42 protein-coding genes are annotated in these 41,771 nt (G+C 65.8%); 25 read left to right on the top strand and 17 right to left on the bottom strand.

Going from position 1 to position 41,771, the window contains the following annotated elements; all coding sequences use genetic code 11:
- Positions 1–1,454, bottom strand: a 1,454-nt coding sequence (tmcA, locus tag C449_RS01365; RefSeq protein WP_006076079.1) for a tRNA(Met) cytidine acetyltransferase TmcA, incomplete at its 3' end; no start/stop codon positions are given.
- A gap of 112 nt (positions 1,455–1,566) precedes the next feature.
- Here tmcA and C449_RS01360 point away from each other — a divergent pair.
- Positions 1,567–1,896 carry a hypothetical protein gene (locus C449_RS01360; RefSeq protein WP_006076078.1) on the top strand — a complete coding sequence of 110 codons (330 nt, stop codon included), beginning with the start codon at positions 1,567–1,569 and terminating at the stop codon, positions 1,894–1,896.
- A gap of 29 nt (positions 1,897–1,925) precedes the next feature.
- On the opposite strand, the gene C449_RS01355 is transcribed toward C449_RS01360, so the two are convergent.
- A complete protein-coding gene (locus C449_RS01355) occupies positions 1,926–2,345 on the bottom strand; it encodes a hypothetical protein (protein ID WP_006076077.1) in 420 nt (139 codons plus the stop codon).
- A gap of 261 nt (positions 2,346–2,606) precedes the next feature.
- Between C449_RS01355 and rpl7ae the strand changes: the two genes are divergently transcribed.
- The 6 genes from rpl7ae to C449_RS01325 all read left to right on the top strand — a co-directional run bounded on the left by rpl7ae (position 2,607) and on the right by C449_RS01325 (position 7,021).
- Entirely contained in the window at positions 2,607–2,969 is a 363-nt protein-coding gene (rpl7ae, locus tag C449_RS01350) for a 50S ribosomal protein L7Ae (protein WP_006076076.1), read from the top strand.
- Positions 2,970–2,973: 4 nt separating this feature from the next.
- On the top strand, positions 2,974–3,195 hold the full coding sequence (locus tag C449_RS01345; protein ID WP_005043389.1) for a 30S ribosomal protein S28e: 222 nt from the start codon (positions 2,974–2,976) through the stop codon (positions 3,193–3,195).
- Complete coding sequence (locus C449_RS01340) at positions 3,195–3,734, top strand: 50S ribosomal protein L24e (RefSeq protein WP_006076075.1); 540 nt, start codon at positions 3,195–3,197, stop codon at positions 3,732–3,734. The genes C449_RS01345 and C449_RS01340 overlap by 1 nt, the downstream gene beginning before the upstream one ends.
- Complete coding sequence (ndk, locus tag C449_RS01335; protein WP_006076074.1) at positions 3,731–4,213, top strand: nucleoside-diphosphate kinase; 483 nt, start codon at positions 3,731–3,733, stop codon at positions 4,211–4,213. The genes C449_RS01340 and ndk overlap by 4 nt, the downstream gene beginning before the upstream one ends.
- A gap of 85 nt (positions 4,214–4,298) precedes the next feature.
- Positions 4,299–6,686, top strand: coding sequence for a penicillin acylase family protein (locus tag C449_RS01330; protein ID WP_006076073.1), 2,388 nt, complete (start codon positions 4,299–4,301; stop codon positions 6,684–6,686).
- The gene (locus C449_RS01325; protein WP_006076072.1) at positions 6,683–7,021 is read left to right on the top strand and encodes a hypothetical protein; all 339 of its coding nucleotides are present in this window, start codon (positions 6,683–6,685) and stop codon (positions 7,019–7,021) included. The genes C449_RS01330 and C449_RS01325 overlap by 4 nt, the downstream gene beginning before the upstream one ends.
- A gap of 6 nt (positions 7,022–7,027) precedes the next feature.
- On the opposite strand, the gene C449_RS01320 is transcribed toward C449_RS01325, so the two are convergent.
- Positions 7,028–8,341 carry an MFS transporter gene (locus C449_RS01320; RefSeq protein ID WP_006076071.1) on the bottom strand — a complete coding sequence of 438 codons (1,314 nt, stop codon included), beginning with the start codon at positions 8,339–8,341 and terminating at the stop codon, positions 7,028–7,030.
- 224 nt (positions 8,342–8,565) lie between these two features.
- On the opposite strand from C449_RS01320, the gene C449_RS01315 reads away from it, so the two are divergent.
- Entirely contained in the window at positions 8,566–8,793 is a 228-nt protein-coding gene (locus C449_RS01315) for a hypothetical protein (RefSeq protein ID WP_006076070.1), read from the top strand.
- Between the two features lie 89 nt (positions 8,794–8,882).
- Positions 8,883–9,899, top strand: a complete 1,017-nt coding sequence (locus tag C449_RS01310) for an ornithine cyclodeaminase family protein (protein ID WP_006076069.1) — start codon at positions 8,883–8,885, stop codon at positions 9,897–9,899.
- Positions 9,900–9,926: 27 nt separating this feature from the next.
- Here C449_RS01310 and C449_RS01305 read toward each other — a convergent pair whose 3' ends face one another.
- Positions 9,927–10,973: a presenilin family intramembrane aspartyl protease PSH gene (locus C449_RS01305; RefSeq protein ID WP_006076068.1), complete on the bottom strand. Its 1,047-nt coding sequence runs from the start codon at positions 10,971–10,973 to the stop codon at positions 9,927–9,929.
- A 128-nt stretch (positions 10,974–11,101) separates the two neighbouring features.
- On the opposite strand from C449_RS01305, the gene C449_RS01300 reads away from it, so the two are divergent.
- On the top strand, positions 11,102–11,968 hold the full coding sequence (locus C449_RS01300; protein ID WP_006076067.1) for a YihY/virulence factor BrkB family protein: 867 nt from the start codon (positions 11,102–11,104) through the stop codon (positions 11,966–11,968).
- Between the two features lie 98 nt (positions 11,969–12,066).
- On the opposite strand, the gene C449_RS01295 is transcribed toward C449_RS01300, so the two are convergent.
- Positions 12,067–12,288, bottom strand: coding sequence for an H/ACA ribonucleoprotein complex subunit GAR1 (locus tag C449_RS01295; RefSeq protein WP_006076066.1), 222 nt, complete (start codon positions 12,286–12,288; stop codon positions 12,067–12,069).
- On the bottom strand, positions 12,285–12,563 hold the full coding sequence (gene srp19 / locus C449_RS01290) for a signal recognition particle subunit SRP19 (protein WP_006076065.1): 279 nt from the start codon (positions 12,561–12,563) through the stop codon (positions 12,285–12,287). The genes C449_RS01295 and srp19 overlap by 4 nt, the downstream gene beginning before the upstream one ends.
- A 217-nt stretch (positions 12,564–12,780) precedes the next feature.
- Here srp19 and C449_RS01285 point away from each other — a divergent pair, with 217 nt between their 5' ends.
- The 3 genes from C449_RS01285 to C449_RS01275 are packed head-to-tail and all read left to right on the top strand — an operon-like array spanning position 12,781 to position 15,768.
- A complete protein-coding gene (locus C449_RS01285; protein ID WP_006076064.1) occupies positions 12,781–14,655 on the top strand; it encodes a cbb3-type cytochrome c oxidase subunit I in 1,875 nt (624 codons plus the stop codon).
- Positions 14,652–15,245, top strand: coding sequence for a FecR/PupR family sigma factor regulator (locus C449_RS01280; RefSeq protein WP_006076063.1), 594 nt, complete (start codon positions 14,652–14,654; stop codon positions 15,243–15,245). The genes C449_RS01285 and C449_RS01280 overlap by 4 nt, the downstream gene beginning before the upstream one ends.
- Positions 15,238–15,768 (top strand): hypothetical protein, encoded by a 531-nt coding sequence (locus C449_RS01275; RefSeq protein ID WP_006076062.1) that lies wholly within the window; start codon positions 15,238–15,240, stop codon positions 15,766–15,768. The genes C449_RS01280 and C449_RS01275 overlap by 8 nt, the downstream gene beginning before the upstream one ends.
- Positions 15,769–15,795: 27 nt before the next feature.
- Here the strand turns inward: C449_RS01275 and C449_RS01270 are convergent, their stop codons facing one another.
- Entirely contained in the window at positions 15,796–16,335 is a 540-nt protein-coding gene (locus tag C449_RS01270; protein ID WP_006076061.1) for a DUF6789 family protein, read from the bottom strand.
- Positions 16,336–16,451: 116 nt separating this feature from the next.
- On the opposite strand from C449_RS01270, the gene coxB reads away from it, so the two are divergent.
- Entirely contained in the window at positions 16,452–17,273 is an 822-nt protein-coding gene (gene coxB, locus C449_RS01265) for a cytochrome c oxidase subunit II (RefSeq protein ID WP_049913802.1), read from the top strand.
- A 26-nt stretch (positions 17,274–17,299) separates the two neighbouring features.
- Here coxB and C449_RS01260 read toward each other — a convergent pair whose 3' ends face one another.
- Positions 17,300–18,979: a gamma-glutamyltransferase family protein gene (locus C449_RS01260; RefSeq protein ID WP_006076059.1), complete on the bottom strand. Its 1,680-nt coding sequence runs from the start codon at positions 18,977–18,979 to the stop codon at positions 17,300–17,302.
- 118 nt (positions 18,980–19,097) lie between these two features.
- On the bottom strand, positions 19,098–19,964 hold the full coding sequence (locus tag C449_RS01255) for a cytochrome c oxidase subunit 3 (RefSeq protein WP_006076058.1): 867 nt from the start codon (positions 19,962–19,964) through the stop codon (positions 19,098–19,100).
- Positions 19,965–20,111: 147 nt separating this feature from the next.
- Here C449_RS01255 and C449_RS01250 point away from each other — a divergent pair, with 147 nt between their 5' ends.
- Positions 20,112–20,342, top strand: a complete 231-nt coding sequence (locus tag C449_RS01250; protein WP_006076057.1) for a hypothetical protein — start codon at positions 20,112–20,114, stop codon at positions 20,340–20,342.
- Between the two features lie 24 nt (positions 20,343–20,366).
- Here C449_RS01250 and C449_RS01245 read toward each other — a convergent pair whose 3' ends face one another.
- On the bottom strand, positions 20,367–20,663 hold the full coding sequence (locus tag C449_RS01245) for a DUF6684 family protein (RefSeq protein ID WP_049913801.1): 297 nt from the start codon (positions 20,661–20,663) through the stop codon (positions 20,367–20,369).
- A 135-nt stretch (positions 20,664–20,798) separates the two neighbouring features.
- Between C449_RS01245 and C449_RS01240 the strand changes: the two genes are divergently transcribed.
- On the top strand, positions 20,799–22,664 hold the full coding sequence (locus C449_RS01240) for a glycoside hydrolase family 15 protein (protein ID WP_006076055.1): 1,866 nt from the start codon (positions 20,799–20,801) through the stop codon (positions 22,662–22,664).
- Between the two features lie 22 nt (positions 22,665–22,686).
- Here the strand turns inward: C449_RS01240 and C449_RS01235 are convergent, their stop codons facing one another.
- The gene (locus C449_RS01235; RefSeq protein WP_006076054.1) at positions 22,687–24,036 is read right to left on the bottom strand and encodes a PGF-CTERM-anchored ABC transporter substrate-binding protein; all 1,350 of its coding nucleotides are present in this window, start codon (positions 24,034–24,036) and stop codon (positions 22,687–22,689) included.
- A 58-nt stretch (positions 24,037–24,094) separates the two neighbouring features.
- Here C449_RS01235 and btuC point away from each other — a divergent pair, with 58 nt between their 5' ends.
- Together btuC and C449_RS01225 are read left to right on the top strand one after the other, a co-directional pair.
- The gene (btuC, locus tag C449_RS01230; protein ID WP_006076053.1) at positions 24,095–25,204 is read left to right on the top strand and encodes a vitamin B12 ABC transporter permease BtuC; all 1,110 of its coding nucleotides are present in this window, start codon (positions 24,095–24,097) and stop codon (positions 25,202–25,204) included.
- Entirely contained in the window at positions 25,201–26,442 is a 1,242-nt protein-coding gene (locus C449_RS01225) for a heme ABC transporter ATP-binding protein (protein ID WP_006076052.1), read from the top strand. The genes btuC and C449_RS01225 overlap by 4 nt, the downstream gene beginning before the upstream one ends.
- 2 nt (positions 26,443–26,444) lie before the next feature.
- On the opposite strand, the gene C449_RS01220 is transcribed toward C449_RS01225, so the two are convergent.
- Both C449_RS01220 and C449_RS01215 read right to left on the bottom strand, forming a co-directional pair.
- Positions 26,445–26,705 (bottom strand): hypothetical protein, encoded by a 261-nt coding sequence (locus tag C449_RS01220; RefSeq protein WP_006076051.1) that lies wholly within the window; start codon positions 26,703–26,705, stop codon positions 26,445–26,447.
- Between the two features lie 2 nt (positions 26,706–26,707).
- The gene (locus C449_RS01215) at positions 26,708–27,250 is read right to left on the bottom strand and encodes a PH domain-containing protein (protein ID WP_006076050.1); all 543 of its coding nucleotides are present in this window, start codon (positions 27,248–27,250) and stop codon (positions 26,708–26,710) included.
- Between the two features lie 233 nt (positions 27,251–27,483).
- Here C449_RS01215 and C449_RS01210 point away from each other — a divergent pair, with 233 nt between their 5' ends.
- Both C449_RS01210 and C449_RS01205 read left to right on the top strand, forming a co-directional pair.
- Positions 27,484–28,230 (top strand): polyprenol monophosphomannose synthase, encoded by a 747-nt coding sequence (locus C449_RS01210; RefSeq protein ID WP_006076049.1) that lies wholly within the window; start codon positions 27,484–27,486, stop codon positions 28,228–28,230.
- A gap of 67 nt (positions 28,231–28,297) precedes the next feature.
- Entirely contained in the window at positions 28,298–29,626 is a 1,329-nt protein-coding gene (locus C449_RS01205; RefSeq protein WP_006076048.1) for an arylsulfotransferase family protein, read from the top strand.
- A 345-nt stretch (positions 29,627–29,971) separates the two neighbouring features.
- Here C449_RS01205 and C449_RS01195 read toward each other — a convergent pair whose 3' ends face one another.
- Complete coding sequence (locus tag C449_RS01195) at positions 29,972–31,324, bottom strand: sulfatase (RefSeq protein WP_006076046.1); 1,353 nt, start codon at positions 31,322–31,324, stop codon at positions 29,972–29,974.
- A gap of 307 nt (positions 31,325–31,631) precedes the next feature.
- Between C449_RS01195 and C449_RS01190 the strand changes: the two genes are divergently transcribed.
- From C449_RS01190 to C449_RS01175, 4 genes are read left to right on the top strand one after another with little or no spacing between them, the layout of a single operon-like run.
- Positions 31,632–32,675, top strand: a complete 1,044-nt coding sequence (locus C449_RS01190; protein ID WP_006076045.1) for a glycosyltransferase family 4 protein — start codon at positions 31,632–31,634, stop codon at positions 32,673–32,675.
- Complete coding sequence (locus tag C449_RS01185) at positions 32,672–33,166, top strand: GtrA family protein (protein ID WP_006076044.1); 495 nt, start codon at positions 32,672–32,674, stop codon at positions 33,164–33,166. The genes C449_RS01190 and C449_RS01185 overlap by 4 nt, the downstream gene beginning before the upstream one ends.
- Complete coding sequence (locus tag C449_RS01180; protein WP_006076043.1) at positions 33,159–35,231, top strand: DUF2079 domain-containing protein; 2,073 nt, start codon at positions 33,159–33,161, stop codon at positions 35,229–35,231. Before C449_RS01185 ends, C449_RS01180 begins: the two co-directional genes overlap by 8 nt.
- Positions 35,228–37,240, top strand: a complete 2,013-nt coding sequence (locus C449_RS01175; protein ID WP_006076042.1) for a DUF2079 domain-containing protein — start codon at positions 35,228–35,230, stop codon at positions 37,238–37,240. Before C449_RS01180 ends, C449_RS01175 begins: the two co-directional genes overlap by 4 nt.
- 9 nt (positions 37,241–37,249) lie before the next feature.
- Here the strand turns inward: C449_RS01175 and C449_RS01170 are convergent, their stop codons facing one another.
- The 3 genes from C449_RS01170 to C449_RS18185 all read right to left on the bottom strand — a co-directional run bounded on the left by C449_RS01170 (position 37,250) and on the right by C449_RS18185 (position 40,306).
- Positions 37,250–39,223 carry a PQQ-dependent sugar dehydrogenase gene (locus C449_RS01170; RefSeq protein WP_006076041.1) on the bottom strand — a complete coding sequence of 658 codons (1,974 nt, stop codon included), beginning with the start codon at positions 39,221–39,223 and terminating at the stop codon, positions 37,250–37,252.
- Between the two features lie 209 nt (positions 39,224–39,432).
- Positions 39,433–40,149 carry a helix-turn-helix domain-containing protein gene (locus tag C449_RS01165; RefSeq protein WP_006076040.1) on the bottom strand — a complete coding sequence of 239 codons (717 nt, stop codon included), beginning with the start codon at positions 40,147–40,149 and terminating at the stop codon, positions 39,433–39,435.
- A complete protein-coding gene (locus C449_RS18185; RefSeq protein ID WP_005043441.1) occupies positions 40,142–40,306 on the bottom strand; it encodes a DUF7563 family protein in 165 nt (54 codons plus the stop codon). Before C449_RS18185 ends, C449_RS01165 begins: the two co-directional genes overlap by 8 nt.
- A 121-nt stretch (positions 40,307–40,427) precedes the next feature.
- Here C449_RS18185 and C449_RS01160 point away from each other — a divergent pair.
- On the top strand, positions 40,428–41,771 hold a 1,344-nt coding region (locus C449_RS01160; RefSeq protein WP_006076039.1), incomplete at its 3' end, for an HPP family protein.

Below are 41,771 nucleotides of genomic sequence, written 5' to 3'. Positions count from 1 at the left end.
GCCATCAGAGATGTGTATAAGAGACAGACCGACACCACGTGACCGTCGTGACACAGCGCGTGCACGGTGACGTTCGGCGCGTCGAGCAGTCGCGCGAGATCGTTCGGCTCCGTCCGGTAGTGGGCCGCGACGAGGAGCCCGAACGCCTCCCGAAGTCGCGTCTCGTCGGCGAGCAGCTCGTCAGCGGCGAGGCGTTCGTGGGTCACGGTTTCGGGCGTGGCCTTGGCGACGACTGGTGCGACGGGCGGACGTGCGTCAAGCAGGAGGGCTCGGAAGAGCCACACCTCGACCGGATCGCCGGCGGCGTACCGGATCGGGTCGTCGAGTCGCTGCTCGGTCACGTCGAACGCGCTTTCGGCGAGTCGGTCGCGGAACCGGACCGCAAACCCGCGCCCCGCCCCTTCGTAGCCGTGAACGGTCGTGACGAACGCGACCGCCGGCGCGTCGAGGAACGCCGAGAGCCGATCGACGGGCAGCGCGGCGGCCTCGTCGACGATGGCGACGTCGACTGTGGCGAGTGCGTCGCCATCGACGGCGGCCGCCGGCTCCGCGAACACTACCCGTCCGCCGTCTGGCGTGTCGAGTCGCTGTGGGTTCTCGTCACGATCCGTGCCGGCGAGCGCATCGAGGCTCGTCAGGAGTTCGTGCGCCCGGACGAACACCGCGGCGGCGCTCCGGTAGCTTGGTGCAGTCACGAGCACGTCTTTCCCCTCAGCTGCCAGCGCGCCCGCGGCGAGGCCGGCGGCGCTCGACTTCCCGCGCCCGCGGTCGGCCTCTACGACGAGCGCCTGTCCCGGCTCGCGCAGCCGTTCGAGGGTTTGGAGGACGTTGGCTTGGTCAGCCGTGAGACAGGCGTCGTAGGCCGCCTGCGGGAACGCGTGGTTGTCCGGTGGCGCTGGCGACCGCTGCTCCTCTGCTGCAGGTGGGTCGGTAAGCCCGTCACGCTCGACGGCCCCGGAATCGACATCGACGATCGCGATCCCAGGATGAGCGTAGAGCGTCTCGACGAGTCGAGTCCGGAACCGACCGCCGACAGCCTTGCCGTCGAACGGTGGGACGGCAAGCGTCTCGTCGAAATCGTCCCGGCGGGCGGGCCACGCATCGAGCGACGGCGTACAGAGCACCACCAATCCGCCGCCGTCGACCGCGCCGACCGTGCGGCCGAGCGCGTTCGGCCGGCACTCGTCGTGACAGTCGAGCACGACCGCCGTCCGGGTGGTCCCGAGGAGTGTGTTAGCGCGCTTCGGAGTGACGTGCTCGCAATCGCGGAAATCAGCGCCGAGTGCGCTTTCGGTCGCGACTACTGTTGTCTCCGACTCACGAATCCCCGCGCCGTCGAGGGCGTTCACCGCCGCCGTGTAGCACGCCTCGCGCTCACCCGCGAGCACGAGCAGCCGCCGCTCGTTCGCCCGGCGAGCCTCGTCGCGGAGCCGGCCCGCGAGGTCGGCGATCATGCAGGAGTACGGTGATGGGGCGGTATGGGAACGTCGATTTCAGCCACGATAGCGAGTACAAACCCTCGACCACCAACAGAACTTATGTCATGGGTCACGAACGTGGTACAGGATGGACGACCGTGACGGCTCCGCCACGACACCGCTCGATCGACTACGGAGCCGCTTCGGTGAGTCAGCGGGGTCTGACGATGACGACTCGGCCGAGGAGTCGGCGTGGCAGCGATACGGGGCAGTGCTCCAGATACTTCTCGTGGTGGGTGCGGCGTTCGGCGGCGCGATCGTGAGTTTCGCCTCGACCGCGATCGATCGAACGGAGGCGTTCGCTCGGGAGAGCGGCCCCGCACTGCTCGGCACTCTCTGGCCGATCCTCGTCGGCGTCACGCTGATCGCGGCCGTGGTCTGCGTGGTCGTCGTTGCGCTCGGAGTCCGAAATGTGTAGCGCTCGGCGTCGACCGTCGCGTTCGGCGACTATTCGAGACGGGCGTACGCCGAGGCGAACTTCGACTGATGATAGCCGAAGATGACACTGATGAACGCGACCTGCAAGAGCAGAGGGGACACATCCGTAGTATCCAGACCGAACACGAGCGCTATGAGCAGAACCGAAAGCACGACACTGACCAAAAGCTGCTGACCCAGCGGTGCATCATCGTACAACCGTCTCGCTTTCTCGCCATGTTTGGTTCGCGTGACCCACGCGAAGAGCGCGACACCAAGCAGCACTCCCGTGAGCAGCGCGAGCAAAAACGCCGGGAACTCGAACGCGTCGCCGACGTACTCGTTGACGTTCAGCGCCGCCCAAACCGCCCAGAGAACGACGATGAAACTGTGCCGGAACGGACTGGTCCCGAACGGGAACTCCGGCGCTTCGTCGGTTCGCGTCGCCATCGATATATTCCTGTTCGAATCGATGAGAGCAAAAACCTTGGGACGGCCTGGCAACGTCGGCGTGCGCTCGGCTCGCACGCCGTGAGCGGTTGAAAGCGTTTTTATGCAGGCCTCCGCTACCCCGCGCTACAACCCGTGCGGGGTTGATGACGCTCCCAGCCTCACAGGACTCTCAGGCCGTCGGCGGGACGGCCAGTCGGGATCGACGTGATCTCGGCGAAGGCGGGGGACGAAGAGCCCACGCACGGGAGGAACCAACCAATGTCAGTATACGTCACCTATGACGTCCCGGCGGATCTCGAGGACGACGCCATCGAGGCGCTCGAAGTCGCCCGGGACACCGGCACGGTAAAGAAAGGGACCAACGAGACGACCAAGGCTGTCGAGCGTGACAGCGCCGAACTCGTCTACATCGCCGAGGACGTGAGTCCCGAGGAGATCGTGATGCACCTGCCAGAGCTCGCCGACGAGAAGGAGATCCCCTTCGTGTTCGTCGAGACCCAGGACGATGTCGGCCACGCCGCGGGTCTCGAGGTCGGCAGCGCCGCGGCGGCTATCGTCGACGCGGGCGACGCCGACGAGCAGGTCGAGGACATCACGACCAAGGTCGAGGACCTCCGATAGGACGATGAGCGCAGAAGAGGAGTCCGACTCCACGCCCGCCGAAGTCATCGAGGTCGTCGGCAAGACCGGGATGCATGGCGAGGCGATGCAGGTCAAATGCCGCATCCAGGGCGGCGAGAACCGGGGACGAATCATCACACGGAACTGTCTCGGCCCCGTCCGCGAGGGCGACGTGCTCCAGCTCAGGGAGACCGCTCGCGAGGCCGACGCCATCGGGGGTCGCTGATGGTTCGCACGCGTTCGTGTGATTACTGCGGCACGGACATCGAGCCCGGTACCGGGACGATGTTCGTCCACGTCGACGGGCGCGTCGTCCACTACTGCTCGTCGAAGTGTGAGAACAACGCCGACCTCGGCCGGGCCGCGCGTGACCTCGAATGGACCGCCGAGGGCCAGCGAATGGCGGGCAGCGAGGCCGGCACGGCCGACGAAGTCGAACAGGTCGCTGCCGAGCCGCCCGAAGAGGAGGCCGACACCGTCGCCGACGAGGTCGACACGGTACCGGACGAGTCCGAGGCCGAGGCGGTCGCCGCCGCGGCGGGCGACGCTGGCTCGCGATCGGGTGAGCCGGCGGGCGACACCGACGATCGGGTCGACGACACCGCCGAAGCCGACACCGAGGAACTCGACGAGATCGAGGGCCGGCCGGCCGGCGGTCGCGAGGACGAGGACAAGACGTCCTCCGCGGCCGACGCCGACGAGGCCGAGGCAAACGTCGATGACGAGGAGACGGTTCGCGACACCGACGAGGACACCGACGAATGAGCCACCACGACGAGCGGACGTTCGTGATGGCGAAGCCCGACGCGGTCCAGCGCGGGCTGATCGGCGAGATCGTCTCCCGGCTCGAAGGGAAAGGTCTCACGATGGTCGGCGGGAAGTTCATGCAGATCGACGAGGAGCTCGCCCACGAACACTACGCCGAACACGAGGGCAAGCCCTTCTTCGAGGGGCTCGTCGAGTTCATCACCTCTGGACCCGTGTTCGCGATGGTCTGGGAGGGCGCTGACGCCACACGCCAGGTCCGCCGACTGATGGGGGAAACCGACGCCCAGGAGGCCGCCCCGGGAACGATTCGTGGCGATCTCGGCAACGATCTCGGTCACAACTTGATCCACGGGAGCGACCACGAGGACGAAGGGGCCAACGAGCGCGAGATCGAGCTGTTCTTCGACGATAGCGAACTCGTCGACTGGGAACACGACACCGCGGCGTGGGTCTACGAGGACGCGGACGACCACTGAACGGTCAGCCTCGCAGAGCGCTGAACCGCCGATCGGTTCATTTCCGTTTTCGCGGCTTTATATCACACGCCATGTAGTGACACGCATGGACACCGATCTCACGCGACGCGCGCTCGTGGGGGCGATCCTCGCGGGCGGTGTCGGCGCGAGCACGTTCTCGCCAATCAGGGGATATCTCGAACGGTTCGCGCCGCTCTCGGGATCGGCGTGGGACGCGACCGATCCGCCGGAATCCCGAACGATCGAGAGTCCATACGGGACTGCCGAGGTGCGCTACGACGAGTACGGCGTGCCAAACGTCACCGGCGAGAGCGAGGAAGCAGTTTATTTTGCGGTCGGCTATGCCCAGGCGCGCGACCGTGCCTTCCAGCTGGACCTCCAGCGCCGACAGATGCGCGGCGAGCTGTCGGCTGTCGTCGGCGATCAAACCCTTGACTCCGACGAGTTCAACGTGAAGATGGACTTCGCGGGCGCGGCGCAAGTGACATGGGAATCGCTCGCGGATTCTAGGGCGGGTGCGCTCACCGAGGCCTATGCGGCGGGCGTCAACGAGATCATGACGGACGACCCGTCGGCGCTCGAATTTTCCTTACTAGAGTACGAACCCGACCCGTGGACGCCGGTCGACACGATCCTGATGCAAAAGCAGATCGCGTGGACGCTTACGGGGAGCTTCCGGACGCTCCGAACAGCGCTCGTGGCCGACCGGCTCGGCGAGGAAGTTGCGAACGAGCTCTACCCGTCGCGGCTCGATCACGAGTCGCCAATCATCCGCGACCAGCAAACCGGCCAAGAGAATCGAAAGCGGGCGCGGAGCCAGACCGAACACGAACCGTCGACGCACACCGTCGATCCCGCACTCGCCGATTGGTTGAGCCAGTTCGAGTCGCCGTCGGGGATCGGCTCGAACAGTTGGGTCGTTTCGGGCGAACACACCGCAAGCGGCGCGCCGATCGTGGCGAACGACCCGCATCTGAGCCTGATGGCCCCGCCCGTCTGGTACGAAATGAACCTCAGTCTCCCGGAAACGAGCGTTCGCGGCGTGACCTTTCCGGGGGTGCCGTTCGTGGTCATCGGCGAGAACGACGCCGGTGCGTGGGGATTCACGAACACCGGTGTGGACGTGATCGACTTCTATCGCTACGACACGCGGGACGGCGAGTACCGATACGAGGGTGAGTGGCGCGAGTTCGACACCGAGCAGCGGACCATCGCGGTCAGCGACGGTGAGGACAGGCAGGTGACCGTTAGGAAGACCGTTCACGGCCCGGTCATCGAGCGCGAGGGAGCACGCGTCGGAGTCGCGTGGACCGGCCACACCGCGGAGTCGACGCCCCAGGCGATCTACGAGTTCAGCCGGAGCGAGGGGGTCGACGACATCGTGGCTGCCACGGAGAACTTCGACGTGCCAACGCAGAATCTCGTGTACGCAGACCGCGACGGCAACACGCTCTACTACGTCACCGGCAAGATTCCGATTCGAACCACCGACGGCGAAGAAGTTCCGGGGGACCGGATCTTCGATGGGTCGGCCAGCGAGGGCGAGTGGCAGGGGTTCACGCCCTTCGGCACCTCCTCGTGGGAGGGGTTCGTGCCGTTCGAGGAGAAGCCACACGTGATGAACCCCAACTACATCGGGACGGCGAACCAGCGGGTCGTGGACGATCCCGAGCATTACCTCGCCGAAGCGTACTCCGATCCGTACCGTGGCATCCGGATTTACGACCGGCTCGACCGACGAGTCCGATCGGACGAGCCGATCGACCCGGAGTTCGTGAAGGACCTCCAGCGCGATACGCTTGACTTGCGCGCCGAAGCGCTCGTGCCGCTGCTCGTCGAAGTGGCGCGCGCAGCGGACGATACGACGGCGATCGGGCAGTACGTCGACGCACTCGACGAGTGGGACCACCGGATGGACCGCGACTCGCTCGCGGCGCTGGTGTTCGCACGATGGTTCGAGCAGTATCGCGAGCGGGTGTTCGGCCCGACCTTCAGTGACCACGACCTCGACGCGTCGTACTACCCGAACGACTGGGTGCTCCAACATCTCGGTCCCAACAGTCGGTGGTTCGAGGGACGCTCGCGCGCCGAAGTCATGCTCGACGCACTCGATGCGGCGATCGAGAGGATCGAGAACGCCGAGTACGACACCTACGGCGGGTACAACACCACCGGCGCGATGACCCATCCGCTCGGGCTCGCCTTTCTCAATTACCCCGCGATGGCGGTCGACGGCTCGCGCGAGACGGTGAACAACTACGCCGTCGAGAACCCCACGGGGAGCAGCTGGCGGATGGTCTGCCCAATGGACGGGTCGTCGTCGTCGGTGATTCCCGGCGGGAACTCCGGGGAGTACTTCTCCGACCACTACGACGACCAGCTCCGGATGTGGGCCGACGTCGAGTACAAGTCGATGAGCCGGGAGATCCAGGGCGAGACGACACTCACGTTCGAAGGGGAGGACGGCCAATGAGCCTCGCGAACCGATGGCGACGGTTCCGGTCGGCCGAGGGGTGGCGATGGCTGACGATGGTCGCCGCCATCGCTGTCGGGCTCGTCGCGGCGTGGCTTCACTGGGCCGGACTGTTCCTCGGCGGCGCGCTCGTGGGGCTCGCGTCGGCCACGCGCGGCCGCGCGCTGCTCGCCGGACTCGGGTTCGGCGTGCTCGTCGTGGCGATATTCGTGACGACGCTGTTCGTCGGCGGCGACCTCGCCCAGTACCTCGCGATGGGGCAGATCGTCGCCATCAGTCTCGCCCTCCCGCCCGTGGTGGCGGCGTTCGCGGCGCTCTCGCGGTGGTTGGTGTAGCGCCGGTCAGACCGTCGTGAGCGATCCCTCGGTACGGACGAGAACTGCCACGCCCAGCAGTGCCGCGAGCGCGCCGAACCCGGCGAGCGTGGCGAACAGTGCCGCCGGCGAGAGTGCAGTCAGGATCGCGCCGGCGATGGTCCCACCGAGCGCGCCGATCCCGAACACGCCGAGATAGGTATAGCCGTAGGAGATGCCACGCGCCTCGGGCGGGCTGAACTCCGCGATTGCGGCCTGGTAGAGCGGCTGGACGAAAAACAGGAAAAAGCCGAGTGCGGCCCCGACGATCAGGAGCGGAACGATCCCGGCCCGTGCCACGGGCAGGAAAAGGATGGCGAGCGCGCCGAGGACGCCGTAGCCGCCGGCGATCCCCGCCGCGGGCCGAATGTAGTCGGTGAGCCGTCCGCCAACGTACTGGCCGAGTACGCCGACCATCAGCAGCCCGGCGTAGAAGTACCGTTCTGGCTGGAGTTCGGAGCCGGCGATCTCGACGGGCTGGAACGCCGGGAACTTCGTGAGGATCTCAGGAAGGAAGGTGAGCACACCTCGATAGTAGAGTCCCGAGAGCATCGCCACCCCGAAAACGAGGACGAACACGCCCGTGAAGAGTGCTTTCGAGCTGGCGAGGAACTCACCGAACGACCTGATTCCACCGGTCTCCTCGCCCTCGCTTCGCTCGCGCTCACCGCCGTCAGCGGCCGCGTTCTCGACACCGTCTTCACTCGCGCCGACCGCTGCGGTCTCGTCGATGTCGGCCCGGAGCGCGAACAGTCCCGCGATCAGGGCGGGGATCGCGAGCAGGCCGACGACGGCGCGCCAGTCGAACGCCAGCAGCGCGACCGTGGTGGCGAGCGGTCCGAGCGCGATCCCGAGGTTGCCGGCCATCCCGTGGTACGCGAACGCGCTCCCGCGTTCGTGGACGCCCTTGCTGATCAGCGCGAGCCCCGAGGGGTGGTAGACGCTCGCCGCCGCGCCCCAGCAGACCAGCGCGAGCGCGATCACGACGACGCCGGGTGCGAGCCCGAGCAGGAGAAAGGAACCACCCATCCCGAACAAGCAGAGTGCGATCAGAGGCCGCGAGCCGTACGTGTCGGCGAGCACACCCGCCAGCAGCGCGCCGAGCCCGAACAGCGCGTAGCCCGCCGACACCACGACCCCAAGCGTGGCCGCGTTGACTGGGAACTCCGCGGAAAGCACTGCGATGGTGTCGAACTCCACGAGCCAGACCGAGACGAGGATCGGGATCGAGAGCTCGTAGGTGTGGACCATCGCGTGTGCACCCATCACGAGGCCGACGATTGCGCGGTCGTTCCCGTTCACACCTGTACTGCCCCGACGAGCGGTTTCAACCCATCGGTCGGGGCAACTCGTGGCTTCGCGTTGCCTCGCTCCCTATCCCGTCGGTGCCGACAACGGGACTGATCACGAGACGTTGCTCTATAACTTATGAGAAACTTCCTTGTAGAACGCTTCGCTCCTACGCAGGACCAACTACCCACCTATGGGAAACACTTATGTGGCACACGTCCATACGATAGTGTACAATGGCTCAGTACTACGATTACGTTCTCGGTCTCATCCCGCTCGCACTCGGCGGTATCACCGCGCTGCTCGCCGCCATCGGTGTCTCGATTACGGTTGCCGTCCCGCTCGCGGCGAGCGTCGCGGTCGCACTGATCGGCCACGGGATGTTCGTCCGGGCCCCGGGTGCCGAACCGGCTCCCGCACCTGCGCCACGGGCCGACGTTTCCTCGTTCGAATCCGCCGACTGAATCGCTCTCTTCTCGTTTTCGTCCTTTTACCGTTCTCTCATCCCTCCGAGCCACCAGCCATAAGCCGTCGCTCCGCCGAGGAACACACAATGACGCCGGCCACCGAACCCGACGAGACGCTGTTTCTCACGAGCGAGGAGTGTGCAGGCCTCGCGACGCCTGCGGAGTACGTCGCGGCGGTCCGGGAGGGCTACCGCCAGCGGGGCCACGGCGCACCAGCAGCTCCGCGGACGACGCTCAGAAACGACGATCCGCCGGGGATGTTGACGGGCTACACTGCCATCCTGCCCGAAACGGGCGCGATGGGCGGGTACACCTACGCTGCCGGGTTCGGCGATCACGATGCCCACTTCATGCTCCCGTTGTTCGACGCCGACTCGGGTGCGCCGCTCGCGCTGCTCGACGGCGCGAGTCTCAATCCATTCAAGACGGGTGCGGCGGGTGCGGTGGGAATCGACGCGCTCGCACGCGAGGACGCCACGACGCTCGCGGTCATCGGGAGCGGTGCGCAGGCCCGCGGGCAGCTCCGAGCGGCGGCCACAGTTCGGGAGTTCGACACCGTGAACGTCTACTCGCCGACTGCCGACCACCGCGAGTCGTTCGCCGCGACGATGAACGAACGTCTCGATCCCGCAGTGGCCGCGGTCGCTTCCAGCGCCGCCGCGGTCGAGGACGCCGACGTGATCATCACCGCGACGAACAGTCCGGAGCCGGTCTTCGACGGCGACCTCCTCGAAACCGGCGCGCACGTCACCGCGATGGGTCAGTACCACCCCGAGAAACACGAACTCGATGCGACGACCATCGAGCGCGCGACGTACGTCCCCGACCTTCGCGAGCGCGTCACCCAGGACGCAGGCTCGTTCATCCACGCGGTCGAGGAGGGCGTCGTCAGCGAGGACGCGATCCACGCCGAGTTGGGGGAGGTCGTCGCGGACGAGGCACCGGGCCGGGAGACCGACGATGAGATCACGGTGTTCGACTCGGGCGGGACGGGGATCGAAACCGTGGCGGCTGCTCACCTACTCTACGAGGCGGCCCGCGAGAAGGGGCTCGGCACGCCGATCGAGTTCTCGCCGGCGAGTCAGGCACTCACCGGCGAGTGACGGAGTGACGACAACCGCGAAAGTCGCTCAGACGTACGGTCCGAGACCGAGCGCGCGCACCAGCGGAATTCCAGCCGCGAGCGCACCGAGGAGGTAGCCGCCGACCGCGCCGCCATTGAGCAGCGGCAGACCGGCGTGTGCGCGACCTTGCAACACGAACCAGAGCAGCGCCACCAGCCCGCAGATCGTCCCGATCATCGCCGTGAGCGCGGGGAGGGTGAGCGCGAACCCGGCGACCAACGGCGGCGCGGGCGCGAACACCGCAGCGCTCGCGACCATCACGCCCGGCATCACCGCGTCGCCGAGACCGACGAAGAGAGCGTCGCGCTCGTCGAGGCCAGGCCGGTCGGCAGCGTTATCGTGGTTGGTGTCGGTCGATTCACCGGCCGCTTCGGTATCACCGCTCCCATCGGCTTCGACGGCCCGTTCGTCCGGATCGTCCGTCGTCGAGGGGCTGTCGTCGAGAAACGAATACGACAGGGTAAGCGGGATCACCAGCACGACCGGGAGTTTGAGGTCCATCACGCCGTCGGCGAGCGCGAGCATGTGCTCGGTGCCGTACACCGAGATGGCGTCGTAGACCGCGAGCGCTACGAGGAGGACGATCGCGGGGAGGAGGCCGAAACTGATACCGAAGAGTGCTGCCGCGCCGGCTCCCATCACGATCCCGGCGGCGTCGATCACGTACCACTCCGGATGGACGAGGAGGGCGATCACGAGCAGGCCAGCCGCGGCGAGCGCGAGCGGCGAGGTCGCGATTCCGGCGATCGACCAGCCGAGCGGGGCGGGCAGCAGTACTGAGAAGACGTACAACGAAACGAATCCGCTTGCGAGGACCACGAATCCCCGGAGTACCCAGTCCGCACCGACTTTGATCGTTCCGAGCATCGCCGCGGTGGCGACGAGGATCGCACCGAGGTAGATCGCGCTGTTCACCGGGTTCGAGGGGTTCTCCACCGCCTGGTAGCCCGCCGACTCGAACGGGCCGACGAGCGCGAGCGCGCCCACCTGGACCGCCAGAAAGATCGCGACCGTGGCTCCGCCGGCCGCGACGACCCGCCTGCGCTGGTGCATGACTGTTTCTTTCCCGGCGCACCCTTTGGGGTTTCGCTGCGGCCTCGTGGCTACCGAACGAGTGAAAACCGCGATAATGCGAAGAGTTAGGGTTTCACATACCCTCCGTTTCCGAGAGGCGTGAATCCGTGAACGTCCGCTCGTCCCGGCCGGCGAGGCTCGCTCGGGCGACGATCGCCGAGGTCCGCGAGAACCACCTCACCTTCATGGCGGGCAGTCTCGCGTTCTACGCGTTCGTCTCGCTGGTGCCGCTGTTCGTGCTGGCGTTCGTCGCGGCGTCGGTCGTCGGCGGCGAGGCGTTCGCGACGCAGATCACCGAACTGCTCGAATCGACGCTGACCGAGAGCGCGCGCGACCTCCTCGCGGACGTGCTGACCGACTCGTCGGGCCAGACCGGCGCATCAGTACTCGGGCTGGTGACGCTGCTGTGGAGCGCGCTCAAACTGTTTCGCGGGCTCGACATCGCGTTCGACGCGATCTACGGCGTGCGGCGGCCGAAGTCGTTGCTCGCCCAACTCCGCGACGGTGTGGTCGTCCTCGTCGGTGTCGGGTTCGCAGTCGGTGTGATCGTTGTCACCGGCGCGGCGCTCGCGCTCTTCCCTACAATCCCGTACGTCGAGGATTTTCACCCGCTGCTCCTCGTCGTCGGCCTCTCGCTGACCTTTCTGCCGCTGTATTACTTCTTACCGGACGTCGACGTCTCGATCGTCGAAGTGCTGCCGGGAACGGTGCTCGCCGCTCTCGGCTGGGCCGTCACCGAGTTCGCCTTCCAGTTCTACGTCGCCTACGCCGGTCGGTACGCCGCCTACGGCGTGATCGGTGGCGTCCTCCTCGTGTTGATCTGGCTCTACTACAGCGCCCTCGTACTCATGCTGGGCGCGGTCGTGAACGTCGTTCTCGCTGGGCGCTCCACCCATCTCGGCGACGAGCGTGCGCCGCTCGATGGCTCCCGCTCCGCCGACACCGCTCCCGACGGCGGGCGGTGGCGGTGGTGAGCGCGAGCAAAGCGAGCGCGAACGTCGGAAGACGCGCTTTGCTCGACTTTCGGGAATGAACGCGAACGAAGTGAGTGGAAACCGAGCGTTCGTCGCCGTTATTCGGCGTAGAGCCGGCTGCCGAGCAATAGCGCCGGCTCGTTCCGCGGGTCGACTGCGACATACGGCCGTTCGACCGGGCCGAACACATCGACCACTCGGCCCACGGTCGCGAGCTCCTGATCGCTGAGTTCGGTTCCGATGTCGGGATGTGTCTCGTCGGGACAGCGAACGATCGCGAGTCCCTGGGCGACCCGCACGACCTCGCCGGCGCGCTTCATTCGCGGAGGACAGCGACGTACGCCGCCACCGCCTGGAGGAGATCCGACTTGCCGGCGTCGTCGGCGTTCTCGATCAAGACTCGCCCGCGCGGTTCGTACTCGCGCGGATAGGTCTTCTCGCGTTCGATCACCACGTCGTATCCGACCTGGCCGGCGGCGCGTGCGATCTCGTCGACGGTCGGCTCCGGGACGGCCGACGATCGGGGGACCCGTCGGCCCTCGCTTCGGCTCAACTCCCGATCGAGGTAGGCGGGCCAGATGACGTTCTCGACCATACTGCCGCCTTCTTCGGGCGCGGCGTAACGTCTTCGGTCCGGCGTGCGGGGTGGTGACTCCCGGAAAGCGGTCGGGCCGTCCGCTGATTATTTGTCGATCGGCTCCGATATCCGTGTATGAACAGTGCGGCGTCCATCGGGAGTCTTGCCGCGGCGACGGTTGCGGTAGCAGGCGAACCAGTCCCGTCCTCGCTCTGCATCACCAACGACACCAACCATGTCTGAGGTGATCGTCGGGGTCGCCGCAGTCGGACTCGTCCTCGCCGTACTCGCGTGGCGGATCCACGCAAATCGCAAGACGGCTCCGCCAGAGCTGCCACAGCCAGATGGTGGTGAGCCGAACGGAGTGAGGCGATCCTCGTCGGGCCCCCGGTCCGACGGCGGGTACCTCCCCGAAAACCCCACCACCGAGACCGGCGCGGAGACCGAGGCCAAATCGGCTGGCCTCACGCGCTGGTTGACTACTGTCGATCACAAGGACATCGGGATCATGTACATCGTCTTTGGGACGATCGCGGGGCTGTGGGGCGGCACCGATGCGATGATGATCCGGACCGAGCTCCTGACGCCCGCGGCGGACCTCTGGACCGAGGGCACGTACAACGCCCTCTTCACCACCCACGGGCTCACGATGTTGATCCTGTTCGTCACACCCGTGTTCTTCGGGATGGCGAACTACTTCCTCCCCATCCTGATCGGGGCCGACGACCTCGCCTTCCCCCGGCTCAACGCGCTCAGTTTCTGGCTCCTCCCACCGGCGTTGCTCCTCATCCGCGGCGGTCTCGTGGTGAACCTCTTCGCGAAGTTCCTCGGCGTCTGGGTGCCGGTCGACGCGATCTCCTTTCTCTTCGAGATCAAACCGCCCGAGATCGGGTGGTACATGTACGCGCCGCTGTCGCTCCAGTCGGGCAACCCACAGGTCGACTTCCTCCTGCTCGGGCTCCATCTGAGTGGGATCTCAACCGTCCTCGCCTCGATCAACTTCATCATCACCGTGTTCGCCGAGCGCGACGAGGAGGTCTCGTGGGCCGATGTCGATCTGTTCACGTGGACGCTCGTGACGACGGCGGGGATCGCGCTGCTCGCGTTCTCGCTGCTCGGGGCCGCGCTCGTGATGCTGTTGCTCGATCGGAACTTCGGGACGACCTTCTTCGCGCTCGAAGGCGGTGGTCCCATCCTCTGGCAGCATATCTTCTGGTTCTGGGGCCATCCGGAGGTGTATATCATTGTGCTTCCGGGGTTCGGGCTGATGAGCACGATCCTGCCGAAGTTCGCGGGGCGGACGCTGTTCGGCCGGAAGTACGTGATCTACTCGACGTTCGCGATCGGGGTGCTCTCCTTTGGCGTCTGGGCTCATCACATGTTCTCGACCGGGATCGATCCCCGGATCCGGGCGAGCTTCATGGCGGTCTCGCTCGCGATCGCGATCCCGAGCGCGATCAAGGAGTTCAACTGGATCACCACGATCTGGAAAGGGAGAGTGAGACTTACCGCACCGATGATCTTCTGTGTCGGCGGGCTGAGTACGTTCGTGATCGGCGGGATCACGGGCGTGTTTCTCGCATCGATCCCCGTCGACCTGTTGTATCACGACACCTACTACGTCGTGGGCCACTTCCACATGATCCTGATGGGAATCATCCCGTTCATGATGATGGCAGCGGGGTACTACTGGTTCCCGATCCTCACCGAACGGATGTACGATCAGCCGCTCGCCCGCTTTCAGGCCGTCCTGATGGTGGTTGGCGTGATCGTGACCTTCGGCGCGATGTTGATCACCGGTGCGCTCGGACTGCCGCGGCGGTACGCGAGCTACCCCGCGGAGTTCGCGCCGCTGATGGAAATCACGACGATCGGGGCGTACGTCATCGGCATCAGCGTGCTGCTGTGGCTGTGGAACATGCTTAAGTCGTACTTCTGGGGCTCGCGGATCACTGAGGCCGACGTCTGGGACCTGAAAGAAGTCGGCCAGTTCACCCGCGAGTGGCAGCACTTCGAGGAACAGCTCCGCGAGCGCTACGCGGCCGATGGCTCCGGCAAGCGTGAGCATCATCGGGCCATACCCGACGGTACTGGCGAGGGAGACGAATGAGCGGCGACGACGAGCTGGAGGGCAGCGACGAGCAGGACTTCCGCGAGCACTTCGCGCCGGTCGCACGAAGCGTTCGACGAACGGTCACGAGCCGGACGATCCAGGTCTACGCGATCTCGTTCGTGGGCGTGGTGATCCTCTCCGCGAGTATCGGCCCCGCTGTCGTCGGCGCGTACGCCACCGTCCAGGAGGACTACGGGCTGTGTAGCGATCCCTATCTCGAAGTCTCCTCGGCGGAAGAGACTGCCGAACTCACCGCTGACAACGACGTTCCCGAGTTCGCCCGCCTCGACTACGACGAGCTATCGTCGGCCGAACAGCGTGCGTTCCGGGCGGCGCTCGCCTCTGCGAACGGCGTGAAACCGATCGAGGGGGATGTCGAGCACCGCTCGGCGTTCCGCGACGGCGCGATCGTCACCCATCAGGGAGAAGAACACTACGCGGTGATCGGGTCGCGCAACGACTGTGTCACGGACTCGTTTAGCCTCCCGCTGTCCATCGTGGGGCTGGTCGTGGGATCGGGAATGGTGATCGCGCCGGGACTGTGGCGGCTTCGCGGAAACGGGAACGGGGAGGCCGTCGATGAGTGAGTACGAACTCCACCGGCCACGGTTTTCGGCCACGACGCGGAACAACTGGGAGTTCCCGTCGGAAGCGGGCATCGACACCGACGATCTCTCGGCGGTTGCCGATCGGTTCCTGCTCTCGAAATCGGGGTTCGACGATCCCGACTCCTTCGAGGATCTCGCGCTGCCGGTCGTCACCGATCGAGGGGAGCTCAGCTACAATGCACTCTGGGCTGCGAAGCGTGGACCGTACGGTGTCGAGGGGATCGCGGACCTCGACGACGAGACCAGGGCGGACGTCGAGGCATTGATCGACGAACTCGGCCACGAGCAGTTCGAGGGGTTCGACGATGTCCGGCTTCCCGGTACATGGTCGGACGAAGAGCGTGCGGTGATGGCCACCGGAGACGGCGGCCGTAATAACGACGACAACGACGGCAGCGGGATCATCAGCGTGGGTCACGCGATACCGTCCTCGACGCGCGCCGCTGTCGGTCTCCTCTTTCTCGCCGGCACGTCAGTCGCGATCGATCGGCTCCGTCGGTAATGAATCGACGACCCGGCGCTGGGCCTCTCACTGGAACGTCGTTCCGACGAAGGCGACGTCGACGCGGGGTTCGGCGTACTCGAAGACCAACCCGAGGACGAACCCGTAGAGACACTGGCCGACGAACGTGAGTACGACGAAGAGGAGGAGATCGGTGCCGGTCTGGCCCGAATAGAAGGCGATCGAGAAGCCGGCCCACCCGATGGCCGCGAAGGTGATCCCGCTGACCGCCATCCGCCAGCCGGGGAGGTAGTGATGGAGCGCGGCGAACAGGAACGGCCACGTCGTCATCCCGCCGCCGACGAAGATGAGGTAGCCGACCAGTGGGTTGCCCTCGCCCACGATCGGGTCGCCGATTCCGGCGAGTCCCGCGAGTTCGCCGAACTGGGCGGGTTCGAACGCGCCGAGAACGATCGCGATATAGAGGACGATCGAGAACGCGAGCGTGCCGAGCCCGCCGGCGATCGCGCCGACGACCCCGCCGACGACGATCCGTCTGAGGTCCGCGAGCGCTGCGGATTCGGGTTGGCCCGTCACCCGTTCGATGAGGGACCCAGCGTTGACCATGACTGCTCTTCGACCCCCGGGCGCAAAAAGACACCCACCACGATTCTCACCCTGCGTTCGCGGTACCGGCAGCCGCTGACAGTAGATACTTGTGCGTTCCCCGCGAGGATCGTCCAATGGCACGCAGGCGCGCGAAAGCGGGAGGCATGTTCGCCGTCGCGCTGTTCGCCGTCGCCGTCGAGCCGGCCGCGGCCCAGTCGATCAATCGGGCGCTGATCCAAAATCTGAATCGGCAGCTGCTGTACGTCGCCGCGCCGATCGCGATCCTGGTCGAGACCATCCTCTTCTATGCGGTCTGGAAACACCGCAACAACCGGGACCCCTCGCCGACCAAGGAGAACCGATCGCTCGAGATCACGTGGACCATCGCGACCGCGATCATCCTGCTATTCGTCGGGTTCGCGTCGTACAACGTCCTCCTGAGCCCGTACATCTCGCCGACTCTCGGCGACGCCGAGATCCAGACGAACGCCTCCGAACAAGCCCTCCAGGGGGCGGCCGTCCCCGACGATCCGAACGCGACCGAGGTCGAGGTGATCGCGTACCGCTGGGGCTGGGAGTTCGTCTATCCCGAGGCGAACGTCACCACCCACAACACCACGGTCGTGCCGGCGAACACCGACATCTACTACCATCTCACCGCTCGTGAGGTGATCCACGCGTTCCACGCACCCGAACTCGGACTGAAACAGGACGCGGTCCCGGGTGAGTACAACACCATCCGGACGAACGTCGGCGAGACCGGCGAGTACCGGGTCTACTGCTCGGAGTTCTGCGGCGCGGGCCACTCCCGGATGTACGCGAACCTCACGGTGGTGAGTCAGGATCGGTATCAGTCCTGGCTCGACGAGCAGCGAGCCGGCAATGACCCCGAAGCGACCAACACCACGAACGTTTCGTCGACGAACGGCTCCGCAGCCCGACCCGCGCCGGCCTGAATCGGAGCGGGCGCGACCTGCCGCCGTCAGAACCCGGCGACCGACCCGTCCTTCCGGGGTTCGGTCGCACCCGAAAGCACACCATCCCGGTTTCTGGCGATCTGCGCGCCGCCGAACAGCGACGGCGCGAGCACGCGGACGTCGTGACCCATCCGGGCGAGCTTCGTCGCGAGTGTGCCGTCGATCCGTCCCTCGACCGCGAGCGAGCCGTCCTCACGGTAGCGCCACCGTGGGCGGTCGAGCGCGGCCTGGAGCGGGAGGTCGTAATCGACGAGGTTCGAGACGACCTGGACGTGGCCCTGTGGCTGCATGTACCCGCCCATGACGCCGAACGCCGCCCAGTCGTCCTCCGGAGAATCGGGCGCGAGATCGATGATACCGGGGATCAGCGTGTGGAACGGCCGTTTGCCGGGTTCGAGGCTGTTCGGGTGGTCGGGATCGAGCGAGAACGACGCGCCGCGGTTCTGGAGGGCGATCCCGGTATCGCCGGCGACCAGCCCGGAGCCGAACCCGGCGAACCGGGAGTTGATGAACGAAACGACGTTGCCTGCGTCGTCGGCGACACAGAGCAGGACGGTGTCGGCGTCCTCGGCGCGTGCGTCGGGGACGCCGAAGCTCACGTCGCTCGCGGTCGCGTCGACGTCCGCGGCGCGCCGCCGCGCCCATTCGCTGGAGGTGAGCGGCGGGACGTCCTCGTAGGCGGGATCGGTGATATAGCGGTGGCCGTCGTGGAACGCGCGTTTCGTGGCCTCCGCGAAGTAGTGGACGCGCTCGGGCGAGTCGAGGGGGTACTCGCCCGCATCGATCTCCGCCGCAATGTTGAGCGCTTCGAGCGCGATCAGCCCCTGGTTGTTCGGTGGGAGTTCGTACACCTCGGCCCCGTTGTACCGTGTCGAGACGGGGTCGGGGAACTCGGGTTCGAAGGCCGCGAGATCGTCGACGGTGAGGAAGCCGCCCTTCGATTGGACTTCGTTCGCGATTTCCTCGCCGATTTCGCCATTGTACACCACGTCAGCCCCCTGTTCGGCGATCATCCGGAGGCTCTCGCCGAGACGGGGCAGGCGCATTCGTTCGCCGACACTGGGTGCGGATCCGTTCTTCAGGTAGGCGTCGGCGGCGTTCGCGTCGGTGAACAGCTCCTCCGCCGCCTGCCAGTGGTGAGCGATGATCTCCGAAACGGGATACCCCTCGGTCGCGTAGCGGATCGCGGGTTGGAGGACCTCGCCGAGCGATCGACGACCGTGGCGCTCGACGGTCGCCTCCCACCCCCGAGCGGTGCCAGGGACGGTGACAGCGTGGGGACCGAGAAACGGCATTTCGATCTCGGCGGCGGTGTCGCTGCCGTCGACCGCGTACCCGCGCTCGCTGGGGTACCAATCGTCGGCGTCGTCGTGCTCGCGGACCGAGGTCCGGACGTTTTCGATCGTCGCCTCGGCGGGTGCACCGCCACAGGCCCGCATCGCACCGGTCTCGCCGTCCGCAGTCCGGTAGAGTGCGAACGCGTCGCCACCCAGCCCCGTGCTCGTCGGCTCAACCACGTTGAGCGCGGCGGCGGTGGCGACGGCGGCGTCGAACGCGTTGCCGCCGTTGCGGAGGATCTCGACGCCGGCTTCGGCGGCGAGCGGCTGGCTGGTGGCGACGATGCCGCGATCGGCGTAGACGGTCGATCGGCGCGAGGTGAACCGGTCGAGGTCTGGTTCGGGCACACGATAGCTCGAACCGGTATCGACCTAAAGCATCCGGTGGTTCAGATCGGGAGAATGCTGTCGACCGGCATACAAGAATACAAAGACGCGATTCCTGGTTCCTGCGGGATACAGGTCGTCAGAGGACCGGTGTGACCGACGCGCCGACGTAGAGGACGGCGACGAGGAACACCCAGACGACGTCGACGAAATGCCAGTACAGCGAAACCGTCGCGATCGAAGTGTCACGACCGGGCTCGTACTGGCCGAGGTGCGCACGCACGACGAGGATTCCGAGCAGGATCGTCCCGAGCGCGACGTGGAGACCGTGGAGCCCGGTGAGGCCGTAGAAGGCGCTCCCGAAGATCCCCGACGCGATCGTGAACCCCTCGCCGACGATGAGGTCGTGATACTCGTAGATCTGCCCCGCGACGAACAGCAGGCCGAGCACGAACGTCGTCACGAGCAGGAACCCGAACCGTCGCCGATTACCCTTTTCGAGCGCCGAGTGAGCGAAGTGTAGCGTGAAACTGCTCACCACGAGGAGCGCGGTGTTCACGACCAACACCGTGGTCAGTAGTTCGGGGATCTCGCCGGGCGGCCAGCCGCCCGCCCGGATGAAGAAGTAGTAGATGAACCCGCCGGCGAACGTGAACACGTCGGTCGCGAGGAAGAGGTACATCGCGCCCCGGAGCGATCCCGGCTCGCGTTCGTCCGTCGAGCGTGTCCAGAAATCCGCGACGAACCCCTGGTACAGCCAGCCGAACAGCCCAGCGAGGAAGACGAGCGCACCGCCGCCGAACACTACCGGCCCGACGAACCCGGGAATGATCGCGACCTCGCCGTGGCCGAGAAAGTACAGCCCGGCCCCGAGATACAGCCCGGTGGCCCCGATCGCACAGACGATCGGCCACCACGTCGCCTCGTCGCGGCCGAGCGGGAAATCCATCCCGACCGGCGGATCGTGGGCGTCCGTGTCCTCGCCAGTGTCGGTTGCCGTTCCCATGTCATCGGGTTGGACGCAGTCCGGCAAAAAGACCCCGCCTGCGCCCCGCTATCGTTCCGTGGCCCGTCGTCCGTGGCTCATTTCTCCCCTCCTTCTTCGGACGGGCGATTTATCTCCCCGGCCGTCGGACTCGAAACGACGCCATCGATGACGTCCACACCGAACACCGCCGTCGTCGCGTCGCCCTCGTGGCGGGTCGCGATCGGGCTGATCGCCGCAACGGTGGGTTACCTCGTCGTCCTCCTCGGTGTTGGGCTCTCCGCGTGGGGCGGGATCGACGCCGTGTATCGCGTCCCGGTTCTCGCCATCCCCGTCGCGGGCCTCGTGCTCGCCGTCGCTGGCGGCGTGTTGATCCAGCGCGAACGCTCGGCCGACTGAACGACTCCGCGACGCTGCGGCCGATCACCCCTCGTCCTCGTCGGGCTCCTCGCCGGTGACGAGGGCGGTGATCGCCCTGGCGGTCTCGGAGTGGCCCGTCCGTTCGCTCTCGGCGATGATTCGGCCGGTGAAATACGTGATGCCCACGAGCGCGACGAACGGCACCACGAGCAGTGCCTGACTGACGAGCCTCGCGACCGGAGCCGGGCCGCCAACGGTGGTCCCGGCGAACAGGAGAATGAAAAACAGCAACATCCCGAGCGGGATGAAGTTGACCGTGAGATCGAGCAGCGTTTCGCGGTCGAAGACACGCTCTGCCATCGACCTGACGTAACCCCCGGAGCGGTATGTACCTACCGAGAGACACGCCGAAACCGGACCGTCGACCGACTCGGTTCTGGCCATCGTATCGGACGCAAGGATGAGCTATTTGTGGCCCCTCCATCCACACGACGCATGGCATTCACGCAGATCGAGGACTACGGCGTCATCGGGAACCTCGAAACCTGCCCGTTGATCGGGAACGATGGTTCGATCGACTGGTGTTGTTTCCCCCACATCGAGTCGTCGAGCGTCTTTGCCGGCATCCTCGACGACGACGGCGGTGGCCATTTCGCCATTCAGCCCAGTGGCGAGTTCGAGTCGGCACAGGAGTACGTCACCCGGACGAACGTGCTCCGGACGACCTTCGAAACTGACTCGGGAACGATGACGCTGACCGATTTCATGCCTGTGGTCGACGGAGTGGAGCTCGGCCACACTACGAGCGCGATCTACCGGAAGGTGACCTGTACTGAGGGCACGATCGAACTGGATGCCACGTTCGAGCCCCGGTTCGACTACGATCGTGTCGGAACCACGGTCGAGCAGACCAGCGAGGGTGTCATCGCACGCGGTAACGGCGAACAGCTCTACCTCTGGAGTCCGGCGGACTTCGAGTCCTCGGAGGGTGAGGAAGAACACGCCGAGGCAACCGAAACCCTCCGCGCCGACGAGACGATGTGGTTCGTGCTCCAGTACAACGACCGCGAGCCGATCGACGCCGCCGACTGTGCGGCGCTGCTACGCGAGACCATCGATTACTGGCAGGACTGGACTCACCAGTGTCTCGACGCATCGGGCTGCCCGTTCGAAGGCCCCTACCACGACGACGTGATCCGATCGGGGCTCGTGCTCCGGCTCTTGATGAACCCCCAGACCCACGCTATCGCGGCCGCGCCCACCACCTCGCTGCCCGAGGAGGTCGGCGGCGTTCGCAACTGGGATTACCGCTACGCGTGGATCCGGGACGTCTCCTACACCATCCAGGCACTCAACGAACTCGGCCACGAACGCGAAGCCCGCAACGGGTTCGACTGGTGTCTCACGATGTGTCACAAGGACGATCCGGGCGAGATCGGCCACCCGCTGTACGGCCTCCACTACCCGCCCGAGATGGTCGAGGAGGAGTTGGATCACTTCTCGGGCTACCGTCACTCCAAACCCGTGCGCATCGGCAACGCGGCCGGCGACCAGCAGCAACTCGACACCTACGGCGAACTCATCACCGCGATCTACACCGCGACCGACTACGGCGAGGAGATCTTCGCGGGCGAGTGGGAGGTCATTGAGGAGGTGATCGATCACGTCTCCGGGGTCTGGACGAACAAGGACAAGGGCATCTGGGAGGTCCGCAGCGAGCCCAAGCATGTCGTCCACTCGAAAGCGCTTTGCTGGGCGGCGCTCGACAGGGGGATCAAGATCGCCGAAGACAACGATTTCGACGCCCCGATCGACCGCTGGAAAGGCGAGCGTGATACGATCCGTGAAACCGTCCTCGAAGAGGGGTTCGACGAGGAACTCGGCTGCTTCACCCAGACGTTCGAGGGTGAAACCGTCGATGCGGCCGCACTGAGACTCGGCAGCGTCGGCTTGCTCCCGTTCGACGACGACCGGATGCAGAGCACGATCGACGCCGTGATGGATCACCTCATGACTGACGAGGGCCTCGTGATGCGCTACGAGGGCGACGACGGCCTTCCCGGCGAGGAGGGAGCGTTCGTGCTGTGCTCGTACTGGCTGGTCGAATGTCTCGCGCTCTCCGGACGTGTCGAGGAAGCCCACGACGTTTTCGAGAGCGCGACGGAGCATCTGAGCCCGATCGGGCTGTTCGCCGAGGAGATCGATCCCGAAACCGGCGAGCACCGTGGCAACTTCCCGCAGGCGTTCAGCCACATCGGGCTCATCAACGCCGTGCTCTATCTCAACCAGGCCGAGCCGGGCGAGACGCTTGATCCGATCGGCAGGGGAGCGACCGAGATCACCACTGATTCGAAAAGCTAGCTCTGGATGCCCTGAAGCGACGTTATCGTCCGTTTCTCCCGACCACGAGCAACGTTCCGGCGAGTACTGCGATGACTGCGACCGCGGGCCCGAAGCCAGGACCGCTACCCGAGCTGGTCGTCGTCGCATTCCCGCTATCGCCGGTCGTGGCCGCTCCAGCATCGTCGGCCGTGGCGGTCGCTTCCTCGGTCGTCGCGTCGCCGGTTTCGGTCGAAGTCGTGTCGCCGGTCGTTCCGTCAGCAGTTGATTCAGTCATCGTCGTCCCGTCGGTCGCTCCAGCGGCCGTCTCGTTGCCGTCGATCGTTTCGTTGCTGTCGGTGGCCGTCGTGTTTCCACCGTCGGTCGCAGCCGCAGTCGCGTTCGCCGCCGTGAGGTTCGCGGGGCCGATGGCGGAGTCAGTAAGGTTCGCCCCTTCGATCGCGTCGGGATGGAGCTGCCGGGCCATTTCCATCAACGGCAGCATCACTCGGGGTGCGGGCTGGTTGACGTAGCTGTTGTTTACGACGATGGTCTGATTCTCCTGGATGGCGGTCGTGTCCGCCCACGGCGTGCCGTTGGGTATCGCCGTCGGGCTAGAGACGACAAGCCACTCGGGGTCGCGTTGGGCGATCACCTCGTCGCTGATCTGCTTGTATCCCTCGATGCTGGCGTTCGCTGCGAGGTTGGTCCCGCCGGCGGTCTCGATCATCGAGCCGATGAACGTGTTGTTGCCCGCGACGTACCCACCACCAAGCAGGTAGAGCGTCTGTGGCCTGGACTCGTTGGCAACCGCGTTGCGGATCGACTCGACGTGGGAATCCATCGTGTCCGCGATGCGGTTCGCGCCCTCGCACGCACCGACGAGTTCGCCGGTGAGCCGAGTCTTCTCGGAGACATCCTCGATCGATCCGGCAAAGCCGAACTTGAACACGGTCAGTCCGGCGCTACGAAGGCTTTCGACCGTCTCGTTCGGGATCACGTTCGGCGCGAGCACGAGATCGGGTTCGAGCCCTACCACCGCCTCGACGTTGGCGTACTGCTGCCCCGCGCCCGAGACGTTCGTCCGCGTCTCGGCTCCCTCGAGGTAGCTGGCGTACTTCGTGAGTCCTACTACCTTCTCGCGTGCACCGATCTCCCACATCGTCTGGGCGGCGCTCGGTGAGAGCGTGACGACTGATTCCGGTTCGTCCTCGACGGTGATTTCGGTCCCGGTCGCGTCGGTCGCCGTCGTCGGGAACGAACAGGTCGCCTGCTGAACGTCGGGTGCCGTCGGCCCACCGATCCTTTCGGTCGTGGTCCCTGCGGTCGCTGCGCTGGTCGTCGCCGCGGCCGGCCCGACTGCACTGAGCAGTACCACCGCCGCGAGAATCATCGAAAAGACGTCTGTTCGCATGAACGAACGGTGCAAGCGACACAATAAATATTTACCTAAAGCAACCCGGGTTGCAGCCATGGGAACGGGGACGCGAACCGGATCCGAAACTGCCGCGGCCACGGAGGCAAACGCCGATGTGGACGCCAACCCCGATGCGGACGCGGCGGCGTCGGGCGTGCTTCGACGCGCGGTCGCGTGGTCGGTCGGCCTTGCGATCGCGTTGATCGCGGTGGTGCTCGCCGGCGCGACGGTCGGGCCGGTCGGGATCGAGTACGGCGTGGTCGCGAAGGTCGTGCTCGACGCGCTTCCGTGGTTCTCGGTTCGCGTTCCCGAAACCGCAGCGACCATCGTTCTTGGCATCCGACTGCCCCGGATCGCGCTCGCGGCGGTCGTGGGGTGTGCGCTCGGCGGTGCGGGCACCGTGATGCAGGGGTTTTTCCGGAACCCGATGGCCGATCCGTCGATCATCGGAGTTTCGACTGGTGCGGCGGTCGGCGCGGTCGCGTCGATCGTTTTCCCGCTCGCGATCCCGTTCGGACTCGGCCTCCAGGGTGCGGCCTTCGCCGGCGCGCTGATCGCGGCGTTCGGGGTCTACCTGATCGCCACCGAGGGTGGCCGGACACCGGTGGCGACCCTGCTACTCGCGGGCGTTGCGATTCAGACGTTTCTGGGAGCGGTGATTTCGTACATGCTGGTCCAATCGGGTGAGAGCCTCCGACAGGTGACCTACTGGCTGATGGGTCACCTCCACAACGCGGGCTGGGACGAGGTCACGACCACCCTGCCGGTCGTCGTCCTCGCCTTCGTCGTCCTGCTCGCGTACAGCCGCGATCTCAACGTCCTCCTGCTCGGAGAGAGCGACGCTCACTCGCTGGGAATCGAAGTCGAGCGCACCAAGCGGGTGTTGCTCGCGGTGTCGAGCGTGCTGACGGCGGCCGCGGTCGCGGTTTCGGGTGTGATCGGGTTCGTGGGACTGATCGTTCCCCACGTGATGCGGCTGCTCGTCGGCCCCGACCACCGGATCCTGTTGCCGACCAGTACGCTCGCCGGCGGGGGCTTCCTCGTCGCTGCCGACACTCTCGCTCGATCGGGGCCCGCCGAGCTCCCCGTCGGGATCGTGACCGCGGCGGTCGGCGCGCCATTTTTCCTCTACTTGCTCCGCCGCCAGGAGGTCCACGCGCTGTGATCGACGTCGAGGACCTCTCGGTCGGGTTCGGCGACGTGGAGGCCGTGAGCGACGCCACCCTCACCGTCGACCGTGGCGAGATCGTGGGGCTGGTCGGGCCGAACGGGGCGGGAAAGACGACTCTCCTGGGTGCGATCAACGGACTGGTCGATCCCACCGACGGGAGTGTTCGCATCGCTGGCGACGACGTTGCGGAGCTCTCGGCGCGTGCGATCGCCCGCCGGGTCGCGACGGTTCCACAGGAGACGAGCCTCTCGTTTTCCTTTCCGGTCCGTGAGGTGGTGGCGATGGGCCGAACGGCTTACCGTTCGCGGTTCGAGCGAGCCTCGGCGACCGATCGCGAGCACACCCGGCGCGCGATGGAGCGCACAGGTATAAAGCGCTTCGCCGACCGCGCTATCGACGAAGTCAGCGGCGGCGAGCGCCAGCGCGTGGTGCTCGCCCGAGCGCTCTGTCAGGACCCCGAAGCCCTCCTTCTCGACGAGCCGACCGCCAGCCTCGATATCAATCACCAGGTCCGCACGCTGTCGCTCGTCCGGGAGTTCGTCGCCGATGGTCGAGCGGCGCTGTGTGCGATCCACGACCTCTCGCTCGCCGCCCGGTTCTGTGATCGGCTCGCGTTGCTCGCCGACGGTCGCGTGGTCGCCACCGGCTCCCCCGAGGCGGTGCTGACAGAGGCCCACGTCGAGCGCGCGTTCGACGCCGATGCTGCCGTGACCCGCCACCCCGTCACGGGAGCGGTCGACGTGACCGCGACGACCGGTGGAGCAGAGCGCGACAGCCGGGTTCACGTCCTCGGCGGCGGACGGATGGCCGCACGGGCCATCGCCACGCTCGCCGAGGCCGGGTTTACGATTTCGGCGGGCGTCCTTCCGAGTGGCGACGTTGCGACCGAGGCCGCCACCGCCCACGGCGTCGAGACTGTCACCGCGGAGCCGTTCGCACCGATCGACGAACGCACCCGCGAACGGGCTGCGGGAGCGGTTCGGGAGGCTGACGTCGTGGTGCTGGCCGGGGTCGCCGAGGGAACGAACCGCGGGCTCGCCGCCGAAGCCGGACGAGTGGTGATCGTCGAGAATGGGCTGTCGAACGCGGAACCACGAGCGACCACCGGCGCGTTCGACGAGCGCCTTCGGCCCGCGTGTGTCGTCGATGTTGAGAGGCTACCTGCCGGCGTTGAGAGGGCGATCCAGGCCACGGCCGATCCGGAACAGCCCGAGGCAGCGGCCGACGACTGAGCTCACTCGTCGATGTACCGATCGTAGAGCAGATCAGCGATCCGTATGGCGATCATGAGTGGCGGGAAGATCGAGAACGCCGCCAGCAACGCCAGCGTTAGCTCCCGGCTCGATGGGACTCCGGTCGCGGTGAGAAGATCGACGTATGCGGACAGTACCTCGTGGAACAGTGCAAAGAGAGGAACGAACACCACGACGACGGTGACGAGCCTGATCACGGTTCGTGGATCGACGCCGTAGATCGATCGGGGCGGTCGCGACACGGTTACGATGTGGGACGACCCGCGCTCGCCACCTCGCGCTCGGTCCCGCTGGCTGCCGACTCGCTGAGCTGTGTGGTCACCAGCCCGTTCACGTGCTCCGGGTCGGGAACGTTGCTGAGTGCGAGGTTCACGCCACCAGAACCGGCGGTGTAGACTGCGATGTCGCCGTACGAGAACGTGCGTTCGATCAACGACTGATCGAAGGCGGTGTTCTGGACTCGCCCGATCGGAACTCGCGTGACCGACAGCGAGAACACGCCGGACTTCTCGTAGATCGCCTTCGTCGTGAACACGTACCGGGTGCTCCACCGCGAGAGATACGCCCACGCGACGATCGCGAGCCCGATCGGGACGAGGACGAGCGCGAACTGCTCAGGTACCCGCGGAACCTCGACCTCGCGCGAGAGCCACACGCCGACCATGCTCAGGCCGAACCCGATCGCCATCGGAAGCGTCGCCGGGGCGAGGCTCGGTGTCCCGGCCCAGAGCACCTCCTCTCCAGGGGTGAGGGGGAGCCAGTCGGTCGATTCGACGCCCGAGGTCATCCCCCGAAACCACGGCGAGCACGGACTTACGCGTTTTCGTCCGTCGTCGGGGTGGGGATACCGGTCGAAGCGTACGATCCAAGGACGAGCGGTTTTTATCCCTCGGCGCGGGAGGGTCGCTACGATCGAATGCAACGCATAGCGCCCGGTGGTGTGCCGACGACGCGAACCCCGAGCCGGAGATCGGCCGAGGGAGCCACAGCCGCCGGCTGGATGGGGGTGGCCGAGGAACCGTGACGGGGTCGCGATCGGTCTCGATCATCATTCCGACCTACAACGAGCGCGAGAACATCGAGCGCGTCGTCGACCGATGTCGGGCGGCGCTTGCGGACTACCGTTTCGAGATCGTGGTCGTCGACGACGACTCGCCCGACAAGACGTGGCAGCTCGTCGCCGACGCGTACGAGGGGGCAGAAGCGGTGCGGATCGTCCGCCGCACCGAGGAATCCGGCCTGGCAACCGCGGTTTCACGCGGGTTCGACGAAGCGACCGCCGAGCTGTGTGCGGTCATCGACGCCGATCTCCAGCATCCGCCCGAGAAGCTCCCCGCACTCATCGAGGCGTTCGACACCGGCGCGGACATCGTGATCGGGAGTCGCCACGTCGCCGGCGGTGGTGTCGAGAACTGGTCGCTGCTCCGCCGGATCGTCAGCCGCGGCGCGATGACGATCACCAAGCTCGCACTTGCCCCGACACGCGGTATCTCGGACCCAATGAGCGGGTTTTTCGCCATCCGACGCGAGATCATCGACGGCGTTGCGCTCGCGCCCACCGGCTACAAGATCCTGCTCGAAGTCCTGATGAAATGTGAGTACGACCGGATCGCGGAGGTGCCGTACGTGTTCACCGAACGCGAGCGCGGCGAGTCGAAACTGACTGCCGACGAGTATCTCGGCTTCCTCGCGCATATCTACGACCTCCGGCGCAACGGCTACGCCGAACGCGAGCGGGACGTTCCGGTTTCAGTCGAGAGTCCGTAGCCGCGCCGGAGCCCTGAGCGACGAACCAATAGCACTAAATCGGGTCCCGACCTTCGATTCGCGTATCATGCGTTCGCTTTCCCGCCAGCGACTCGGGGCGGTACTGATCCTTCTTGCCGTCGTGGGCGTCGTCGGATCGTTCGCGGTGAGTGCGGCGACCACACCCGGTGCCGGGGCGGGATCGGCGAACGACTCGACGACCGATCGTGGCCGGACGCTCGTCGGGATGCAGGCCGAGGGGCGAGTCGCGATGCTCGATGCGAACGGCGACCCGCTCTGGCGGATCGGGAGCGATAACGTCGATTACTTCGACGTCACGATGCTCGACAACGGCTCCGTTCTCGCGGGGTTCGTTGCTGAGGGTCAGCAGTCCTGTGGCCCGTACGAATCGCCGTGTTCCCGGACGGGCTTTCGGCTGATCGAACCCGGGCCGGAGCCCACCGTCGCGAACGAGTGGTCGTTCCCAGTACGGACGAAACTCAACAGTGAGGTCCACGACGTCGAGAAGCTGCCCTCGGGCGAGTACCTCCTGACCGACATGGAGTACGAGCGGATCCTCACCGTCGCCGAAAACGGCACGATCACCTGGCAGTGGAACGCCAGCCAGCACTACGACGCGCCGCCCGACGTGACGACCACCGACTGGCTTCACATCAACGACGTCGATCGGGTCGGCGACGGTCGCTACATGGTGTCGGTCCGGAACGCGAACCAGCTACTGGTCATCGAGCGCGGTGAGGGTGTGGTCGACGTGATCAACGAGGACCGCGAGCAAGGCAACGACGCGAACTGCAAGCGGAACAACGGGCTCGCGGACTACAGCAACGACAGCGGTGGCGACGTGCGGTGTGGCGATCCCGAGGTCATGGACCACCAGCACAACCCGCAGTCACTCGATTCCGGCGCGGTTCTCGTCGCCGACAGCGAGAACGACCGCGTGATCGAACTCCACGAGAACGAGGGCGAGTGGGACGTCTCGTGGGGGGTCGACACCTCGAACGGCGTCCGGTACGACTGGCCGCGCGACGCCGACCGCCTGCCGAACGGCAATACGTTGATCACCGACTCCCGAAACAACCGTGTCGTCGAGGTCACGCCGAACGGCACCACGGTGTGGAGCGCCGACACCGGGATTTGGCCCTACGAGGCCGAGCGACTCCCCTACGGTGAACTCATCAACGACGATCGAACCTCGCGGCTCAACGGGAGCGGCGACACTCCTGGCCGATCGACCGGATCCGCGCTCCCGCTCGTCGATCGGGCCTACGCCGGGCTCTCGTTCGTGGTTTCGCTCCCGACGTGGTTCCAGCCGTGGCACATCGGTGTGATCGCGGGCGCGGTCATCCTCACGCTCGTCGGGGGCGTGTTGATCGTGAGTGGTCGGTGGAACCGATAGCTTCTGTCCGCCACGATTGAGGTGAAATCGAGAGACGCCAGCAACTGGGTGATATACTACGAGCACACGCAGGCCGCGAGGACTTTCTCGACCTACTCGATAACGGGTGTATGGGGAGTGGAACGTACCCGACGAACGAAAGCGGAGCGCCGGTGTGCGCCCGTCCTGGGGAGGACGAACAACCGTGTTTGCAGGAGGTATCGGTCCCGGGAGCGCCCTGCGAGGATCACCGCGGTCGGAGCCCGATGTTCGACGAACGGGTGATCTGGCGGCCGCGCGATCCACAGTGGACGCTCTGAGAACGGCAGCGACTCGACCGCGCGAGCAGAAAACTTCGGACGGTGCTTATTCGAGGTAGCCGAGATCCTGGAGTCGCTTCTGGACGTCTTCGTCCCGTTCGACACCGTCGCTATCCGCGATCTCGATCGCTGCGAGGCGGTCGTCGAGTGCGGCGCGGAGCGCGTCCCAGTCCTCGCCGGTCGGGTCCGCGATCGGATCGCGCTCGCCGGGATCGTCCCGACGATCGAACCCCTCGATCCCGTCGTTAGTGTAGATCAGCTTCCGTTCCGGCGTTCGGACCGCGACTTGGAGCGCGTCCGGTGCGAGCCGACCCGGCTCGGTCGGGGTCGAGGCGACCTCGCTGATCACGAGTTCGTCGTCGAGGTCGTCGCCTTCGATCGCCGGTCGGAGTGATCGGCCTCGGTAGCTTGTCGGGGCATCGACACCGGCGTAGTCGAGGATCGTCGGTGCGATGTCGATGTGGCGCACCTGTGTGTCGACGGTGCCGATACTCGTCTCCGCGCCAGCCGGTGGCCGGACCAAGAACGGGACGTGGACCAGCTCGTCGTGAAGGTTCGGCTCGTGGCCGACCTGCCCGTGCTCGAACAGCGCCTCGCCGTGATCGGCGGTCACGATCACGAGTGTGTCGTCGTCCACACTCCGGAGAAGTTTGCCTGCCTTCTCGTCGGCGTGACGGACCGATGCAGCGTACAGTCCCCGGACGACCCGGCGCTCGCGTTCGGTGAACGATTCGGGTTCGTGCTGGGCGCGCGTCACGAGCTGTGCGGGGCTATCCTCGATTTCTGGCACGCCGACCGCCTCGCGGTGGCGTTTCGGCGGGGTGTAGGGGGCGTGGGGTTCGAGCAGATGGGTCCAGACGAACGTGTCGTCGTCGGCGTCTTCGAGCGCCTCGCGCGCGATCTCGATTTCGGCGGCGTCGCCCGTGACTGTACGAAGTGGTTTCTGGGCGTAGCGATAGACGTACTGCGCGGCGCGATAGACGGGATGATCGAGCGAGAAGTTGTTGAGCAGGAACTGCCGGCCGCGTTCGAGACCCGGGAGACCGAACTCGCCGACGTCGCGGTAGTCGGTGTACCCCCGGGCGTAGCCGTACTTCTCGCCGAGCCACGGGTTGGCGTGGACGCCGACCGACCGCCAGCCCGCTCGGTCGAGTGCCTCGCTCACGAGAGTCCGGTCCTCGCTCAGATGCTCGTACCCGCCATGATCGAGCGGGAGCGTCGAGGTGAACACGGATGGAAAGGCGTACGGCGTCGCGGGGCCGTGGCTTACGCCTTCGGTGAACACGACGCCGTCCTCTGCGAGCCGCGCGAGGTTTGGCGTGTGATCGCCCGCCGGATCGGGCATGAACGAGGCGTGCGAGGCGCGCCACGCGTCGATGGTGAGCAGCAGCGTCTTCATTGTCGGACCGAACCGCTCGGGCGGGGATTTATCTTACTATACATCGGAGCGGCGTCGCCACCGGATGGCAAACCACGACCCAGCCAATCGATGAAATCGGCGGCCGTTCGGGCGTCGGCCGGTCGCTCGGACGGGCGCTCACCCCGGACGGCGGCCCGAGCGGGTAACGATAGGTATGTTTAATTGGCTTCGGCCAATCGGTTCGGTCAATGACTGTTCCTCCACGCGACACCGGCTTCTCCGTTCGCTCTTCGTCCCCGACATCGCCTGAAACGACTGCAAACGACGATCTCGCCACTGTATAGTCATGGCTGGGACGCGCATCGCTCTGTGCCCCCATCTCTCGGTCGAGCACTACCGCGGCGGCGAGAAGTGGGTCACCGCGCTCGCGAACCGACTCGCGGCCGACGGGGTCGACGTCGTGATCCGCGCGCTGCCGTACGCCCCTGGCGGCGAGCGCCGCGTCGACGTTCGTGACGTCCTTCACCCGGAAGTCCCCTATCGAGAGGCGTGGCACCACGATCTCTCCGGGTTCGACACCGCGTACGTCTTCTACAACCCGCTCTCGGAGGTGTTCTTCTCCGGTGGCGGGACCCGCATTGCCGGCATCCACTCGTGGGCGTTCGTCTCACGAAAACTGTTCGAGTCCCACTACGGGGTCGTTCCTACCGCGACAAAGCTCCTCTATCGGGCAATCGGCGAGCGCGATCTCGGTCGGTTCGACGCGGTCCACACCGTGACGCCGGCCTACGATTCGCCTCACCCGAACACGATCCACATCCCGAACTTCGTCGATGTCGAACGGTTCCGCCCCGACAGACAGGACCGCGCCGAGGAGTTCACCGTACTGACGACCGCCGCCCACATCCAGGAGAAGGGGTGGGACACGATCCAGACGGTGGCAGAACGCCTCTCGCCCGAAATCCGGGTCGTGACGACCGGCGACGGTGCCGGAGCGGTCGAGGGACTCGGCTTCCTCGACGAGGACGAGCTCGCCGACGCCTACGCCCGCGCCCACGTCGTCCTCCACCCGGCGCGGGTCGACACCGACAGCATGGTGATCAACGAGGCCTGCGCGTCGGGCACTCCCGTGGTGACGACGCCGCTCGCGACCCACGTCCGCGAGAACGAGGCCATCCTTCAGGCGGAGACACCCCGCGGGATGGCCCACGCCATCGAGCTCCTCCACGCCGGATGGCGGCACGACGATGGCTACGACGAGCGCTGTCAGCGCGCGCGTGAGGAGGGGGAGACACACGGTTTCGACGAGATCTATCCGCGGCTCAAGGACCTGCTCACGTCGCCGCCGACCGCTCAGGCCGGTACGACCCGAACGGAGGTGCGCGTATGAGCGTTCTCGATTCCGTTCGTGAGCGATCCCTGTTCCACCCACAGAACAAGCGGCTCGTCAAATACCTCATCGTTGGGGTCATGGGTATCGCGATCAATCAAGGGGTGTTCTTGCTCACGGTCGATATCGTTCCATACGTTATCGCCGGACTGCTCGGCAGCGCTGTAAGTATCTTTGCCAACTACATCATGAACGACAGTTGGACGTGGCGTGAGAACGGCACGGCGGGCTTCGGCCAGTGGCTTTGGCGCGCGGTGAAGTACGGCGCGACACGCGTCGTCGGGGTCGGTATCGGCCTCGTCTCGCTGTTCGTCTTTGTCGAGCTCATCGGAATCGAGCCGGCGATTTCGAACATCCTTCGGATCGGCGTCGGCGTGATCTGGGGATTCGGCGCGAGCGAGAAATGGGTCTGGGCGTCCGAGGACTCCTCGCTGTCGTTCGAGAAAATCAAACAGATGCTCTCACTCTCGGGCGAGGGCAAGCGTGAGTAGGCTCAGCGAAGCCGTCGGTACGGCCGAGTCGTCCGACTCCGCCACCGACAGAGTGCTCGATATGCTCCCCGATCGCGGTGATCCAACGTGGTACGTGGTGGGGCTCGCGTTCGTGCTGTTCGTCGGCTTTTCGATCTACACCTCGATCGTTCACGCGCGCTTTGGCTCGACTGGGGCCGATCTCGGTGCGTACACCCACATGTTCGCGAGCACGCTCGACGGTGAGGGTTGGCTTCTCCACGGGAAGTATCGTGTGAGCCAGCCGACCGGCTCGTACTGGGGGGCCCACTTCTCGCTCACTCTTCTCCTGTTCCTGCCGCTGTTCGCGCTCGTTCCCTCCGTCTACACGCTGCTGGTCGCCAAGTCGTTCGTGCTCGCGTCGAGCGTCGTCCTCTGCTGGCTGCTCGCGCGTGAGGTCCTCGACTCCGACCGGCTCGCGGGCGTCGTGACGCTCTCGTACGCGTTCAACCCGTTCCTCTGGTCGGCGTGGTCGTTCGATTTCCAGGAACAGATACTGATTCCACCGTTGCTGTTCGCTGCGTACTACGCCTACCGGAAGGACCACCATCTCGTCTTCCTCGGCTTCCTCGCCGCCGTGCTGTTCACCAACGAGTTCGTGATCTTCGTCACGGTGGGGTTCGTCGGCGGCTTGGTCGTCGCGGCGGCCCGAGCGGGGCGGCTGCGCGAGCGCGCACCCGCACTCGTGGGGGCGTTCGTTCTCGTGGGAATCGCGCGCTTCGTCTCGACGAGGGTCATGAGCTACTACAGCGAGTTCGGCGGACTACCGTCGTACGTGGTGGCGGAGCCGCTCCAGCCGTTCATCGAGTCCGCGCGGGTCTCGCTGATCGATCTCCTCGGTGTCGTCCTCGCGAATCCCGTCCTTCTGATCGACTCGACGACGTTCGCAGTCGAGCAGAAGGCAGTCTTTTTCGCTGCGTTCATGCTGCCGGTCGCGTTCCTCGCACTGTTCGACGAGCGATCGCTGTTCGCGCTCCTCCCGTTTTTGGGTTTTGCGTGGGTGTTCACCGGTGAGGCGAAGGCGGTCTACTACCAGTTCGGCGCGCATTACCCGCTGTATCTCCTGCCGTTCGTCTACGTCGGCACGATGGGCGCACTCGATCGGCTGTCGGCACGGTTCGGACCGATCGAAACGCCGTCACGGGCGGTGTTCTCGGTGCTCGTCGCGTTCGTGCTCGTCGCGAGTCTCGTGGCCGGCGTGGCCTCGGGTGGTGGCCATCTCGCCCGCCCGCCCGACGCACAGCCGGACCACAGCGAAACCCTCGACGCGGCGATCGATTCGATTCCACCGAACGCCTCGTTGATCGCCCAGAACGACATCTACCCGCACGTCGCCACCCGCGAGAACGCGGGGTTCATCGTGAGTCAGGGGACCTTCAGCGCGTACGAGCGTGAATACGGACCGGTCACGCCCGAGTACATCCTGATCGACAGCCAGCTCAACCCGAACGCGCCGTGGGCACGCACCGTCCAGCGGACCTACGCCGACCGTCTGGGCTCCGAGTACGGCCTTTACCGCTACGAGGACGGCATCCAGGTCTTCAGACAGGGCTACGACGGCCCGGTGCGCGGGATCACGAGCGAGGAACCCGGAGCACGTCAGTACGCCCCCGCTGACTTCGCTACGGGAACCGGAACGGAGCGCAACGGCCGGATCGTCAGCACCAACGGCTCCTCCGGCGATTACATCTGGTTCGGGCCGTACGACATCCTGACGCCGGGGACCTACACGGCGACCTTCCGAATCAACGCCACCGACGGGAACGCCGATCCGGTGCTGCGAGCCGACGTCGCGGTCGGAAGCGATCACGAGATCGTCGCGAGCGAGGACGTGACGCCACAGCCGGGCCAACAGAACGTCACGATGCAGTTCACGGTCGACGAGACCGTGACTGACGTCGAGTTCCGCGGTATCCGTCAGGGAGAGGGACGAGTGACGTTCGACGGCGTTCGAGTGAACTACGAATCGCCGGATGCCGGCGCGAACGCCAGTCGGCTCGCTGCCGACACGACGGCGACCACGATTCCGGCGGGGGGTGACGGATGAGCACTGCCGACCGGCTCGGCGAGACCGCGCGTGCGTACCTCCCCGAGCGTGGCGACCCGACGTGGTACGTGCTCGGACTCGCGCTCGCGCTGTTCATCGGCTTCTCGATCTACCTGTCGCTGCTCTACCGGAGCTTCTGGCTCACTGGCGCGGACTTCGGCAGCTACGTCCACATGTTCGAAACCACGCTTGACGGCAGCGGCTTCCTCGAACAGGGGAAGTTCACCGTCCGCGGCCCGGAGAGCTCCTACTGGGGTGGCCACTTCACCGCGACGCTGCTCGCCTTCCTCCCGATCTACGCCCTGTTCCCGTCGCCGTACACGCTGCTCGTCATCAAATCGGCCCTGCTCGCGGCGAGCGTCCCGATGCTCTGGGTGCTCGCACGAGAACACCTCGACTCTGATCGGATCGCGGGGTTGCTGACCGCCTCGTACGCACTCAACCCGTTCCTCTGGTCGGCGTGGCTGTTCGACTTTCAGGAACAGATTCTGTTGCCACTCCTGCTGTTCGCGGCGTACTACACCTACGCCCAGCGGCGTTACGTCGCCTTCCTTGCCTTTCTCACGCTATCGCTGTTCACCAACGAGTTCGTGACGCTGTTGGCTGGGGGCTTTCTCGTGGGTCTTGCGGTCGCATCCTATCGCGGCGGTCGACTCCGAGCGGAAGCGTGGGTGTTCGGCGTCGCGATCGGAATCCTCGTCGTCGCCCGCACGATCGCGAACTGGGCGATCGGCCAGTATAGCGATACTTCGGGGCTGCCGACCGACGTCATCGCGGCCCCACTACAGGCGTACGTCGAGGGATCACGGGTCGGTCTCGGCCGGCTGATCGAGATCGTGCTCGCTAACCCGACGCTCATCATCGACTCGATCGCGGTCGACGTCCTCGACAAGGCGACGTTTCTCGTATTGTTGTTGATTCCCGTGCTGTTCGTCGCGGCGGTCGACGAGGTCTCGCTCGGCGCACTCGTCCCCTTCTTCGGGTTCGCGTGGGTGTTCGCGGGGCGGGACGTCTACTACACCTTCGGGGCGCACTACCCGCTCTATCTCCTGCCGTTCGTCTACATTGGCGCAGTGCGCGTCCTCGCGTGGCTTGACCTCGACGCCACGATCGAGCGAGAGGATGTCCGGGCGTCGGCGCGGACAGTTCTCTCCGGCTTGCTCGTCCTCGTGCTCGTCGCCAACCTCGTGGTCGGCGTGGGGATGGCCGCCCAGAAGAACGCGGTACCGACGACGAACGACCACACCGAAACCCTCCACGAGGGGATCGAAGCGATCCCCGCGAACGCCTCCGTACTCACCCAGAACGACGTCTTCCCTCACGTCGCCGACCGCGAGAACGCGACGTTCACCGCGAACCGGACGCTGTTCTATCGGTACCAGCGTGCGAACGAGCGGCCACAGCCCGAGTACATCCTGCTCGACACCCAACTCGAAACCCAGCGGATCGAGTGGGCACAACCGATCCGCCAGATCTACCTCGACCAGTTCGGTACCACCTACGGTCTCCAGTACTACGAGGACGAGGTCTGGGTGTTCAGACGGGGCTACAACGGCTCACCGTCGGGACTCTCCGGCTCGTACGCCGTCGAGCCGCGCACCTACGAGCCGAACGACTTCATCCCGAACGACGCGCTGACCATCGACGGCAAGCTGGTCGGTTCGGGCGGTGCGGAGGGCATCTACTACTGGTACGGACCAGGGACGATGCTCCCGCCCGGTGAGTACACCGCGACGTTCCGGGTCAACGCGACCAGCGAGAGCTCACAGCCCGTCGCGAACCTCGAAGTCGCTGCGGGCGTCACGCCCCGTCAAGTCGCCAACGAGACCGTGACGAACACCGACGGGACCGAGAACGTGACGGTCGAGTTCTCGCTCGATCGGATGGAGTCGAACGTCGAGTTCCGCGCGGTCCGGGCCGGCGGTGAGGGACGACTCGCGCTCGAAAACGTCACCGTCGCGTCGAGAGAAACAGTCGGTAACACCAACACCGCGAACGGATCGGGCTGAACGGTTCCCTTACTCGCGTTTCGAAAGCAGGCGGGCAGCGACGCCGCCGATGGCGGCGAGGGCTGCGACCACGCCGAATCCCGGGCCATCGACGCGACTGACCCATCCCTCGCTCTCGCCGGTGTTGGTGGCTCCAGTCGTCCCGGCGTCCGTCGTTGCGGTGGATCGATCGGTCGTGGCCGTCGCATCGCTCGTCGGTGTCGGTGACGCCGTTGGCGTCGGTGTGGGTGTCGGCGTCGGGGTCGGCGTGGGCGTTGGTGTCGGCGTTGGCGTCGCGGTCGGTGGTTGGTCGGGCGTTGCGGTGGCAGTCGACGTCGCCGTCTCGGGACTGGGAGGGTTGATCTTGTGGACCGCGCCGGTCTCACCACGAACCCCGAGGTTGTCGGTCGTCAAGACGTAGAGTTCGCCACGTGAATCGGGGTAGACGCCGAGTACGTACGAATCGAGCGTCCCGTTCTCGTACCCCTCGAACGTGACTTCCTCCAAGGACCACTGCCCCTCTCTCGGGGGCGTTGCGGCGAACACCGAGCCGCCCGGTCGACCGGTTTTGCTGTAATCGCCGAAGACGAACTTCCCGCGAAGGGCAGGGATCGTCGCGTTCTGATAGATCGTCCCGCCAGTGACAGCCACGCCGACGCCATCGCCCTCGTAAGTGTGTGGGTACTCGATGATCGGATCGATGAGCGGCTCGCCGCCGCGGACGTTTTCGGGAGTCCGGTCCGGGCAGTCCGAGATCGGCCGGCGCTCCGCGCTGGCGAAACAGTGACTTCCTTCCTTGACGTTCCAGCCGTAGTTTTTCCCTTTCACAACGATACTGACCTCTTCGTATTCGAATTGGCCGACGTCACAGACGAACAGATTGCCCTTGTTGAAGCTCATTCGCCAGGGGTTGCGAAAGCCCCACGCGAACTGTTCGTCGAGTCCTTCCTCGCCGACGAGGGGGTTATCGTCGGGAATACCGTAGGGTTTGTCGTCCTCTTGACTGTCGACGTCGATCCGGAGGATCGATCCCAGCAGGTTCTCGTCGACGTCCTGCCCGTTGCCGCCACGGTTTTCGTACCAGTCGTCGACGTTTCCGGGAATCCGGAGATCGCCGCCGCCGTTGCCCATTCCCATGTAGAGGTAGCCGTCGTCGGGACCGAACAGGATATCACCGGCGTTGTGGGTGTAGTACGGCGACGGGATTTCGAGGATGGTGCGTTCGGAGTCGGGATCGCCGGCCGAGAAGTCCTCGGTCGCTCGAAACTCAGAGAGCACTTGAGTATGGGTGAAGTCGTTTGGCGTCCCCGGTCGTGACGGCGCGCTGTAGTGGAGGTAGAACTTCCGGTTATCACGAAAGTTTGGATGGAAGGTAAGTCCGAGTAGTCCGCGCTCGTCGATCGTCTTCTCACCAGGAAGATTATCGAAGTTGACGAGCTGGTCGCGGATGTCGAGGAACGGCTCCAACCCATCCCCACCGAGCGTGAAAACCTGTCCGATTTGATCAACCACGAAGCGGCGATCGTCGTCACCGGGCGGGACTTCGAGTGCCGTCGGTGCGGTCATCCCGCCCTCGGCGATGGTTTCGACCCGAACTGTTGCACCCGTCGGCATGAACCGATCGGACGAGGACTCTTCAGCTGCGGTCGTTGTAGTAGATGTCGATCCGTCTATACGAAGGTCGCCACGCATCGACTGCGGATGTACCTCACAGAGATACTCCGCCATCTCCTCGGTCGCGGTGAACGTGAGCGTTTGTGTTGCACCCTGCTCGGCGATGATTTCGGTGCGTTCGAGTATGTTCTCGTCGCTGTCGATCAGTGCGACGTTGTGGTCCAGTCCGTCGACGTTGGTCCACGTGATCTCGTAGCGCTCACCGGGCGTGAGGGAGAGCGTGGGGTTCGTTTGCCCGGCGATCGTGTCAGGGACTCGACCGACCCAGCCGGTAGTGTTCCCGTCAAGCTCGAAAATCGCCGTCGACTGTGCCCCGGCGACGCCGCTCATCCCGAGTGCGGTGGTCGCCGCGGCGGCCTTCAGGAACCGCCGCCGGGACGATGTCGGAAGGATGGAGGGCGTAGGCGGTCCTCTCGTCACGGTCGTATCTGTACGCAAAGCGGATTAAGACTAACGGCTCCGGCTCGTGTGGTTAGCTGACATCCCACAATTGGGTCGATCGAGAGTGTGGTTCGACGATCTGGTCCCCGTTCGCGGATTCACTCAGTCACAGAGTCGTGACCGTCGACGACCGCACCACCGACGATCTGGCCGTAGGCTCGACGAAACCGCTCGGAGAGCGCCTGGTGGGAGATGTCGAGTTCGTCGGCGAGATCGGCCGCCGTGACCGCGCGGGGCACTTCGTAGTAGCCCGCCTCATACGCCGCGATCAGCGCCTCGCGCTGCTCGTCGGTGAGGTCGAACCGGCCGCCACGGCTGCCGCCGTACGTGCCGATCCGTTCGAGTTCGGTCCCACACTCACAGTCCACGATCGCCTCGTACGCCCGGGCGAGGGCGTCGCGGTCGGGAAGCAACAGTTGGAGTGTCCACCCGCCGGCCCGCCCGCGTGCCGACAGGATCGTGGCATCCTCCTCGCGAACGCGTTCGACGAACCGGTGTGGATGCTCGCCCCACGCGACGCGGAACACCCACCCGTCACCCCGATCGGCGAGATACTCGACCGCCGTCACCGACGAGTCCGCGTGGAGCGCAGCGGCGATGTCGTCCTGGATGGCCGCGTCACTCCGAATCACGAGCAGTACCCGGCTGTCCGGAGCGGCGACAGCGGGTTCGAGTTCGACCCGCACGCCCGGGGCCCGCTCGAACAGGGTTTCAAGCGCGAACCCCTCGGCTGTGACCGCGATCCGGGCTGTCGTCGCGTCGGTTTCTACGGACGCGTTCCGGTGTGTATCCGTCGTCGACGCTTGCTCACCCATCGGCGTGGCGTGGCGAGCGTGCGCTCCGGACCCCGTTGCCGTCGCGCAGTTTGTCTTCGCAGTTCGGACAGACGCGCGCGTTCTCCATCTCGTCCGGAGCGAACACGCGCACGTACTGTGCAGTCACGAACCCCCCGCAGTTCTTACACTCCGGCATACATCCGAAAGCCAGCGCCCAGTGAAATACGTGTACGCCCTTATCACGCACCCCACTTATCACCGGGTGACGAGCTATCCGGGAGGGAAACCCACTTCTATACCGACAGGCAACGACCGGTATGTTCGACGGCGTGCGTGGGATTCTCGTTGCGCTGTGCTCGCGCGCCAGACGGCTCGAACGCCGCGAAGTCCACGAGTTCCGGCGCTGGGTCGAAAACACTCGAAACCTCGTCCACCTCTCGGTGCTCCTGTTCGTCCCGTTGCTGATCGCCGTCGTCACGGCCATCTCGAACCTCTCGGCCGAACTCTCGTTCCTGCTCTTTCCGCCGCTCGCCTCCGGAGCGTACCTGCTGTTCGCCCACCCGACGGGACGGTACGCGTCGCCAGGGCGGTTCGTCGCCGGGTTGACCCTCGGCGCGCTGTGTGGCTGGCTCGCGCTTCAGCTCTCGGCGACGCTCTTGTACCACGCCCCGCCGAGTCAGCACCGGATTCACGCCGCCGGTGCGGCGCTCGCGATGTTCCTCACCGGCGCGACGACGTGGGGGTTCGACATCGAGGAACCCGCCGCGTACTCGACCGCACTGCTCGCACTCGTCGGCGACGCTACCGACATCTCCTACGTGATCTCGATCGCCGCGTCGAGCGCGCTGGTTGCCGGCGTGTTCGTCCTTTGGCACCGCGCGTTCTACGCCCACCGCGCACGCTATCTCTATCGCTCCACCAAGGGTGACGACCACGTTCTCGTGCCGATGCGTGGCGAGCACCCCGATGCGACTGCCATGCTCGGTGCCCGCCTCGCCGCCGCCCACGACGCCGGCAAGGTCGTGCTCCTCGACGTCGTGGATGCCGACGAAACGGACGTCGAGGCCACCCAACGGACGGCCACAGATGACGGCGAGTCCCTTGCGACTGACGGCGGCACGACCGAGACGATAGGGGGCAACTCGTCCACCACGGATGTCGCCACGGGGCTCGAAGACCGTGCCACCACGATCGAGTCGACTGTTGGCGTTCTCTGTGAGGTCGCAGTCGTTGACAGCGGCATGGAGTCGCTTGCAGCCGCAGTGCTTCGGACCGCCTGCGAGAGCAACTGTGACCTGATCGCGACGCCCTACGAGGAATCTGAGGGGACCGCCGCACCGTACATCCGGTCGCTATTTCGGACCGACATGGACGTGCTCGTCCACTGCTCGGTCGATGGCCGGACTGACTGGCAACGCGCGCTGGTCCCGGTCCGGAGCGTGAGCGACGTGGCCCACAGCATGCTCGGGTTCGCCTGCCGGCTCGCAGGCTCGGCCGGCGAGATCGTGGTCTGTCACTGTATCGACTCGTCGGCCGACCGCCGACACGCCGAGGAGATGCTCGCCGATCTCGTCGAACCGTTCGCCAACCGGATCGAAACTCGCATCCCACAGGCCCCGATCGAGTCGTTTCTCGAAACCGTCGCGCCACAGTACGATCTC

This window comes from Halococcus saccharolyticus DSM 5350 (assembly GCF_000336915.1).
Taxonomy (GTDB): domain Archaea; phylum Halobacteriota; class Halobacteria; order Halobacteriales; family Halococcaceae; genus Halococcus; species Halococcus saccharolyticus.
Note: the sequence above shows the minus strand (reverse complement) of the source record. Positions and strands in the feature narration are given on the sequence as shown.

What these genes read in the sequence shown, in the direction of transcription:
- C449_RS01360 (WP_006076078.1), top strand. Translation starts at nt 1,567, where the DNA reads ATGGACGACCGTGACGGCTCCGCCACGACACCGCTCGATCGACTACGG.
- C449_RS01355 (WP_006076077.1), bottom strand. Translation starts at nt 2,345, where the DNA reads ATGGCGACGCGAACCGACGAAGCGCCGGAGTTCCCGTTCGGGACCAGT.
- rpl7ae (WP_006076076.1), top strand. Translation starts at nt 2,607, where the DNA reads ATGTCAGTATACGTCACCTATGACGTCCCGGCGGATCTCGAGGACGAC.
- C449_RS01345 (WP_005043389.1), top strand. Translation starts at nt 2,974, where the DNA reads ATGAGCGCAGAAGAGGAGTCCGACTCCACGCCCGCCGAAGTCATCGAG.
- C449_RS01340 (WP_006076075.1), top strand. Translation starts at nt 3,195, where the DNA reads ATGGTTCGCACGCGTTCGTGTGATTACTGCGGCACGGACATCGAGCCC.
- ndk (WP_006076074.1), top strand. Translation starts at nt 3,731, where the DNA reads ATGAGCCACCACGACGAGCGGACGTTCGTGATGGCGAAGCCCGACGCG.
- C449_RS01330 (WP_006076073.1), top strand. Translation starts at nt 4,299, where the DNA reads ATGGACACCGATCTCACGCGACGCGCGCTCGTGGGGGCGATCCTCGCG.
- C449_RS01325 (WP_006076072.1), top strand. Translation starts at nt 6,683, where the DNA reads ATGAGCCTCGCGAACCGATGGCGACGGTTCCGGTCGGCCGAGGGGTGG.
- C449_RS01315 (WP_006076070.1), top strand. Translation starts at nt 8,566, where the DNA reads ATGGCTCAGTACTACGATTACGTTCTCGGTCTCATCCCGCTCGCACTC.
- C449_RS01310 (WP_006076069.1), top strand. Translation starts at nt 8,883, where the DNA reads ATGACGCCGGCCACCGAACCCGACGAGACGCTGTTTCTCACGAGCGAG.
- C449_RS01305 (WP_006076068.1), bottom strand. Translation starts at nt 10,973, where the DNA reads ATGCACCAGCGCAGGCGGGTCGTCGCGGCCGGCGGAGCCACGGTCGCG.
- C449_RS01295 (WP_006076066.1), bottom strand. Translation starts at nt 12,288, where the DNA reads ATGAAGCGCGCCGGCGAGGTCGTGCGGGTCGCCCAGGGACTCGCGATC.
- srp19 (WP_006076065.1), bottom strand. Translation starts at nt 12,563, where the DNA reads ATGGTCGAGAACGTCATCTGGCCCGCCTACCTCGATCGGGAGTTGAGC.
- C449_RS01285 (WP_006076064.1), top strand. Translation starts at nt 12,781, where the DNA reads ATGTCTGAGGTGATCGTCGGGGTCGCCGCAGTCGGACTCGTCCTCGCC.
- C449_RS01280 (WP_006076063.1), top strand. Translation starts at nt 14,652, where the DNA reads ATGAGCGGCGACGACGAGCTGGAGGGCAGCGACGAGCAGGACTTCCGC.
- C449_RS01275 (WP_006076062.1), top strand. Translation starts at nt 15,238, where the DNA reads ATGAGTGAGTACGAACTCCACCGGCCACGGTTTTCGGCCACGACGCGG.
- C449_RS01270 (WP_006076061.1), bottom strand. Translation starts at nt 16,335, where the DNA reads ATGGTCAACGCTGGGTCCCTCATCGAACGGGTGACGGGCCAACCCGAA.
- coxB (WP_049913802.1), top strand. Translation starts at nt 16,452, where the DNA reads ATGGCACGCAGGCGCGCGAAAGCGGGAGGCATGTTCGCCGTCGCGCTG.
- C449_RS01255 (WP_006076058.1), bottom strand. Translation starts at nt 19,964, where the DNA reads ATGGGAACGGCAACCGACACTGGCGAGGACACGGACGCCCACGATCCG.
- C449_RS01250 (WP_006076057.1), top strand. Translation starts at nt 20,112, where the DNA reads ATGACGTCCACACCGAACACCGCCGTCGTCGCGTCGCCCTCGTGGCGG.
- C449_RS01245 (WP_049913801.1), bottom strand. Translation starts at nt 20,663, where the DNA reads ATGGCAGAGCGTGTCTTCGACCGCGAAACGCTGCTCGATCTCACGGTC.
- C449_RS01240 (WP_006076055.1), top strand. Translation starts at nt 20,799, where the DNA reads ATGGCATTCACGCAGATCGAGGACTACGGCGTCATCGGGAACCTCGAA.
- C449_RS01235 (WP_006076054.1), bottom strand. Translation starts at nt 24,036, where the DNA reads ATGCGAACAGACGTCTTTTCGATGATTCTCGCGGCGGTGGTACTGCTC.
- btuC (WP_006076053.1), top strand. Translation starts at nt 24,095, where the DNA reads ATGGGAACGGGGACGCGAACCGGATCCGAAACTGCCGCGGCCACGGAG.
- C449_RS01215 (WP_006076050.1), bottom strand. Translation starts at nt 27,250, where the DNA reads ATGACCTCGGGCGTCGAATCGACCGACTGGCTCCCCCTCACCCCTGGA.
- C449_RS01205 (WP_006076048.1), top strand. Translation starts at nt 28,298, where the DNA reads ATGCGTTCGCTTTCCCGCCAGCGACTCGGGGCGGTACTGATCCTTCTT.
- C449_RS01195 (WP_006076046.1), bottom strand. Translation starts at nt 31,324, where the DNA reads ATGAAGACGCTGCTGCTCACCATCGACGCGTGGCGCGCCTCGCACGCC.
- C449_RS01190 (WP_006076045.1), top strand. Translation starts at nt 31,632, where the DNA reads ATGGCTGGGACGCGCATCGCTCTGTGCCCCCATCTCTCGGTCGAGCAC.
- C449_RS01185 (WP_006076044.1), top strand. Translation starts at nt 32,672, where the DNA reads ATGAGCGTTCTCGATTCCGTTCGTGAGCGATCCCTGTTCCACCCACAG.
- C449_RS01175 (WP_006076042.1), top strand. Translation starts at nt 35,228, where the DNA reads ATGAGCACTGCCGACCGGCTCGGCGAGACCGCGCGTGCGTACCTCCCC.
- C449_RS01170 (WP_006076041.1), bottom strand. Translation starts at nt 39,223, where the DNA reads ATGAGCGGCGTCGCCGGGGCACAGTCGACGGCGATTTTCGAGCTTGAC.
- C449_RS01165 (WP_006076040.1), bottom strand. Translation starts at nt 40,149, where the DNA reads ATGGGTGAGCAAGCGTCGACGACGGATACACACCGGAACGCGTCCGTA.
- C449_RS18185 (WP_005043441.1), bottom strand. Translation starts at nt 40,306, where the DNA reads ATGCCGGAGTGTAAGAACTGCGGGGGGTTCGTGACTGCACAGTACGTG.